59 protein-coding genes (1 of these 59 cut by a window edge) are annotated in these 54571 nt (G+C 65.2%); 34 read left to right on the top strand and 25 right to left on the bottom strand.

Features of this window, described 5'->3' with window-relative positions:
- The 5 genes from XI03_RS18085 to XI03_RS18065 form a co-directional block, all read right to left on the bottom strand.
- A protein-coding gene (locus XI03_RS18085) for a hypothetical protein (RefSeq protein WP_028140165.1) crosses the window boundary here: on the bottom strand, positions 1-614 show its 5' portion. 1 nt of this gene lie to the left of the window's left edge; only the first 614 of its 615 coding nucleotides appear in the window; its start codon is at positions 612-614; only part of the stop codon is in view: it crosses the left edge, with 2 bases visible at positions 1-2.
- A 186-nt stretch (positions 615-800) separates the two neighbouring features.
- Entirely contained in the window at positions 801-1568 is a 768-nt protein-coding gene (gene pgeF / locus XI03_RS18080) for a peptidoglycan editing factor PgeF (protein ID WP_271592845.1), read from the bottom strand.
- Complete coding sequence (locus tag XI03_RS18075; protein ID WP_271592844.1) at positions 1565-2683, bottom strand: class I SAM-dependent methyltransferase; 1119 nt, start codon at positions 2681-2683, stop codon at positions 1565-1567. Before XI03_RS18075 ends, pgeF begins: the two co-directional genes overlap by 4 nt.
- Positions 2684-2703: 20 nt before the next feature.
- Positions 2704-3549 carry a prolipoprotein diacylglyceryl transferase gene (lgt, locus tag XI03_RS18070; protein ID WP_038947460.1) on the bottom strand — a complete coding sequence of 282 codons (846 nt, stop codon included), beginning with the start codon at positions 3547-3549 and terminating at the stop codon, positions 2704-2706.
- 8 nt (positions 3550-3557) lie between these two features.
- Positions 3558-4295, bottom strand: a complete 738-nt coding sequence (locus tag XI03_RS18065; protein WP_271592843.1) for a dienelactone hydrolase family protein — start codon at positions 4293-4295, stop codon at positions 3558-3560.
- A gap of 162 nt (positions 4296-4457) precedes the next feature.
- On the opposite strand from XI03_RS18065, the gene XI03_RS18060 reads away from it, so the two are divergent.
- From XI03_RS18060 to ychF, 4 genes are all read left to right on the top strand, one after another.
- Positions 4458-4718, top strand: a complete 261-nt coding sequence (locus XI03_RS18060; protein WP_095424820.1) for an accessory factor UbiK family protein — start codon at positions 4458-4460, stop codon at positions 4716-4718.
- Positions 4719-4982: 264 nt separating this feature from the next.
- The gene (locus XI03_RS18055; protein WP_028140171.1) at positions 4983-5693 is read left to right on the top strand and encodes a 50S ribosomal protein L25/general stress protein Ctc; all 711 of its coding nucleotides are present in this window, start codon (positions 4983-4985) and stop codon (positions 5691-5693) included.
- A 58-nt stretch (positions 5694-5751) separates the two neighbouring features.
- Entirely contained in the window at positions 5752-6357 is a 606-nt protein-coding gene (gene pth / locus XI03_RS18050) for an aminoacyl-tRNA hydrolase (RefSeq protein WP_028140172.1), read from the top strand.
- A 5-nt stretch (positions 6358-6362) separates the two neighbouring features.
- On the top strand, positions 6363-7460 hold the full coding sequence (ychF, locus tag XI03_RS18045; RefSeq protein WP_028140173.1) for a redox-regulated ATPase YchF: 1098 nt from the start codon (positions 6363-6365) through the stop codon (positions 7458-7460).
- Positions 7461-7600: 140 nt separating this feature from the next.
- Here ychF and XI03_RS18040 read toward each other — a convergent pair whose 3' ends face one another.
- Complete coding sequence (locus XI03_RS18040) at positions 7601-7897, bottom strand: DUF4282 domain-containing protein (RefSeq protein WP_038947458.1); 297 nt, start codon at positions 7895-7897, stop codon at positions 7601-7603.
- A gap of 167 nt (positions 7898-8064) precedes the next feature.
- On the opposite strand from XI03_RS18040, the gene XI03_RS18035 reads away from it, so the two are divergent.
- From XI03_RS18035 to XI03_RS18025, 3 genes are all read left to right on the top strand, one after another.
- A complete protein-coding gene (locus tag XI03_RS18035; RefSeq protein WP_028140174.1) occupies positions 8065-8517 on the top strand; it encodes a MaoC family dehydratase in 453 nt (150 codons plus the stop codon).
- Positions 8517-8996 (top strand): MaoC family dehydratase, encoded by a 480-nt coding sequence (locus XI03_RS18030; RefSeq protein WP_271592842.1) that lies wholly within the window; start codon positions 8517-8519, stop codon positions 8994-8996. The genes XI03_RS18035 and XI03_RS18030 overlap by 1 nt, the downstream gene beginning before the upstream one ends.
- Positions 8997-9194: 198 nt before the next feature.
- A complete protein-coding gene (locus XI03_RS18025) occupies positions 9195-9341 on the top strand; it encodes a hypothetical protein (protein WP_028140176.1) in 147 nt (48 codons plus the stop codon).
- Between the two features lie 39 nt (positions 9342-9380).
- Here XI03_RS18025 and XI03_RS18020 read toward each other — a convergent pair whose 3' ends face one another.
- The 5 genes from XI03_RS18020 to XI03_RS18000 form a co-directional block, all read right to left on the bottom strand.
- Positions 9381-9518, bottom strand: a complete 138-nt coding sequence (locus XI03_RS18020; RefSeq protein ID WP_164936752.1) for a hypothetical protein — start codon at positions 9516-9518, stop codon at positions 9381-9383.
- A 284-nt stretch (positions 9519-9802) separates the two neighbouring features.
- Positions 9803-10225: a hypothetical protein gene (locus tag XI03_RS18015; RefSeq protein WP_091958487.1), complete on the bottom strand. Its 423-nt coding sequence runs from the start codon at positions 10223-10225 to the stop codon at positions 9803-9805.
- Positions 10226-10543: 318 nt separating this feature from the next.
- Positions 10544-11461, bottom strand: a complete 918-nt coding sequence (locus XI03_RS18010) for a hypothetical protein (RefSeq protein ID WP_271592841.1) — start codon at positions 11459-11461, stop codon at positions 10544-10546.
- Between the two features lie 277 nt (positions 11462-11738).
- On the bottom strand, positions 11739-12179 hold the full coding sequence (locus tag XI03_RS18005) for a nuclear transport factor 2 family protein (protein ID WP_271592840.1): 441 nt from the start codon (positions 12177-12179) through the stop codon (positions 11739-11741).
- Positions 12180-12410: 231 nt separating this feature from the next.
- Entirely contained in the window at positions 12411-12857 is a 447-nt protein-coding gene (locus XI03_RS18000) for a nuclear transport factor 2 family protein (RefSeq protein ID WP_028140180.1), read from the bottom strand.
- A gap of 295 nt (positions 12858-13152) precedes the next feature.
- Between XI03_RS18000 and XI03_RS17995 the strand changes: the two genes are divergently transcribed.
- Positions 13153-13389 carry a hypothetical protein gene (locus tag XI03_RS17995; protein ID WP_028140181.1) on the top strand — a complete coding sequence of 79 codons (237 nt, stop codon included), beginning with the start codon at positions 13153-13155 and terminating at the stop codon, positions 13387-13389.
- Between the two features lie 138 nt (positions 13390-13527).
- Positions 13528-13914 carry a hypothetical protein gene (locus tag XI03_RS17990; protein ID WP_038947454.1) on the top strand — a complete coding sequence of 129 codons (387 nt, stop codon included), beginning with the start codon at positions 13528-13530 and terminating at the stop codon, positions 13912-13914.
- 59 nt (positions 13915-13973) lie between these two features.
- On the opposite strand, the gene uvrB is transcribed toward XI03_RS17990, so the two are convergent.
- From uvrB to XI03_RS17970, 4 genes are all read right to left on the bottom strand, one after another.
- Positions 13974-16949, bottom strand: a complete 2976-nt coding sequence (uvrB, locus tag XI03_RS17985) for an excinuclease ABC subunit UvrB (protein ID WP_271592839.1) — start codon at positions 16947-16949, stop codon at positions 13974-13976.
- A gap of 92 nt (positions 16950-17041) precedes the next feature.
- On the bottom strand, positions 17042-17272 hold the full coding sequence (locus tag XI03_RS17980; protein ID WP_095424825.1) for a hypothetical protein: 231 nt from the start codon (positions 17270-17272) through the stop codon (positions 17042-17044).
- Positions 17273-17326: 54 nt separating this feature from the next.
- Entirely contained in the window at positions 17327-17551 is a 225-nt protein-coding gene (locus XI03_RS17975) for a hypothetical protein (RefSeq protein ID WP_018318312.1), read from the bottom strand.
- 102 nt (positions 17552-17653) lie between these two features.
- Positions 17654-18571: a LysR substrate-binding domain-containing protein gene (locus XI03_RS17970; protein WP_028140186.1), complete on the bottom strand. Its 918-nt coding sequence runs from the start codon at positions 18569-18571 to the stop codon at positions 17654-17656.
- Between the two features lie 281 nt (positions 18572-18852).
- Between XI03_RS17970 and XI03_RS17965 the strand changes: the two genes are divergently transcribed.
- Positions 18853-19674 (top strand): sulfite exporter TauE/SafE family protein, encoded by an 822-nt coding sequence (locus tag XI03_RS17965; protein WP_271592838.1) that lies wholly within the window; start codon positions 18853-18855, stop codon positions 19672-19674.
- Between the two features lie 32 nt (positions 19675-19706).
- Here the strand turns inward: XI03_RS17965 and XI03_RS17960 are convergent, their stop codons facing one another.
- Entirely contained in the window at positions 19707-20282 is a 576-nt protein-coding gene (locus tag XI03_RS17960) for an SCO family protein (RefSeq protein WP_271592892.1), read from the bottom strand.
- Positions 20283-20311: 29 nt separating this feature from the next.
- Entirely contained in the window at positions 20312-21427 is a 1116-nt protein-coding gene (locus tag XI03_RS17955; RefSeq protein WP_271592837.1) for an MBL fold metallo-hydrolase, read from the bottom strand.
- 200 nt (positions 21428-21627) lie between these two features.
- Between XI03_RS17955 and XI03_RS17950 the strand changes: the two genes are divergently transcribed.
- On the top strand, positions 21628-22326 hold the full coding sequence (locus tag XI03_RS17950; RefSeq protein ID WP_271592836.1) for a glutathione S-transferase family protein: 699 nt from the start codon (positions 21628-21630) through the stop codon (positions 22324-22326).
- Between the two features lie 172 nt (positions 22327-22498).
- On the opposite strand, the gene XI03_RS17945 is transcribed toward XI03_RS17950, so the two are convergent.
- Positions 22499-22705 (bottom strand): cysteine-rich CWC family protein, encoded by a 207-nt coding sequence (locus tag XI03_RS17945; RefSeq protein ID WP_038947447.1) that lies wholly within the window; start codon positions 22703-22705, stop codon positions 22499-22501.
- Positions 22706-22819: 114 nt separating this feature from the next.
- Here XI03_RS17945 and XI03_RS17940 point away from each other — a divergent pair, with 114 nt between their 5' ends.
- The 3 genes from XI03_RS17940 to XI03_RS17930 all read left to right on the top strand — a co-directional run bounded on the left by XI03_RS17940 (position 22820) and on the right by XI03_RS17930 (position 25997).
- On the top strand, positions 22820-24376 hold the full coding sequence (locus XI03_RS17940; RefSeq protein WP_271592835.1) for a DUF1800 domain-containing protein: 1557 nt from the start codon (positions 22820-22822) through the stop codon (positions 24374-24376).
- 2 nt (positions 24377-24378) lie between these two features.
- The gene (locus XI03_RS17935; RefSeq protein WP_271592891.1) at positions 24379-25596 is read left to right on the top strand and encodes a DUF1501 domain-containing protein; all 1218 of its coding nucleotides are present in this window, start codon (positions 24379-24381) and stop codon (positions 25594-25596) included.
- An 86-nt stretch (positions 25597-25682) separates the two neighbouring features.
- Positions 25683-25997: an antibiotic biosynthesis monooxygenase family protein gene (locus tag XI03_RS17930; protein ID WP_095424832.1), complete on the top strand. Its 315-nt coding sequence runs from the start codon at positions 25683-25685 to the stop codon at positions 25995-25997.
- Positions 25998-26013: 16 nt separating this feature from the next.
- Here XI03_RS17930 and XI03_RS17925 read toward each other — a convergent pair whose 3' ends face one another.
- The 6 genes from XI03_RS17925 to XI03_RS17900 all read right to left on the bottom strand — a co-directional run bounded on the left by XI03_RS17925 (position 26014) and on the right by XI03_RS17900 (position 29889).
- A complete protein-coding gene (locus XI03_RS17925; RefSeq protein WP_271592834.1) occupies positions 26014-26955 on the bottom strand; it encodes an aldo/keto reductase in 942 nt (313 codons plus the stop codon).
- Positions 26956-27207: 252 nt separating this feature from the next.
- Complete coding sequence (locus XI03_RS17920) at positions 27208-27663, bottom strand: GNAT family N-acetyltransferase (RefSeq protein WP_271592833.1); 456 nt, start codon at positions 27661-27663, stop codon at positions 27208-27210.
- A gap of 71 nt (positions 27664-27734) precedes the next feature.
- Positions 27735-28547, bottom strand: a complete 813-nt coding sequence (locus XI03_RS17915) for a PAS-domain containing protein (RefSeq protein WP_271592832.1) — start codon at positions 28545-28547, stop codon at positions 27735-27737.
- A 128-nt stretch (positions 28548-28675) separates the two neighbouring features.
- A complete protein-coding gene (locus XI03_RS17910; protein WP_271592831.1) occupies positions 28676-28831 on the bottom strand; it encodes a hypothetical protein in 156 nt (51 codons plus the stop codon).
- A gap of 73 nt (positions 28832-28904) precedes the next feature.
- On the bottom strand, positions 28905-29081 hold the full coding sequence (locus XI03_RS17905) for a hypothetical protein (RefSeq protein ID WP_018318299.1): 177 nt from the start codon (positions 29079-29081) through the stop codon (positions 28905-28907).
- 157 nt (positions 29082-29238) lie between these two features.
- Positions 29239-29889, bottom strand: a complete 651-nt coding sequence (locus tag XI03_RS17900) for a glutathione S-transferase family protein (RefSeq protein ID WP_028140528.1) — start codon at positions 29887-29889, stop codon at positions 29239-29241.
- Positions 29890-30527: 638 nt separating this feature from the next.
- Here XI03_RS17900 and XI03_RS17895 point away from each other — a divergent pair.
- From XI03_RS17895 to XI03_RS17860, 8 genes are all read left to right on the top strand, one after another.
- The gene (locus XI03_RS17895; RefSeq protein WP_026201996.1) at positions 30528-31730 is read left to right on the top strand and encodes a pyridoxal phosphate-dependent aminotransferase; all 1203 of its coding nucleotides are present in this window, start codon (positions 30528-30530) and stop codon (positions 31728-31730) included.
- Positions 31731-32158: 428 nt separating this feature from the next.
- Positions 32159-32638 carry a DUF992 domain-containing protein gene (locus XI03_RS17890; protein WP_028140527.1) on the top strand — a complete coding sequence of 160 codons (480 nt, stop codon included), beginning with the start codon at positions 32159-32161 and terminating at the stop codon, positions 32636-32638.
- 190 nt (positions 32639-32828) lie between these two features.
- Entirely contained in the window at positions 32829-34877 is a 2049-nt protein-coding gene (locus XI03_RS17885; protein ID WP_095424835.1) for an elongation factor G, read from the top strand.
- 317 nt (positions 34878-35194) lie between these two features.
- Positions 35195-35467 (top strand): helix-turn-helix domain-containing protein, encoded by a 273-nt coding sequence (locus XI03_RS17880; RefSeq protein WP_026201995.1) that lies wholly within the window; start codon positions 35195-35197, stop codon positions 35465-35467.
- Between the two features lie 95 nt (positions 35468-35562).
- Positions 35563-37305 (top strand): SulP family inorganic anion transporter, encoded by a 1743-nt coding sequence (locus XI03_RS17875; protein ID WP_271592830.1) that lies wholly within the window; start codon positions 35563-35565, stop codon positions 37303-37305.
- 72 nt (positions 37306-37377) lie between these two features.
- Positions 37378-38217 carry a shikimate dehydrogenase gene (locus XI03_RS17870; RefSeq protein ID WP_028140524.1) on the top strand — a complete coding sequence of 280 codons (840 nt, stop codon included), beginning with the start codon at positions 37378-37380 and terminating at the stop codon, positions 38215-38217.
- Between the two features lie 55 nt (positions 38218-38272).
- A complete protein-coding gene (locus XI03_RS17865; protein ID WP_018318290.1) occupies positions 38273-38899 on the top strand; it encodes a hypothetical protein in 627 nt (208 codons plus the stop codon).
- A 29-nt stretch (positions 38900-38928) separates the two neighbouring features.
- Entirely contained in the window at positions 38929-39531 is a 603-nt protein-coding gene (locus XI03_RS17860) for a hypothetical protein (RefSeq protein WP_442869723.1), read from the top strand.
- Between the two features lie 237 nt (positions 39532-39768).
- Here the strand turns inward: XI03_RS17860 and XI03_RS17855 are convergent, their stop codons facing one another.
- Complete coding sequence (locus XI03_RS17855) at positions 39769-40905, bottom strand: alpha-hydroxy acid oxidase (protein ID WP_028140522.1); 1137 nt, start codon at positions 40903-40905, stop codon at positions 39769-39771.
- 116 nt (positions 40906-41021) lie between these two features.
- Between XI03_RS17855 and XI03_RS17850 the strand changes: the two genes are divergently transcribed.
- The 12 genes from XI03_RS17850 to XI03_RS17795 all read left to right on the top strand — a co-directional run bounded on the left by XI03_RS17850 (position 41022) and on the right by XI03_RS17795 (position 54399).
- Positions 41022-41189, top strand: a complete 168-nt coding sequence (locus tag XI03_RS17850; RefSeq protein WP_162832259.1) for a hypothetical protein — start codon at positions 41022-41024, stop codon at positions 41187-41189.
- A gap of 220 nt (positions 41190-41409) precedes the next feature.
- The gene (gene glmM / locus XI03_RS17845; protein WP_271592828.1) at positions 41410-42753 is read left to right on the top strand and encodes a phosphoglucosamine mutase; all 1344 of its coding nucleotides are present in this window, start codon (positions 41410-41412) and stop codon (positions 42751-42753) included.
- A 268-nt stretch (positions 42754-43021) separates the two neighbouring features.
- Complete coding sequence (locus XI03_RS17840; RefSeq protein WP_271592827.1) at positions 43022-44269, top strand: MFS transporter; 1248 nt, start codon at positions 43022-43024, stop codon at positions 44267-44269.
- Positions 44270-44495: 226 nt separating this feature from the next.
- Positions 44496-45347 carry an outer membrane protein gene (locus XI03_RS17835; RefSeq protein ID WP_246550245.1) on the top strand — a complete coding sequence of 284 codons (852 nt, stop codon included), beginning with the start codon at positions 44496-44498 and terminating at the stop codon, positions 45345-45347.
- 168 nt (positions 45348-45515) lie between these two features.
- The gene (locus tag XI03_RS17830; RefSeq protein WP_038947435.1) at positions 45516-46325 is read left to right on the top strand and encodes an outer membrane protein; all 810 of its coding nucleotides are present in this window, start codon (positions 45516-45518) and stop codon (positions 46323-46325) included.
- 74 nt (positions 46326-46399) lie between these two features.
- The gene (locus tag XI03_RS17825; RefSeq protein ID WP_271592826.1) at positions 46400-46990 is read left to right on the top strand and encodes a glutathione S-transferase family protein; all 591 of its coding nucleotides are present in this window, start codon (positions 46400-46402) and stop codon (positions 46988-46990) included.
- 17 nt (positions 46991-47007) lie between these two features.
- Positions 47008-47472 carry a GNAT family N-acetyltransferase gene (locus XI03_RS17820; protein WP_271592825.1) on the top strand — a complete coding sequence of 155 codons (465 nt, stop codon included), beginning with the start codon at positions 47008-47010 and terminating at the stop codon, positions 47470-47472.
- Between the two features lie 172 nt (positions 47473-47644).
- Positions 47645-47836 carry a hypothetical protein gene (locus XI03_RS17815; protein ID WP_240536301.1) on the top strand — a complete coding sequence of 64 codons (192 nt, stop codon included), beginning with the start codon at positions 47645-47647 and terminating at the stop codon, positions 47834-47836.
- A gap of 81 nt (positions 47837-47917) precedes the next feature.
- A complete protein-coding gene (locus tag XI03_RS17810) occupies positions 47918-49090 on the top strand; it encodes a phosphoserine transaminase (RefSeq protein WP_271592824.1) in 1173 nt (390 codons plus the stop codon).
- A gap of 168 nt (positions 49091-49258) precedes the next feature.
- The gene (serA, locus tag XI03_RS17805; protein WP_271592823.1) at positions 49259-50848 is read left to right on the top strand and encodes a phosphoglycerate dehydrogenase; all 1590 of its coding nucleotides are present in this window, start codon (positions 49259-49261) and stop codon (positions 50846-50848) included.
- Between the two features lie 156 nt (positions 50849-51004).
- On the top strand, positions 51005-52177 hold the full coding sequence (locus tag XI03_RS17800; RefSeq protein WP_028140513.1) for a thiolase family protein: 1173 nt from the start codon (positions 51005-51007) through the stop codon (positions 52175-52177).
- 248 nt (positions 52178-52425) lie between these two features.
- Positions 52426-54399, top strand: coding sequence for a methyl-accepting chemotaxis protein (locus XI03_RS17795; protein ID WP_271592822.1), 1974 nt, complete (start codon positions 52426-52428; stop codon positions 54397-54399).
- Positions 54400-54571: the final 172 nt, after the last annotated feature.

The raw sequence follows: 54571 nt of genomic DNA, 5'->3' as shown, positions 1-54571 counted from the left end.
TATCGGTCGGCGTAGCCGAGTGCCGTGGCCGGCATCTCCGCCACTGGGCCCTGCGGGATCACGCTCGCCACCGCCGGGCCCCGCAAGCCAGGAGCCGTGCCCGGGGCATCCGGCGTTCCGTTGATCATGTTGGAAAGTCCGCTGAATCCGGCCTGGGCGATCTTCCGCAGCACGAGGTCGTCAGCTGCTCCCCACGGATCGCGGCCGCCTTTGGCCGAGGTCGGTTCCTCGCCGGAGAGGCGCAGCGCCCGTTGCTGGTTGGCGTCGTAGACGTCCCAGACCCAGGCGATCACCGTCTTGCCGCGCACCACCTGGGCGGAGAGATAGCTGCGCACGCGGTAGGCGGCGGTCCCTTCGCGGGAGACGACGGACAGGCTGCGCAGCTTGGATTCGCTGTCGATCACGCCGACCATGCGGTCGAACACCTGCGGCGGCGGCCCGTCGATCGATTCGAAGGCGACCGTTGCCCCGGAGCCGGCGCTCGGCGCCATCGCATAGGAGTTGGCGGCCCCACCGCCGCCGGCGCAGCCGCCAAGCGCGGTCGCTGCCGCGAGCAGCATGACCGCCAGCACGCGCGAACCCGCACGGCCCAGGATGAATGACGCGTCCCTCATTATGGAGGGCAGCGATATCGTTAAAATCGATTAAGGTCTAGGGCGGGAGCGACACAACACACGGTCATTCCGGGGCGCGCCACTTGGCGCGAGCCCGGAATCCATTTCGCCGCGTGAATGCTGCACGATGGATTCCGGGTTCACGCTTCGCGAGGCCCGGAATGACACACAGTGTTGCCCTTGTGTTCACGCTTCCAGCGCGATCGCGTGGACGTGGCGGCCGTAATCCGGCTCCTTGCGATGCACCGAGCGGCGATAGCTGAAGAAGCGCTCGTCGGCGTAGGTGTCGACGCCGAGATCGTCGATCATCAGGATGCCGGCGGCCTCCAGCCGCTTGCGGATGAAGCCGGCGAGATCGAACATCGCGTGTCCCTCCCGCACCGAGGGGATGAAGAACACAGCGTTGTCGGCATCGGCCTCGATGAAGCGCGCCACGAACTCGTTGCCGACCTCGTAGCTGTCCTGTCGGATCAAGGGCCCGATCGCGGCGATGATGCCGCTGCGCGTCGCGCCGAGTTTTTCCATCGCTAGAATCGTCGCCTCCAGCACGCCCGTCAGCGCGCCCTTCCATCCCGCATGGGCGCCACCGATCACGCGCGCGTTGGGATCGACGAACAGCACCGGCCCGCAATCGGCTGTGGAGACGCCGAGCGCGATGCCGGGCGTGTTCGTCACCAGCGCATCGCCCTTCGGCCGCGGCCCGTTCGGCCACGGCGCTTCTGCGACGAGCACGTCGGGCGAATGGATCTGGTGCAGGCTGAGGAAGCGTTCCGGCGCGACGCCGACATGCTCGGCCATGCGGCGGCGGTTCTCCGCGACAAGGGCCTGATCGTCATTGGAGCCGAGGCCGCCGTTCAGCGCGGAGTAGATGCCACTGGAGACGCCGCCTTCGCGGGTGAAGAACGAGTGGCGCAGGCCGGGCACAGCCGACAGCAGCGACGAAGCGAGCGTCATGAGGCTTCTCCGGCCTGTTCGAGATCGCTGAGGCCGGCAATGCCTGTCAACCGCGGCTCGGAGATGCCGAGCACCTTGAACATCGAGCCCATGCCGCCGCGCCCGGTATCCGTCAGCCGCTTGAGGGCGATCGAAATGTCGGTGGCGACCTCCGGCGTTGCCTTCTGCATCAAGGCGGCGGCCCTTGTGTCGATGCCGATCCGCTTGAGGAAGTCGCCTTGCGTCACCGGCCCGTGCACGCGCGCGCCGACATCTTCGGCCGCGCGCGCCAGCGCCTGGAAGTCGACATGAGCGGTGACGTCGGCCTGGCCCGGCGCCTTCAAGGGATCGGCGAAGGTGTGGCGCGCGATCGCCTGGAACGTGTCGCCGGCATCGCTGCGCAAATGGCCATAGTCGATGATCAGCGCCGCGCCGTCCTGGTCGCGGACGCGCGTGGCGAGCTTCATGATCTCGCCGTCGGGGCGCCATTCGAACACGGCGCCGACGGGTGCGGCGCGCACGAGCGGCGGCAGGAGCACGTCGAAGCGCGGCGTCGGCTCGGGCGCTGCGCCGAATTGAAGCTTGCCGTTGGGATCGATCTCGATGACGCGCTCGTGCCAGCCGTTCTCGTGGCGGACCATCTGGTGGACCGGCAGCACGTCGAAATATTCGTTGGCGAGGATGATGCTCGGTCCCTCAGGCACGTCGTCGATGCTGTCGTGCCAGGCGATGTTGCGCACGCCCGACAGCGTCGCATTCTGCCGCTCGCGCAAGACGGGATTGACTTCGACCATGTGGATGTGAAGCGCCTGGTAGAGCGGCGGCAGCACGCGAAGGGCGCGCAACGCGTCCGCCATCATGGTGCCGCGGCCGGGGCCGAGCTCGATCAGCCGCAGGAACTGCGGCGAGCCCATCTGCTTCCACACCGAGGCGGTCCACAACCCCAGGAGCTCGCCGAACATCTGGCTGACTTCGGGTGAGGTTGTGAAGTCGCCCTCACGCCCGAGCGGATCGCGCGAGACGTAATAGCCATGGCGCGGATGCATCAGGCACAGTTCCATGTACCGCCAGACCGGCATGGGACCTGAGGATTTGATCAGCGCCTTGATCTCGTTGAGTAGCGGCTGTTCGGTCACGGCTATCTTCTCGAAATGAATTAACGAACGGCCCCTGCGGGCTTCGGCGCACCGCGCCGGACTGCCAATACAATAAGTATGCCGCCCACGATAAGCATCGGAATCGACAGCAGCATGCCCATGGTTAATCCGCCCCAGAGGAAACCGAGCTGGGCGTCCGGTTCGCGGAAGTGCTCGCCGGCGATCCGGGTCAGACCGTAGATCAGGATGAAGGCGCCGAGGATCATGCCCGGCCGCTTCAGCGCGCCGAGCCGGATCATCACCGCGAGCACGGTGAACAGCAGGATACCTTCCATGCCGGCCTCGTAGAGCTGGCTCGGATGACGCGGCAGCTGCGTCGGATCGTTGGGGAAGATCATCGCCCAGGGCAGGCTCGCATCGGTGGCGCGGCCCCACAATTCGCCGTTGATGAAATTGGCGATGCGCCCGAGCAGCAGCCCGACCGGGGCGACCGCGGTGGTGATGTCACCGAGCGACAGGATCGAGATGCCATTGCGAAAGGCGAACCACATCACCGCGACGACGCAGCCGAGGAAGCCGCCATGGAAGGACATGCCGCCCTCCCACAACCGGAAGATCGCGGCAGGATGATCGATGAAGAAGGGCAGATTGTAGAACAGCACGTAGCCGGTGCGGCCGCCGAGAATGATGCCGAGCGTGACCCAGAGGATGAAGTCGTCAATCTGCAGCAGCGACATCGGCGCGGGGCCGCCCCACAGGCGCTCCTTCTTCAGCAGCGAGCGCGCATAGAGCCAGCCGAACACGATGCCGCAGATATAGGCCAGCGCATACCAGCGGATCGCGAACGGGCCGATCTCGAGCGCAATCGGCTTGAAGGCGGGGAAGTCGATGAGAAGAAGCTGCATCTCGCCTTCTATATCTGGACGAGATTGCGGCGATAGAGCGCCAAGAGGCGCTCCCAATGCCGCTCGGCGGCGTCGCGGTCATAGACCGGGCGCTTGGGGAAGGCGAAGCCGTGATGCGTGCCGGGATAGATCTCGACCTCGGCCTTGGCGCCGTTCATGCCTTCTTTGACTTTCTCGATAATCTCCGGCGGCGCGTAGACATCGGTCTCGGCGCAGGCGAAATAGAGCTCGGCCTTGGTCTTAGCCGCAGCCAGGTGCGGGCTGTCGGCCTGATCCGTTGCCAGCTGCACGCCGTAGACCGAGGCGGCTGCCTTGACGCTGTCAGGAAAATGCGTGGCGGCGTTGATGGCGTAGCGGCCGCTCATGCAGTAGCCAACGGTGCCGACCAGCTTGGTGTTCGCGGCCGCCTGGCCCTCGGCATAGGTGAGCAGCGCCCGGGTGTCGTCCATGATCATGGGGATGGTGAGCGACCCCATCAGCTGGAACATGCGCTTGCGCTCCGGCGCGTTCGGGTCGGCCGGAAGCGCGCCGAGCTCCATCACGCCGGAGCGATAATAGAGGTTCGGCAGCATCACGTAATAGCCCGAGGTCGCGAGCCGGCGCGCCATGTCGCGCAGCTCTTCGCGGATCGCCGGCGCGTCCATGTAGAACAGGATGACCGGAAACGGCCCGCCACGTTCGGGATGGCTGATGAAGGTTGCGGTGTGGCCGTCCCTGGTGGGGATCGCGATCTGCTGGTCGATCATCTCATGCGCCTTGTGATTCTTCTTATGCAGGGACGATGAATACGATTGCAAGGAAACCGGGGCATGACAAGGATACCTCCGATCGGGCCTTGAACCGTTCCGCTCGGATTGCCATTGTCTTTTCGAGAGTTCGCGCAAAGTAGAGGCCGCCAGGAGACCGAAATGACCCAGACCAACAACCGGTTTTTCGACGAGATCGGCCGCCTGATGAACGATGCCGCCGGTGCCGCCCAGGGCGTCAAGCGCGAGTTCGACACGGTGCTGCGCACCCAGGCCGAAAAATTCCTGCGCGACATGGATCTGGTCAAGCGCGAGGAGTTCGAGGCGGTCAAGGACATGGCCCGCCTGGCCCGCGAGGAGAACGAGGCGCTGAAGGCGCGACTCGCGGCGGTGGAGGCCAAGCTCGGCGGGGCGCCGAGCTGAGGTCGTCATGCCCGGGCTTGTCCCGGGCATCCACGTCTAACCTGGTGCCCGGCAACACGTGGATGGCCGGGACAAGCCCGGCGATGACGGTGTTCCCCGGGATACCGGCCGCACAAAAAATCCTCGCATTTCCTTGTCATTTCCGCATCTTCCGGGTAAAAGCCCGCCAGTTCGTGGCCCCCGCACCCCTGGAGGCTTGCTGCGAACGATGCCATGGGCCGCGCTGCGGCCCATTAACTTTTGCAAAAACAAGGACTTAACGACATGGCGACGACCGTCAAGGAATTGAAGGCGACCGCACGTCCGAAGAGCGGCAAGGGGGCCGCCCGGGCTGAGCGTCGCGCCGGGCGAGTGCCCGGAGTGATCTATGGCAACAACCAGCCCCCCGTCACGATCTCGATCGAAGATCGCGAACTGCGCCAGCGCATCCTCGCCGGCCGGTTCCTGACCACGCTGGTCGACATCGATCTCGAGGGCAAGAAGCACCGCGTGATTCCGCGTGACTACCACCTCGATCCGGTCAAGGACTTCCCGATCCATGTCGACTTCATGCGGCTCGGCGAAGGCGCCACCATCCGCATCAGCGTGCCCTTGCACGTGGTGAAGTCGGAAGCCTCCCCGGGCGTGAAGCGCGGCGGCACGGTCAACATCGTCGCCCATGCGATCGAGCTCGAATGCGGCGTCGAGAGCATTCCGCAGTACATCGAGGCCGATGTCGGCTCGCTGGAAATCGGTCACTCCTTGCATCTGTCGGACGTCAAGCTGCCGAACGGCGTGAAGGCGCTGACCCGCGAGGACGCAACCCTCGTCACCATCGTGCCGCCGTCCGGCTACGCCGAAGAGCAGAAGGCCGCCGCTGCGGCTGCAGCTCCTGGCGCTGCTGCGGCTGCTCCGGCGGCTGGCGCTGCGGCTCCGGCCGCTGCTGCTCCTGCCGCGGCTGCCAAGGCTCCCGCCGGCGGCGACAAGAAGAAGTAATCTCTCAAAGCTGGCGCGCGGTCCCTGATCGCGCGCCGAGCGAGGGGCGCGCCGCGTCATGCGACTCTTTGTTGGGCTCGGCAATCCCGGCGCAAAATACGCACGTAACCGGCACAATATCGGCTTCATGGCCGTCGACGAGATCGCGCGGCGTCATGGTTTCGCACCATGGCGCCGTCGTTTTCAGGGCGAGACCTCGGAAGGCACGCTCGGCACTGAGCGCGTGATCCTGCTCAAGCCCACGACCTACATGAACGATTCCGGCCGCAGCGTTCAGGAGGCGGCGAGCTTCTTCAAGATCGCCATGGGCGACGTCACCGTGTTTCACGATGAACTCGAGCTGCCGCCGGGCAAGGTGCGGGTGAAGATCGGCGGCGGCATCGCCGGCCATAACGGCCTGCGCTCGATCTCGGCGCATATCGGCAACGACTATCGCCGGGTGCGACTCGGCATCGGTCATCCCGGCGTCAAGGAACTGGTGCACGGCCACGTGCTGTCGGACTTCGCCAAGGCCGACAACGACTGGGTGACGGCGCTGTGCGAAGCGGTGGCCGAGCACGCAGGCCTGGTCGCCAAGGGCACGGACGCGACCTTCGCCAACAGGGTGCATCTCGCCATGCAGGCGAAGGGATTTTTGACCAAGGACGAGAACGGCAAGGAATAACGCTCGTGGGATTTAAATGCGGAATCGTCGGATTGCCCAATGTCGGCAAGTCGACCTTGTTCAATGCGCTGACCGAGACGGCCGCGGCGCAGGCGGCGAACTATCCGTTCTGCACCATCGAGCCGAATGTCGGCGAGGTCGCGGTGCCCGATCCCAGGCTCGACAAGCTCGCGGCGATCGCCAAGTCCGGCCAGATCATCCCGACCCGGCTGACCTTCGTCGACATCGCCGGCCTCGTGCGCGGTGCGTCCAAGGGTGAAGGCCTCGGCAACCAGTTCCTCGCCAACATCCGCGAGGTCGATGCTATCGCGCATGTCGTGCGCTGCTTCGAAGATTCCGACATCACCCATGTCGAGGGCAAGATCGCCCCGCTCGCCGACATCGAGACCATCGAGACCGAGCTGATGCTCGCCGACCTCGACAGCCTCGAGAAGCGCGTCGACAACCTCACCAAGAAGGCCAAGGGCAACGACAAGGACGCCAAGGAGCAGCTCGACCTCGTCAACCGCACCCTGGTGCTGCTGCGTGAAGGCAAGCCCGCGCGCCTCGTCGAGCGCAAGGCGGAGGAGGAGCGCGCCTTCGGCATGCTCGGCCTGCTGTCGTCCAAGCCCGTGCTCTATGTCTGCAACGTCGAGGAAGGCTCGGCCGCAACGGGCAATTCGTTCTCCCAGGCGGTGCAGGAGCAGGCCGCCAAGGAAGGCGCGGTTGCCGTCGTCATCTCCGCCAAGATCGAATCCGAGATCGCCACCATTTCGCGTGAGGAACGTGCCGACTTCCTGGAAACGCTGGGTCTCGAAGAGGCCGGCCTCGATCGCCTGATCCGCGCCGGCTACACGCTGCTCGACCTCATCACCTACTTCACGGTGGGCCCGAAGGAAGCACGCGCCTGGACCATCTACCGCGGCACCAAGGCACCGGGCGCGGCCGGCGTGATCCATACCGATTTCGAGAAGGGTTTTATCCGCGCCGAGACGATTGCGTTCGAGGATTACGTGGCGCTTGGCGGCGAAGCCGGCGCCCGCGATGCCGGCAAGCTGCGCCTCGAAGGTAAGGAATACGTCGTCGCCGACGGCGACGTGATGCATTTCCGGTTTAATACGTAAGACGCTAACATCGGTGCCGTAGGGTGGGCAAAGGCGCATCGCGCCGTGCCCACCATCTAACCAATATTGCGACGGAAGACGTGGGCACGCTTCGCTTTGCCCACCCTACGAGGCCGGTGACTACGCCACCTGCGTCTGCCTCACCGCAACCCGCCGCCCTGATCCCTTATGGCGCCGAGATGCTCGTTGATGCGAAAGACGATCAGGATCAGCTCCGCGGCGATGCGCGAGAATACGATTCCGACGACGACGCTGGCGATCGACGACAGCAGCACCAGGAAGCCGCCGAAGGGACTGATCGCCATCGCAGCCAGGCCGGAGAAGATGCCGGAGAGGCCGAACAGGCAGATCAACGCGATCACCAGCCAATAGAAGGTCTTGATGATCGTCGGCGTGATGAAGCGGTCCCACTGAAACAGATCGCTGAATGAAAACATTGCTCTCCCCAGGGCATCGGGCCTTGGTAAATGGATCTTGGCCCTCGGTTGATCCGACTCAAGACCAACGCCGCCACCCCGTATGTAGCACGAGCCATGCGGGCCGGCGGGTTGAGATTGCCGCAAAGTGCGGCCACAATCTGTCATTTCCGCTAGCCAATCCCAAGATGACCCTGACCTTCGAAGATTTCCCGCCCGGCCGGTTCGGAACATTCGGCCCGCGCCACGTCACCCGCGACGAGATTTTGGCCTTCGCGGCCGAGTTCGATCCGCAGCCAATGCATCTGGACGAGGAGGCTGCCAGCAAGAGCATGCTGCGTGGCCTGTCCGGCTCGGGCTGGCACCTCTGCTCGCTGATGATGCGGATGATGGCCGACGGTTTCATTACCCGCGCCGCGTCGCTGGGGTCTCCCGGCGTCGACGAGGTGCGTTGGCTCTCGCCGCTCCGGCCCGGCGACGATCTCATGCTCGACGTCGACGTGTTGGAGGCGCGCCCCTCGAAGAGCCGCCCCGAGCTCGGCATCGTCAAGTTCAAATGCACCGTGCGCAACGCCAAGGGTGAGCCGCTGGGCGAGATGACCTCGCCGATCCTGATCAAGCGGCGCGAGGGGGCGGTCTGATGCGGTTCTTCGACGACATCGAGATCGGCCAGCGCCGCGAGATCGGCACCTATACGTTCACGGCCGAGGCCATCAAGAATTTCGCCGCGAAGTTCGATCCGCAGCGTTTTCATCTCGACGAGGAGGAGGGCAAGAGCTCGCTGTTCGGCGGGCTTGCCGCCTCGGGCTGGCACGTCGGCTCGGCCTGCATGAGCCTGCTTGTCGCCGACGGCCAGCGCCTGGCGCGCGAGGCCGTATCGCGCGGTGAGGAGGTTGCGGTGTGGGGACCTTCGCCGGGCTTTCGCGATCTGCGCTGGATCAGGCCGGTGCTCGCCGGCGACACCGTCGCCTACGTCAACGTCGTCACCGACAAGCGCACTTCGGCCTCGCGCCCGGGCTGGGGCATCCTGACCGCCCGCACCACCGGCACCAACCAGCGCGGCGAGGACGTCTATTCCATCACCGCCAGCGCCTTCGTGCCGATGCGGAAGAGCGATTAGATCTGTTCCAAGATGAACGGGCAAATGAGTGCGCGAGTGTTGCCCGCGCGCTATGGACGCGATTCCGGGCGGCTGCCATAAGCCTGCGCAACATGGTTACCGCGAAGCAGTTTGGCGGAACCAGTGAGTTGCTAACTAATTATGAACCTGTCGCTGTCTAATTGAAACGAATTGGGCAGAGTACAGGGGACGAGGACCATGGCAGATCGCGGCGCACTCAAGCTTGTCGGATTTCTCTTCGCTACCGCGACGCTGGCAGTGATGTTGGTCGCCGGCATGGTGGTGAAGGGCTATGCCGATGGCGCCTACACCCTGGAAGCCTCGGCTGTCGACGCGAGCCGGTAAGAATCTGTTAAGTTCTCGGGGCCGGAAAACGGCCCCGCCTCAGCGGCTGTAGACGAACGCCAGCACCGCGATCGCAACCACCAGCAATCCGACAAAACGCAGCATGATCGTGCCGAGCTGATTGGGCGCGGGCCGCAGCGAGATCGGGTCCGTGTTGTCGGGCCGAATGCTTTCCATGAAGTAGATCCCCAAGCCCGGCCGTAGGCGGCACGGGCGCTTGGCATTGGTCGTCGGGGAGGCGCGGGGGGTTCAAATGTGCGCTCTCGTGTCCCGGACGCGCTGCAGAGTGTAACGCTGCGGCGCAGAGCCGGGACCCATTGCGCCGCGCATGAATCCTGACCATGGGCCCCGGCTCTGCGGCGCGTCACTGCGTGCCGCACCGCGTCCGGGGCACAGGCCCCCCAGAATCAAAATCGCCGCGTTCCTTTCGGAACGCGGCGGTTCGGTGATGCTCAGTACGATCAGCTATTGCGCAGGCCGTCGGCGGCGCGCTTCCACTGCGAGACGTTGTCGGCGATCATGCGGGTCGACTTCATCGCGGCCTGGCTGAGCTGGGCGTAGCCGGAGATCTCGCGCTGGACGCGCTGGCCCTCGGCATGCAGCAGGTCACGCAGGCTCTCGAGCTCCGAGATCAGATTCTCGATCTCGGCGAGCGAGGTGCCGGCGACGCGCTGGATCAGCGAGTTGACGTTGGTGACGGTGGCCTCCGCGCTCGGATCGAGCGGGGCCGCGTCGGTGGTCGTCGCCGCCGGACGGCGCAGATAGGCGATGTCGTTGCGGACGAAGTCGCGGATGCCGGCTTCGACTTCCGTAACTGCAGCGAGGTTGGTGTCGACCGTCTCGGTCTCGGCGGCTTCGGTCTTTTCCGGACGCATGGCGTTCATCGTTATTCCCCTGTTCGCGTTGAGCGCAGCGCGAGTGTCCCCCGCACGACGACGTCTGTGAGGCAGCCCGCATCAGGGCGCCGGAATTGGGCCGCAAATGGGCCGAGATGCGGCAAGGGCGGACCATTCGGGGGTTTTGCCGTGGCGTATGGTTACGAGAGTCTGAATGGCGGTAACGCGCGTCGGAACCCACCCCCTCATGGTGAGGAGCACGCCCCTTCGCGCGCGTCTCGAACCATGCCGGCCCCGCCCTCGCAGCGCGGCCTCGATCCTTCGAGACAGCGCCCTCAGGATGAGGGCAAAGAGTATAGGCTTGGCCTACCAGCTCTTCTTGAAACCCGCCGTCACGCTCTTGTTGATCGCGCCCTGCGAGGTCTCGCCGACCGAGCCGGAGACGGTGACGTTGTCGAACAGCTTTTGCTCGGCGCCGACCTTGCGCAGCCATTTGTCGTCCGTGGTCGACAGCGTCTGGCCGGCGGTGACGCTGGTGCCGGTGTCGGTGAGGGTGACCTTGGCGGACTGGTCGGTCTCGTAATTGCGGGTGATGTGGCCGCCGATGCCGGGGACCGCACTCGTGCCTTGCTGGTTGACGCTATAGCCGTTCTGCAGCGTCAGCGAGGTGTCGCCGGACAGCGGCACCGATTTGGTCAGCGAGGCCCCGAGCTTGCTCTGTTCCGAGCCGGGATCGACGCGGGCTTCCACCGCGGTCTTGTCCCAGATTACTCCGGCGCCGGGCGCGGTCGCCGTCGCCCAGGCGCTGCCGGAGGATTGCGGCAGGTTGCCGCCATTGGTGGCCTTTTGCGCCAGCAGCTCGGACATCGTCCGCGGCTCGCTGGTCACCGTCATGTCGGCGCCGACTCGGGTATCCCAGAACGAGAACACGGACTGTTTCACCGTCACCGCCGAGGAGCCGTTCGCATTGGCATTCGACGACCAGTCGAGGCCGTCCTTGGCGGCGGCCTGGGCGCGCTTCTTGGCGGCGATCGGGTCGATGCCGGTGCCGGCGTCGACCGCGAGTTGACTCCAGTCGAGCTTGTCGACGTCGATGCCCTTGAGCACGTCGGGGTCGTTGACGTCGGGGGCCTCTGCCGTCTCGGTCTCGGCCTCGTCGGACGCGCCCGCGGGTGGGGAGAAGGGCGGAATGATCTGCGCCGAAACCGTCAGCACAGAGCCCAAGATGAACGCGGCCGCCAGCACCGGCAGCCTGGTCCAGCCACAACCTGTCGAGAATTCCATCGTCCTGCCCGCCAACCCCAGCGCATGTTGTCCGCCAATATAAGGATAAGGCGGTCCTTGGTGATGACCATGCGCCATTCGGTCTGCTCGCATCAATGCGGATTTATCGTTGCGAAATTGTGGCAACTCGCGTGGGGACGCGAACCAACGGGCCGCGCGAGAGGCGCGCGCCCGACGACGAGCTTCCGGCACGACGGCATCCGGCGGGGCTGGAGGCCAGGACGTCGCGTCAGGCATTGTCATCGGTCCCGAACAGCGGGGCCCGTTGGCGTCCCCCTCAGCCGACGCTGGTCATCTTCGGCAGATGAATGGCGCGGCCGAGTGCCTGCTCGACCAGGTCGAAGGTGTCGATCAGGACGCGCATGCTGGTGAGCTTGCCCGCCCTGAACTGGGCGAACTGCGCGACCCGCAAGCTGATCGGCTTGTTGGAATCCAGCGCCGTCAGCGAATAGCGCAGCATCGAGGCGGCGGAATCGACGCCCAGCATGATGCTCTCGCGGTCGAAGCGGCGGACCTGGAAATTGTCGGCGAGCTGGCGGATGACGTCGAGCACGGCGTCCTTGCCCTGGCGCGCGCCGAGGAACGGAAACATGTCGATCGGGCCGTAGAGCGCCCATTCGACGTCCTCGTCGATCAGGGCCTCGATGTCCTCGAAATGCCGGTCGTTGATCGCGCAGTGCAACGCGCGCGAGAAACGCCAGAGGCTGTGCTCTGTCATTTTGGGCAGTCCTGAAGCTGGCTTTGCGCAAGAAAAACGGAAAACGACCCCAGCGCAGTCAGGCGGTGGGGCTCAACTCATTTGTATACGAATAAAATACCCGATTTCGGCCAAAACGCAATTCACGTTTTCGCAATGCACAATTGATGGCGATATGTGAGATTTGCAACAGAACCCCGTAATCTTCCGGGTCCCGGCGGATCGCGTGCGGGTTCCAGGGGAGGAGCAGGCTCAGTCCACCCGTGCACCCACGATCAGCGGCCCGATCTCGCGCTCCAGCACCTGCTGCACCAGATCGTAGGAATCGATGATCTCGCGGATCTCCGCCACCAGCCCGCCGCGGAAGGTGTAGAACACGGCCATGTCGAACTGCACGATGCGGTCGTTGCTGCGCTTCCGGAAATAGGCCTGCATGTAGGTCGCGACCGCCTCGCCTTCGGCCAGGATGTGCGGTGCCTTGTAGCGGATTTCCGAATAGCGCGACCAGACCGTCTGCCAGAGTTCGCGCAGCTCTTGCTTGCCGTGGCGCGGCACCATGTGCGGCAGCACGTCGATGGGCGCATGGGTGAGGAAGTCGACGTCGTCGGTGCAGCACGCCAGCGCGGCCTCGAGATCGCCACGCGCGAAGGCGTCGAGCAGATGCAGCACGCGTTGCCTGTTCAGCTTCTCCACCGTCATGCTGCTCCTGCCCTCACTGGCCGTGCTTTGCAAACGCTATCGTGCGGCTCGCGGGTCCATCAATCCGCAAAATCACAGAGTGATTGCAGGGTATGACGCGCGAGCACAATGCCCGGTTCATGGGGTGCAATTGCGGGTTGCGTGCGTTTCCGCATGCAAGAATTCGCTCGGCGCTTTGCGTCCTGCGTGACGCCGCGGGCACATCGCGGTCGCCTCCTGCCATGCGCCGGGCGTTGGAACCCGGACCCATTCGCGCCCGTTGAGACGCCGATACCGCATCCGGAGACATCGATCCATGAAAGCCCCGCTTTTCGCCATCGCCGCCGCGCTTCTGATGCTTGGCGCGACCTCCGCCGCCAGCGCCAAGGGCTGCATCAAGGGCGCCGTCGTCGGCGGCGTCGCCGGTCACTACGCCGGCCACCACGGCGTCCTCGGCGCCGCCGCCGGCTGCCTCTACGGCAGGCATCACGCCAAGGAACAGGACAAGCAGCGGCAGCAGCAGGGTCAGGTGAACGGCCAGGGCAAGCTGTAGGGGCGACCTCGATCCGCAGCGGCAGTCTGCTCCCTCTCCCCGCAAGCGGGCGAGGTGAAGAAGGGCGCGTGATCCATCTCACATCACGCCCATCCCATCGCAGCTAACGTCATCGGCATGTCATCAGGGAGACGTGCCATGGCTGCCCTCGCCACCGTCAGAAAGTCCCGCCTGCACAACGCGCTCGAAGGCCTCGCGCTAACCACGATCCTGCAGAGCTTCCCGACCTTCGCCGCCGCCGCCTTCCTGCTCAAGCTCTGCGGCAACCACGATCTCGTCGGCGACCCCGGCGTCGCCATCTTCGTCGCCATCGCCTCGCTCGCCCACGCCATGCTCGCCGTGACCCTCGGCCCGAGCTTCCCGCACCTGTTCAAGACCGTCTACGAACCAAAGTTCTTCGAGGCCCATCTGTCGCTGTCCGACAAGATCACGGCCTGGCGCACCCAGCCCGTCGCCTCGCTGCAGTTGGTGACCATCGTGCTGCTGCTGTCGGTGATGGCGGTGGTGACGGCGAGCGTGGGGTGAGGGGAACGCCGAGCGAGTCTCGCTTGCCGACGATCAACCCCTGCCGCAGTGTCGGACAATCACCTCTTCTTCCACCCACCCCGCCGCCCGGGCATCCCGCCCGTCGACTTCGGCGCAGGCCCGAACTCCGGTCCCGACTGCCGTGAGTCCGTCGGCTGGATGATCCGGCTCGTGCTACCGAACGGCTTTGCCGGCAGCGTCGGCTTTTCGCGATAGGGCAGCGATTCCGGCCCGTGCATCTCGTCGAGATGCGGCTTGTGGACCTTCGAGCCGCCTCCGCCGCCGCTGGCTTTCAGCGCGGAGCCCACGGTCTTCTTCTTCATGGCGCTGACCGGTAAATTCGCGGCGTCGCCGTACTTCTTGCTGCCGGCATAGGCGCCGGCCTTGCCCTGCACAGTGCGTTGCTTGGCGGTGGGATCGTCCACCACGGCGAGCTCGGTGGCGCGCAGGCGTTTGACCTCGTCGCGCAGGCGGGCGGCTTCCTCGAAGTTCAGGTCGGCGGCGGCTTCACGCATCCGCGTTTCCAGGTCGCCGAGCACGGCTTCGAAGTTGTGGCCGATCGAGATGACGTCGTCGGTCATGTCGTGGCCGCCGACCTCGATCAGCACGTGGTCGCGCTCGTAGACGGAGTTGAGGATGTCGCCGATCTGCTTCTTCACGCTCTCCGGCGTGATGCCGTTGGCGGTGTTGTATTCGACCTGCTTCTCGCGGCGGCGGTTGGTTTCGGCGATGGCGCGCTCCATCGAGCCCGTCATCTGGTCGGCGTAGAGGATCACCTTGCCATCGACGTTGCGCGCGGCGCGGCCGATGGTCTGGATCAGCGAGGTCTCGCTGCGCAAAAAGCCTTCCTTGTCGGCATCCAGAATCGCGACCAGCGCGCATTCGGGAATGTCGAGGCCTTCGCGCAAGAGGTTGATGCCGACCAGCGCGTCGAACGCGCCGAGACGCAAGTCGCGGATGATCTCGATGCGCTCGATGGTGTCGATGTCGGAGTGCATGTAGCGGACGCGGATGCCCTGCTCGTGCAGATATTCGGTGAGGTCCTCCGCCATGCGTTTGGTCAGCACGGTGATCAGCGAGCGATAGCCGGCCTGCGCGGTGGCGCGGACCTCGCCGACGAGGTCGTCGACCTGGGTGCGGGCCGGGCGAATGTCGACGGGCGGATCAATCAGCCCCGTGGGGCGGATGACCTGCTCGACGAACACGCCGCCGCTCTCGTTCAGCTCCCAGCCGCTCGGCGTTGCCGACACCGCGACCGTCTGCGGCCGCATCATGTCCCACTCCTCGAAGCGCAGCGGGCGGTTGTCCATGCAGGACGGCAGGCGGAAGCCGTATTCGGCCAGCGTCGCCTTGCGGCGGAAGTCGCCTTTGAACATGGCGCCAATTTGCGGCACGGTGACGTGGCTCTCGTCGGCGAACACCAGCGCGTTGTCGGGGACGTATTCGAACAGCGTCGGCGGCGGCTCGCCGGGGCGGCGTCCGGTGAGGTAGCGCGAATAGTTCTCGATGCCGGCGCAGCTTCCCGTCGCCTCCATCATCTCGAGGTCGAAGGTGGTGCGCTGCTCCAGCCGCTGCGCTTCCAGCAGGCGCCCCTGGTCGTTCAACTGATCGAGCCGCTGCTTCAATTCGGACTTGATCGACTTGATCGCCTGCACCAGCGTCGGGCGCGGCGTCACATAGTGCGAGTTGGCGTACATCTTGACGAATTCGAGCTCGTCCTGCTTGTGGCCGGTGAGTGGATCGAACTCCTCGATGTTTTCGATGGTGTCGCCGAACAGGTTCACGCGCCAGGCACGGTCTTCATAGTGCGCCGGGAAAATGTCGATGACGTCGCCGCGCACGCGAAACGTGCCGCGGGTGAAATCGGCCTGGGTGCGCTTGTACTGGAGTGCGACGAGGTCGGCGATGAGCTGGCGCTGGTCGATGCGCTCGCCCTTCTTCAGCGCGAAGGTCATCGCGGTATAGGTCTCGACCGAGCCGATACCGTAGATGCAGGACACCGAGGCGACGATGATGACGTCATCGCGTTCGAGCAGCGCGCGCGTCGCCGAGTGGCGCATGCGGTCGATCTGCTCGTTGATCGAGGAGTCCTTCTCGATATAGGTGTCGGTGCGCGGGACGTAGGCTTCCGGCTGGTAATAGTCGTAATAGGAGACGAAATACTCCACCGCGTTGTCGGGGAAGAAGTTCTTGAACTCGCCATAGAGCTGGGCGGCGAGCGTCTTGTTCGGCGCCAGGATCAGCGCGGGGCGCTGCGTCTTCTCGATCACCTGCGCCATCGTGTAGGTCTTGCCCGACCCGGTGACGCCGAGCAGCACTTGGGTGCGGTCGTTGCGCTGGACGCCTTCGACAAGCTCGGCGATCGCGGTCGGCTGGTCGCCCTTGGGCTGGTATTCCGATTTGATCTCGAAGCGCACGCCGCCTTCGGACTTCTCCGGACGTGGCGGCCGGTGCGGCGTCCATACCTTGGTGGAGCCGTCGTTCTTGCGGAACTCCGGCCGGCCCTCGCGGATCAGCGACTCCAGCGCCTCCGCGGTCGCCTTGACGCCGAGCGCCTCCATCTTGTTGCGCGGCGGACGCGCCAGCGCCTCGGCATCGTCCTCCTCGGTGGGCAGGCCGAGCTGCCGCGCCAGTTCCGGATCGAGCGTCGGGATCGTAGCCGCGGTTCCGTAATTGGCCTGCGGCGCTTCTTCGAGCCCGCCAACCTCGGTGGATTGCCGGGCGCCCGGCGGCTGCGGGTTGGGCCGCAGCGGCATCGGCCGCGCACTATCCTGCGGAAACTGCTTTTGAAGGTCTTTGGGCGTCGAGGCCCGCGCGCGATGGGCCGCGGCCTCGCCGCCGGAGCGGCGGTCGCGGGAATTGTCCGGCGGCGGCTGCAGGCCGGTGCCCGAGCCAAGTCCGGCGTCGCCGCGATTGATCGCGGGATTGAGCAGCTCGGCCAGGGCCGGCCCGATCGGCTGCACGTCGGGCCGATGTGCCTTGGAGTTCGGAGCTTTGGATTTAGGGGATTTTGGGGGAGCAGGTTTCTTCGCCATGAGCCGAATATGGGATGAGTCCGCCTCCCGATAAAGGGTGAATGACCGTCCTCATGCAGCCTGCTGACAGCAGGTTGGCAGCAGCCTCGGCCCTACGCGGTCGGCAGCGGACCCTCGTCGTCCTCGCCCGCCTGATGCGGCTTGAGGATGTCGAGATGGATGCCGCCGCAATCGGTGCAGCGCATGGTCCAGTACTCGCGTCCTGCGCGGCCGCCGATGACGCGGAGCACCGTGAGATCGCCGTCGCATTCCGGGCAGTTGGACAGCACATTGCGGGCATAAATTCTCGGCCGCGGCGCGTCTTCGATTTCGATGACTGACATGACCCGGTTCCCCCCTTTATGCTGTTGCCCTGGTTCGCTTGCCGTCCGGCTCGCTTATTCGTCGTCGCTGTCGGCCCGCCGGCGGAAGCGGTCGATGTGGTGCTTGGCGTCGGCGATCGCGGCGTTCTGATCGGGCCAGGCGAAACCGACTTCCATCGCCGGAAACAGCACGCCGTCGATGGCGACGGGGCTGAGATCGGCGCGGCGGATGCGGGCGTGCCAGAGGCCTTTGCCAGCCTCGAAGGATTCAATGTCAAAGCCGTCGTAGAGGGTCGTCATTCTTGTCGGTCCCACGTTTCTTTTCGGAGGGTCAGGGGACCACGTTTGCGGATTCCGGAATGTGAAGCCGTTCACAAGCGGCAGGCTTTTTTGCCTCGGGCGTCAGTTCCGCGCGGCGACACGGCCCGTCCGCTTGACCGGGCGGGCGGCGGGTTCCGAGGCCGCGCGCATGATCCAGCGGCGGAACGCGGCAAAGTCGCGGTGCTCGGTTTGAAAGCTGCGATAGAGCAGGTACCAGCGCATGCCCTTGGGCACCGAGAGGTCGAACGGGGCGACCAGCCGGCCGGCGGCGAGATCGTCGTCGATATAGGGGCGGATGCCCATGGCGATGCCGAGCCCGTCGGCGGCGGCCTGCAGCGCCTGGCCGTAAAACTGGAACTCCGGCCCGCGCGGATTGATGCGGGTGAGGTTCGCGGCTTTCAGCCAGATCGGCCAGTCCTCCGGCGAATGTTCGACGCGGATCAGGCTCGGTCCCTTCAGGTCGGCCGGGCGCTTCAGGCCGCTCGCGAGGCGGGGCACGCAGACGGGCGTGAGATCGCCGGCGAACAGGGGCTCGGCGACGAGACCAGGCCAGTCGCCGGTGCCGAGCTTGATGCCGCAGCTCCAGTCCTCGCCGAACGGTACCGACGCGCCGCCGGTGGTGAAGCGCACCTCGATGTCGGGCTCTTCGCTGCGAAACTCCGACAGGCGCGGGATCAGCCAGCGCATCGCAAAAGTGTGGCCGACGCCGATCGTGAGCACGCGGACGCTTGCCGGCGCCGTCACCTGCGCGGTGAGGCTGGCGAGCGCGTCGAAGATCGGCGTCAGTCCGCTCTGATAGGCGCGGCCGGCCTGCGTCAGCACCAGGCGATTGGCCTTGCGCTCGAACAGGGCAACGCCGAGCCGCTCTTCCAGCAGATGCACCATGCGGCTGACGGCGGCCGCCGATACGCTGAGCTCGAGCCCGGCGGCGGCAAAGCTGCCGGTCCGCGCCGCCGCCTCGAATGCCTTGATGCCGTTGAGAAACAGCAGACGCCGCAAAGGCAGGACCCTTATGCAAGACCCTCAGGAAAACTGATGCCAGGCCAAGATAACTCAGTTTGCGCGGAAGGAGCAAGCGAGGCACGTTCCCTTCGCCGCTCCCCGCTTGCGGGGAGAGGCTGACGCGCAAAGCGCGGCGGGTGAGGGGGAGTCTCCGCGGGGCAGCCGTCATCGTGATTGCGGAAGCGGTCCCTCACCCCCCTCTCCCCGTAGGGACGGGGCGAGGGAGTGAAGCAGCCTGCGTGCCCTGCTCAACGGCCCCACCACCGGAGATTCCCCACGTGACGCCCATCATGATCGCTGCCCTCGGATTGCTGATGGTCGCCACCGCGTTCCTGTCGGGACTGTTCGGCATGGCGGGCGGGCTGATCCTGATCGGCGTGCTCTTGGCACTGATGCCGCTGCCGACCGCGATGGTGCTGCATGCGATCACGCAGATGGCCTCGAACGGCTGGCGCGCGTTTCTATGGCGCGCGCATATCCGCTGGCGGCCGGTCGCGAACTATATGGTCGGCGCTGCCGTCGCGCTCGCGGCCTGGTCGATCACGCGCTACGTGCCGGACAAGCCGATGGCCCTGCTGCTGCTCGGCATCACCCCGTTCATGGCGCGGCTGTTGCCGTCGAACATCAAGCCGGACCCCGATCGTCTCTGGCAGGGCTCCGTCTATGGCACGATCTGCATGGGCTTGATGCTGATGACCGGTGTGTCGGGTCCGCTGCTCGACACCTTCTTCCTCGGCGGCGATTTCGGCCGGCGCGAGAAGGTCGCGACCAAGGCGATGTGCCAGCTCGTCAGCCATTTCACCAAGCTCGTCTATTTCGGCGGCATCATCGACCAGGCGGCGAGCCTCGATCCCGTGCTCGCCGGCGTCGCCATCCTTGCCTCGATGCTCGGCACCACGCTGGCGCGGCGCATCCTCGAAGCCATGACCAACCAGCAGTTCGTGGCCTGGTCGAACAAGCTGATCAACACGATTGCCTGCTACTACATCGCCTATGGCGCCGATCGCGGCTACGTCGCGCGCGAGACCATTGCAGGCCTTGGCCTCGTCATCGCGGTGACGGAAGGTGGCGAAAGGTTCTTGCGCGCCAACGGGCGGTGAGCGCGTCGCTTTCGACGGCTCTCGCCGGAGTGCTATCGCGTAGGCACCGCAAGCCGTGGCCGGATGATCTCGACCATGCGCTCGGCCGAGGTGCCCGGGGGAAAGAAGCCGAGATATTTTCCGTCGCGGTCCATGAGATAAATGAAGGACGTGTGGTCGACCGTGTAGTCGTTGGCCCCCTTGCCGATCGGAATCCTGGCAAAATAGACCTTGTAGGCCTCTGCCGCTGCTCCGATCGCTTCGGGGCTGCCGGTGAGCCCGAGCAGCCGCGGATGAAACAGCGGCACATATTCGGCAAGATGCTCGGCCGTGTCGCGTTCGGGGTCGAGCGTGATGAAGACGGGCTGCACGGCCTCTGCGTCCGGTCCGAGTTGCTCGAGCGCCTGTCCGATCGCCATCAGGTCGGTCGGACAGACGTCGGGGCAATGGGTGAAGCCGAAATAGACCAGCATCAGCCGCCCGCGGAAGTCGCCGTCGCTGCGCGGCTTGCCGGTCTGGTCGATCAACTGGAACGGTCCGCCGACCGGCTCCCGATTCCACATCAGGATGTCCATCGTCTCGGCGGCCGAGCGTGCCTGCGCCGCTGCCGCGCAGGCGAGCGTCAGCATCACGTACAGCCAGGCGCTGGCGAGCCGCATCACAGCCCGAAGGTGAGACGGCTGCCTGTCGTCGTCACCACCACCTTGCCCTCCATCTGGGCATTGGCTTCCTGTGCGAAGTTGAGCCCGCTGCAATGCATGGGCACCACGACGTCGGGATTGAGCGCCTTGATCTCGCTCACGACCTGCGTGAGGTAGTTCCTGGGCGCCGGGCCGAGATGGAAGCCGCCGACGACGGCGTGCACCTTCTGGACGCCCGACACTTCCTGCGCCTGCTTCACCGAATTGACAATGCCGACATGGCCGCAGGACGAGATCACGACGAGACCGAGATCCCGCACGTTGAAGCAGGTGGCGTGCTCGTGAATGTGCTCGTCCGGCACGATCTTGCCCTCCATTTCCGCGGGCAAATAGTGGCCGACATTGCAGCCCAGCCCGTCCTTGATGCCGAACTCGACGAGCGTGTTCGGCAGTACGCGTTCGCCGCTGCGCCGGGTGATCTTGCCGGTGGTGAAGGCATGATCCGCAATCACGGTCGGCGTTTCGCACAGCACGGTCGTGACTTTCTGCGCCGCAAGCTGCCGGCGGTCGAGGGTGCCGAAATCGGCGAATTGCCCCTGCGTCGGCGTCGGGGTGACGCGATGGCAGAAATTGTCCTCGCCGCCCGCATAGAGCTTGAGGTCGGCGGGCAGCCTGTCGCGGAACTTGTCGAGGAAGCCGTTCAAGCCGCCGAAATGATCGTAATGGCCGTGGCTCACGATCAGCGCGTTGAGCTTGGCCGGATCGACGCCGATCAACGCCATGTTGTTGAGCAGCACGTCGGGCGTGTAGCCGTAGTCGAGCATCAGCGTGCGCTGATTGCCGCCGCCCTCGGATTCCAGCCAAAGCGACAGGCCCCATTCATTGTGCAGCGATTTGCGGAAATCACCGCCGCGTGCAGCCGGAGTGATGGAGACCCCGTTGATCTGCTTGGGACGGAAGAACAGGTCGAAACTCGAATCCACCAGCACGCGGATCGAGAGCTTGTCGACGGTCGGAAGGGCAATCGGGGCAGCGCTCGCGATCTCGACGCAGGTGAAAGCGTTGGCGGCCGCAGCTCCGGCCAGTGCCGCCGAGCCCAAGAGAAAATCGCGCCGTTGAATGGTCCTGGTCATTGCAACGCCTCCTGTATCGGAGCTTGGACATGCCCAAGCTTAGGTCCAATCCGATGCCGGCTCAACAAGCCGTGGCCAAATCCGGCACGGGCGAGGCAGCCGGTCGCCGGTCACACCCCGACACCGGCGGCAAGACGGCTTGCTTGCGCTCGTCGGCATGACGGCTACTCTGATCGCCAATCACAACAGCTGGATCAGCCATGTCACTCAGACTCTTCGAACTCGTCGGCACCGACGCCTCGCGTCCCTTCAGCCCATATTGCTGGCGCACACGGATGGCGCTGGCGCACAAGGGCCTCGCGGCGGAATCGCTGCCCTGGCGCTTCACCGAGAAGAGCGCGCTCGCGCCGCACGGGTCGGAGAAGGTTCCGGTGCTGTTGCACGATGACAGACCGGTCGTCGACTCCTGGACGATCGCGACCTATCTCGAGGACAATTTTCCGGACCGTCCGTCGCTGTTCGGCGGCGAGGGCGGCCGCGCCATGGCGCGCATGATCAACGCCTTCGGCGACATCGCCGTGGTCGGTGGCATCTTTCCGCTGATCGTTGCCGACATCCCGAAGAATCTCGCCGAGGTCGACGCTGCCTATTTCCGAAAGTCGCGCGAGGCGCGCTTCGGCGGCAAGAGCCTGGAAGAGGTCATGGCGAGCCGCGACACCGGCGTGGTCGCCTTCCGCAAGTCGCTGGAAGTGATGCGGCAGACGTTGAAGAAGCAGCCCTATCTCGGCGGCGCCGCGCCGAACTACGCCGACTACATCGTGTTCGGCGGCTTCCAGTGGGCGCGCGTGGTGAGCCCGTTCAAGCTGCTCGAGGCGGACGATCCCATTTATGCCTGGCGCGAAAAGCTGCTCGACGCGTTCGACGGCATGGCGCGGACATCGCCGGGGCATCAGGTGTAAGGTACCGTCTCTCCGACGTCGTCCCCGCGAACGCGGGGATCCATACCGCGTGATCTATTCGAGCGCGGATGGTCGAAGTACCGGACGACCAGTCTTCGCCAAACCTCTCCCTGTGGTTATGGGTCCCTGCGTTCGCAGGGACGACAGGGAGGGTGCGGTGATCCTCTCGCGGTTAACGAGCCGCCGCGCTCGCTTCCGCCGCTGCCTTGCGCAAACACTCCCGGCATAAACAATCCTCGCCTTCGACCGGCATCGGCAGCTTCGCGGTTTCCTCCGCGCACCAGCAGGTGCCCGAGAGGTCGCAGCCGAATTCGGTGCCGCAGCGCGCGCAGGCGAGGCGGCGCGGTTCCGGCGGCGGGGATTCTTTCGGATTTGTCATGATTTGCGTCGAAGCTTCGCCGTGATTTTCATGTCGGGTTCATCGGTCGTTGCGGTATATTAGGCGTCGCGCGCGGACTCCGAAAGCGGCTCCCGGCACGCGAAGGACAAATCGATGGCCCGCGATTCGCAAGCCGCGCTCGTCGCGCTCAACCGTTTTGGCTTCGGCGCGCGCGGCGGCGCGTCCGGAGATCTCATCAACGCAGCCTCCGATCCGCGCGGTTTCGTGAAGGCAGAGCTGCTCCGTGCGAGCGGGGTGCTGCTGGAGGCGCCCGGTCTGCAATCGACGCAGCAACTCGGGCAGGCCGTCTTCGCCTATCAGGATCAGGTCAGGCAGGCGCGCGAAGCGGCGAAGGCCGCCGCGCCCGCCGAGACGCCGTCGCCTGCGCCGACCGAACAGAAGCCCGGGCTCCGCCGCAATCTCTCGCTGAATGCGGCAGCAACGGAGGTCGCCGGCCAGATGACGGAGACCAAGCCGGCGGACAATGCGGCAAAGCCGGACGCGATGCAGCCCAATGCGGCTGCACCGCCGGCGGCAAAGCCGGCCCCGCAGCCGCTCAACGTAATTCAAAAGACCTTCCGTACCGAAGCGCTGGCGCGCCTGCAGCGCGCGACGCTGGCCACCTGCGGCTTCACCGAGCGTCTCGTCGCGTTCTGGTCCAACCATTTCTGCATTTCCGCGACGAAGGGCGAGCTGGCGCGGATCTGGGCCGGCGTGTTCGAGCGCGAGGCGATCAGGCCGCACGTGCTCGGGCGCTTCGCCGACATGCTGAAAGCGGTCGAGCAGCATCCGGCGATGCTGTTCTTCCTCGACAACCAGCAATCGCTGGGGCCGGATTCGCGCGCAGGCCAGAATCGCAAGCGCGGGCTCAATGAGAATCTCGCACGCGAGATCATGGAGCTGCATACGCTCGGCGTCGGTGGCGGCTATACGCAGGAGGACGTCACCTCGCTCGCGCGCATCATCACCGGCTGGACCTTTGCCGGACGGCAGGGGCAGCTCGGCACACCAGGCTCCTTCGTGTTCAACACCAATGCGCACCAGCCCGGCGCGCAGATGCTGCTCGGCAAGAGCTACGAGGCGACGGGTCTCGCGCAAGGCGAGGCCGCGCTCGCCGACATCGCGCGCCATCCGTCGACCGCGAACTTCATCGCGACCAAGTTCGTTCGCCACTTCGTTGCCGACGATCCGCCGCCGGGCCTGGTGGCGCGGCTGCGCGAACTCTTCGTCAAGACCGACGGCGACCTCAAGGCGCTTGCCGCGGCGCTGGTCGATTCCGACGAGGCGTGGACGGCGCCGCTGACCAAGATGCGCAGCCCTTACGATTTCCTCGTCGCGAGCGGCCGGCTGCTCGCGCGAGTCCCGGAAGATCCCGGCGCCTATCTGAACAATCTCAATCTGCTTGGACAGCCGCTGTGGTCGCCGGCCGGCCCCAATGGTTTCCCCGATACCAGCGCTGCATGGGCCGCGCCCGAGGGCATGAAGCTCAGGCTCGATATCGCCGCGCAAATGGGCGCACGGCTCGGGCCCAACATCGATCCGCTGGATCTGCTGGAATTCGCGGCGGCGGATGCGGCCTCGATCGAAACGCGCCGGACCATCGAGCGCGCGGAGTCGCGCCAGCAGGCGCTGGCGCTGCTCTTGATGTCGCCGGAAATGCAGAGGAGATGATGATGGTCGACTGCGTCGAGAACCGGCTCCTCACCTCGCGCCGCGGCCTGCTGCTCGGCGGCGCCTCCTTCGCGGCCTGGGCTTACCTGCCGAAATTCGCACGCGCCGCCGATGGGCGCGATCCCCGGCTGCTCGTGGTGATCCTGCGCGGCGCGCTCGACGGTCTCTCGACCGTCGCGCCGATCGGCGACCCTGACTATGCCGGCCTGCACGGCTCGATCGCGCTGGCCGCGGACGGCGCGCATCCCGCGATCATGCTGGACTCCTTCTTCGCGCTGCATCCGGCGATGCCGGAATTCGCGCGGATGTATCGCGACAAGCACGCTGCGGTGATCCATGCGGTGGCGACCCCCTATCGCGACCGCTCGCATTTCGACGGCCAGGACGTGCTGGAGAGCGGTTATGCCGGGCCTGGCCGCGTGCAGTCCGGTTGGCTCAATCGCGCGCTGGAAGCGCTGCCGCGCGGCGAGCGCGTATCGAGCGCTCTTGCGGTCGGGCCTACCACGCCGCTGGTGCTGCGCGGAAACGCGCCGACCGTCGGCTGGGCGCCGGTGGCGCTGCCGCAGGCGGATGACGACACCGCGATGCGCCTCGTCGATCTCTACCGTCATCGCGATCCCGCGCTGGCGATGGCCTTGTCGCAAGGCCTTCAGCTCGACAAGGCCGCGAGCGGTGACGACATGAAGCCAAAACCCGGCAATGCGGTGATGCAGATGCGCCAGGTCGCGCGCGGCGCTGCGAAGCTGATGGCGGCCGACGATGGCCCGCGCATCGCCGCGCTCGCCTTCGACGGCTGGGACACGCATGCCAATGAAGGCGGCCCGGTCGGTCGTCTCGCCTTCCTGCTCGGCGGGCTCGATGGCGCACTCGCCGAATTCCAAAGCGGTTTGGGGGAGCGCTGGCGCGACACCGTCATCATCGTCGCCACTGAATTCGGCCGCACCGCGCGCATCAATGGCACCGACGGCACCGATCACGGCACCGGGACGATCGCGCTGCTCGCCGGCGGCGCCGTGAAAGGCGGCCGGGTCATCTCCGACTGGCCGGGCCTCAAGCTCGCGAACTTGTATGAAGCTCGCGATCTCAAGCCGACCACCGATCTTCGCTCCGTGATCAAGGGCGTGCTGCAGGGCCAGTTCGGCCTGTCCGATCGCGTGCTGGCCGAGACGGTGTTCCCGGATAGTGCGGGAGCACGGCCGATGAAGGGATTGGTCGCCTAACCCCACGCGCCGTCATTCCGGGGCTGCGCCTTGCGGCGCATCCCGGAATGACGAGATAATGGTGCAGCATCAGGAGAACCATCCCCATGTACATCGCCATGAACCGCTTCCGTGTCGCCAAGGGCTCCGAGGCCGCCTTCGAGCAGGTCTGGCTCAGCCGCGATACGCATCTGGACAAGGTGCCGGGCTTCGTCGAATTCCATCTGCTGCGCGGCCCCGAGCTCGAGGACCACACGCTCTTTGCCTCGCACACCGTGTGGGCAAACCATGCCGCGTTCGACGCCTGGACCAAGTCCGAAGCGTTTCGGGCCGCGCACCACAAGGCAGGCGACAACAAGCCGCTCTATCTCGGCCATCCCCAGTTCGAAGGCTTTGAGGTGATTCAGACCGTCGCGAAGTAGCGCCGCGCCTCGAACGTCAGCCCAGCGTGATCTTGTCGATCTCCGCCATCTCATCCGCGCTGAGCTTCCAGGCGATCGCTTTGACGTTCTGCTCGATCTGCTCGACGCGGGTGGCGCCGGCGATCACGCTGGACACCTGCGGGCGGGCGGCGAGCCAGGAGAAGGCGAGCTCTAGCATGCTGTGGCCACGGGCCTTGGCGAAGGCCTGGAGCTTTTCGACGATGTCCTCGTTGCGCGGTGTGACGTAGCGGTCGCGCAGCCGCTCCACCTTGCCGAAGCGGGTGTCGTCGGGCGCGGCCTCGCCCTTCCGGTACTTGCCGGTCAGGAGTCCGCTGGCGAGTGGGAAGAACGGCAGAAGGCCGAGCTTGTACTCCTGCGCTGCCGGCAGCAGGTCCTTTTCGATGTCCCGCACCAGGAGGCTGTATTCGTCCTGGCACGACACGAAGCGGCTGACATTCATCGCGCGCGCGACGTACTCGGCTTCAGCGACGCGCCAGGCCGGGAAGTTGGAATTGCCGATGTAGCGGACCTTGCCCTGGCGGACGAGATCGTCGAGCGCGCGCAGGCTCTCCTCGATCGGCGTCAGCGGGTCATAGTCGTGCTGCTGATAGAGATCGATGTAATCGGTCTTCAGCCGCATCAGGCTCGCTTCGACGGCGTCCATGATGTAGCGGCGCGAGGCGCCCTGCTTGGTTCCGTCCTCCGCCATCGGCTTGGAATATTTCGTCGCCAGCACGATGTCCTTGCGGCGGTCGCCCAGCACGGCGCCGAGCACGTTTTCCGAGCCGCCCATGTTCGAATAGATGTCGGCCGTGTCGAACAGCGTGATGCCGAGGTCGAGCGCGCGATGGATCACCTTGCGCGAGGTCTCCAGATCCGTGCGCTGGCCGAAATTGTTGCAGCCGAGCCCGACCGCGGACACGCGAAGGCCGGAGGCGCCGAGATTGCGAATTTCCATGGGAGATCCTGTCAGAGAGAGCAGCCACTCATTGTGACCATCGTGCGCCGCAGCAGCAAGGCGTGCGCCGCGCTGCTGCCATGCTGACAAGGCGGACAAAAAAATGCGGCCCCTGTCAGACGCGGCGACTGACGGGGACCGCTTGGGGCGCTTGATCGGTGACGGGGGGCCTGATCAGACGCAAATGCAGCGTAGCCCCGCTATGTTACGGGCGGGTGACAGGCGGAGTTATCCACAGGGTGCGGGCGGGGATCAGAACAGCTTGCGATAGACGATGAAGCCGGAACGCTCCGCGACCTTGTCGTACAGGCGCTGTGCCGTGAGATTGGTCTCGTGCGTCTGCCAATAGACGCGTGGCGATCCCGCCAGTTTCGCCCGCTCATACACGCCGTGGATCAGCGCCGAGGCGACGCCCTTGCCGCGCGCGGCTTCCAGCGTGAACAGGTCCTGCAAATAGCAGGACGGCTCGATCGCGGTGGTGCTGCGATGAAACAGGTAGTTCGTCATGCCGAGCAGCTTGCCCTCGCTCTCGGCGACCAACCCATGTACCGGCTCATAGGCATCGAAGAAACGCTGCCACGTCATCGCAGTGATCTCGCCCGCCAGCGCGGTCGGGCCGGAGCGGCCGTAGAAGGCGTTATAGCCGTCCCACAGCGACAGCCATTGATCGTAGTCCTGCCTGGTGACGGCGCGAATGGTGAGCGACATGTGGAATTCCTGCGATCGATGGGACGTCCTTCATACGTGATGACGGGCGTGCCGATCAATCGCCAGTCGCATCACTCCGCGGCGCGCAGATGCCGGATCAGCCTGCGGCCCGTGGGATCGCGCAGCGAGCGGTAGTAGTCGGCGCGTGAGGGCGCGTCGGTGTGGCGGACGAGGTCGGTCACCGGCGTGTAGCTCAGCATGCGTCCGCCGTCGGGCAGCGCGGCGCAGACGAAGCGCAACACCTCGCCGGTGCGCAGGGCGATGTTGATCGGCGTGGCATCGCCGATGCGCACCATCTCCATGCGCTGCGCGATGAAGGTGCCGAGCTCGTCTTCGGGCAGCTCGAACGCGCCGGTGTCGCGGCCATGATACATCAGGGCGATGAAGGGCGGCTTGCCGTCGGCGATCTCGTCCGGCACCGCGAAATAATCGCGAAACGCGCGGTTGATGAACTCGGCCCGCGTCTCGGTATCGAGCAGCACGATGCCGATATCGACCTGGTCGAGCGCGGCCGACAGCCGTGCCGCCGTGGCGTGGCTCCGGCGCTCGGCCGCGACCGTGCCGAGCAGCCGCTCGCGCATCAGGCCGGTGATGCCGGCGGTGGCGGCAGCCGTGATCGCCAGCAGGCCGAGCTGGACCAGATCGGTGGTGGTCAAGCCGGAAACGCCGTGGCGACCGAGGAGAAGCAGCGCCGCACCGATCACCGCGACGGCCGCGCTGGTGATCGCGGAGGCGAGACCCGACAGTGCGCCGGCGAGCGCCACGATGCCGACGAGCAGCGGAACGGGCGAGGCAGTGGGGAGAAAGCGATCGAAAAGCATCGCCAGCAGCAGGGTTGCTGCCGTCAGCACCGGACCGGAGATCGCACGCCATCCGAACCGCATGGATCCGTCTCGCTCCTCCCGAACGAGGTAACGTCGCAACACTGACTGATCGTTGCGTCACCGCGATACGTTTTCCCGCGGTGTGTTTAAGGCCCGCTTGCGTGCAAGCTTCAGGTTTTCGGATGATTTTAGACAAAGTGGGCGTGCTGGAGGGGCTGTTGCAGCGCCGGCGCATTCAGCGTCGAAATCCCCGGGCCCTTGCGCGTGACGACAATCAACAGCGACGCCGCGACCAAAATGGCCGCAGTCAGTGTGATTGCAACGACTACCACGGGTGATTTCATCGACGTCCTGTCGCGATGCCTGAAGGCGCGGGGCACGCGGCGCCTTGAAGGCTGGACCAGGAGGAAACGGGAATCAGACCGGCAGGCCCATCGCCATGGTCGCCTTGGTCGACAGCACCGTCAGGGTGACGATCAGGCACAGCGAGAGCGCGGCGACGGCGAGCGAGGCCGCGACCGCGTTGGTCAGCCGGGAAGACGCGACGGTAGCGGGATGGCCCTGAAAGCCTGCCGTGCCGGACGCCCGTATCATGGTCTAAATCCTTCAACGCGCGAGCGAATCACCCGCGACTTTCCACAATTTCCCAGTTTCAACCGGCAATATTGCGGCGGCTATCGCGCGGAAAATGGCGGGATTGCGGCGAGTGTTGCCCTTGTACCCGCTATTCGCCAGAGCGCAGGGCGCGCGCTCAGGCGCCGGCGGCAATGCTGGCGGGGTCGTCGACGTCGGCCGGCCGCCAGTCCATCGACACGAAGCCTGGCGCCGCTTCCACCCGCTTCAGCCAGTCGCGGATCGCCGGGAAGGCCTGGAGGTCGAAGTCGCAGCGGTCGGCGAGGTGGGTGTAGCCGTACAATGCGATGTCGGCGACCGTGAGCTGGCGCGCGGCGAAATAGGCGTTGGTCTTGAGGTGGTTCTCCATCACCTGGAGCGCGCCATAGCCGCGCTCCATCCAGTCCTCCAGCGAATGGGTCTGGAGGTCGCGGCCGCCCTTGACCAATGATAGCCAGAAATAGGCGGCGCCGATGTTCGGCTCCAGCGCGTGCTGCTCGAAGAACATCCATTGCAGCGCCTCGGCGCGGTCGATGCGGTTCTCCGGCGCGAGTGGCGTGCCGACGGCGACGTACCAGAGGATGGCGTTGGACTCCGCGAGAAAGCGGTCGTCGCCGACCTCGAGCAGCGGCACCTGTCCCGACGGGTTCTTGGACAGAAAGTCCGGCGTGCGGCTCTCGCCGCGAAGAATGTCCACCTCGATCGCTTCGTAAGGCACGTTGAGCAGCGCCAGCGCAAGGCGGACCTTGTAGCTGTTGCCCGAGCGTTGCATCGAATAGAGCTTGTACATTCTGAGAATGATTCCGGAAGACGGGGACGCGCGTCGCTCGTTGCCGCGCGAGGCGGCTAAACAATGATGCCGATGCGAATCCGCCGCAAGGGCCGGCCAATAGAAAAACTCGAAATCCCTACCGCACTGCAACGCCGCGAAAGATCATTTCCGCGCGACGATGCAAATCAGATCACGCTTGCGTCAGCATGCGAGCGCTTGGCTCGCGCGATCGTGCGCAGGGCGAGCGATTGGGGAAGAGCGCTGTCATCAATCCAGTGCAATCCAGTGTGCCGTCATGCCCGGGCTTGTCCCCGGGCATCCACGTTCGTCGTGCCGCGGTGAGGCGTGGATGGCCGGGACACAGGCGAGCGGAGAGCGACGCCGTCCTTCGGGCGGCTATGCCCGGCCATGACGGAGCTTGAGCACGCAACACGCAAAATTGCTCCGAGGACAAGCTTTCCGGGATATGAGCGATTCGCGCGGTAAAGTTGCGGAAAATTGCTTGGAATCGTTGCTTGAACCACTCCAAATCCGTAAGTTTTTCCGAGATCGGGCCGAAGTTTCTTGCGGCGCAGCGGCACACGTTTTAGGGTATCTCATTCCCACAATCAGAGTCGTGAGGCCCAGGGCTTTTCGACGCTTGTCAGGAGATGACGATGTCCTTCCTTGCCGCTGCGCTCGACCGTGTGAAGCCGTCCGCGACCATCGCGGTCACGGATAAAGCACGCGCGCTGAAAGCGGCGGGCCGCAACGTCATCGGCCTCGGTGCCGGCGAGCCCGACTTCGACACGCCCGCCAACATCAAGCTGGCCGCGATCCGCGCCATCGAGGCCGGCAAGACCAAGTACACCGCGGTCGACGGCATTCCCGAGCTGAAGGACGCGATCATCGCGAAATTCCAGCGCGAGAACGGCGTTGCCTACAAGCCGAACCAGATCATCGTCGGCACCGGCGGCAAGCAGGTGCTGTACAACGCGCTGATGGCGACCATCAATCCGGGCGACGAGGTGATCATTCCCGCGCCGTACTGGGTCAGCTATCCTGAGATGGTGGCACTCGCCGGCGGCGAGCCGGTGCCGGTGGTCTGCACCGCCGCGACCGGCTTCAAGCTCCAGGCCGAGGCGCTCGAGCGCGCGATCACGCCGAAGACCAAATGGGTGATCCTGTGCTCGCCGTCGAACCCGACGGGAGCCGCCTACACGCGTTCGGAACTGAAGGCGCTCACCGACGTGCTGGTGAAGCATCCCCATGTGTGGGTGATGACCGACGACATGTACGAGCATCTCGTCTATGACGACTTCCAGTTCACCACGGTCGCGCAGGTCGAGCCGAAACTCTACGACCGCACGCTCACCGTGAACGGCGTGTCGAAGGCCTATTGCATGACCGGCTGGCGCATCGGCTATGCCGGCGGTCCCGCGCAGCTGATCAAGGCGATGTCGACCATCCAGTCGCAGTCGACCTCGAACCCGTCCTCGATCGCGCAATGGGCCGCGGTGGAAGCTCTGAACGGTCCGCAGGACTTCATCCCCGCCAACAACAAGGTGTTCAAGGAGCGGCGCGACCTCGTCGTCTCCATGCTCAACCAGGCCAAGGGGATCGAATGCCCGCGTCCCGAGGGCGCCTTCTACGTCTATCCGTCCTGCGCCGGCACGATCGGCAAGACCGCGCCGTCGGGCAAGGTGATCGACAATGACGAGACTTTCGTCACCGAGCTCCTTGAGACCGAAGGCGTCGCGGTGGTGCAGGGTTCGGCCTTCGGCCTCGGCCCGGCGTTCCGCATCTCCTACGCGACCAAGACCTCGGACCTCGAAGATGCCTGCAAGCGTATCCAGCGCTTCTGCGGTAATCTGCGCTGAGACCGTCGCAACGAGAATTGAAAAGGCCCGCTTCGTGCGGGCCTTTTTTATGCGTGTTCGATAAGTGGAGTTGGATGGACGATTGATCTGGCCGACATTTTGCCATGCCCCTCACCCGGATCACATCTGCGATGTGATCCGACCTCTCCCCGCTGAAGAGCGGGGAGAGGTTAGGACGCCCGCCACGCGCGATTGAAGTTTGATTGGCTTTGAGCGAGGGGCGCGCCGCTCTCTCACTCCCTCGCCCCGTTCTCACGGGGGCGGGACGAGCAAAGCTCGCCCTGAGAGGGTGGGGTGAGGGGCTCTCTCCACAAGCTCGATTCTAACCGCCTGCGATCTGGCACCCACAACGCACTTGTGGCATAGACCATCGCGCAGCGTGCAGTGCGCCTTCTCTGCTCGCATCACTTCATCGCCGGAGACATTTCATGCGCCGTTCGTTCATCTTCGCCGGGCTCGCCGCCGCCAGCCTCGTTGCCTCCAGCGTGAGCGGCAGTGCGCAGCAGCGGATGGCGCGGGTCGGCGTGCTCGAATGCCGCGGCGGCGCCAGCGTCGGCTTCATCGTGGGATCGGTGACCCATCTCGGCTGCGTGCTGCGCGCCGACGGTCTGCCCGACGATCGTTACGTCGCAACCATCCGCAAAGTCGGTCTCGACATCGGCATCACCCAGGAGACGGCTTTGGCGTGGGGCGTGTTCGCGCCGGTCGACCGGCTCGGCCCCGGCGACCTCTCCGGCAATTATGCCGGTGCGCAGGGCAGCGCCTCGGTCGGTGTCGGCTTGGGGGGTAACGTGCTGGTCGGCGGCTCCAACAATTCGATCGCGCTCCAGCCGCTCAGCGTGCAGGGCCAGGTTGGCCTCAACATTGCCGCCGGCCTCGAGAGCCTGGAACTTCGTCCGGGCCGTTGATCGCGCGCCGGGCGGGTGGTGCTGCTCCACCTCTTCCCAGCGGGAAGAGGTGGAACACCACTGTTAAGACTTGGTCTAATCGACGACGCACCGCAGCGACGTTTGATGCTTGCCAAATCTCGGGGACGGGCAGAGCATCCGCGATTGCCGACCCAATCATGGGCCGAGCTCCACACCAAGGAGGCGGCGAATGGGACAAGACGTCAGAAGTCCCCGAGGTCCACGGTGCATCGCGCTGGTGGGCCCTTTCCAAAGCGGTAAAACCACACTTCTCGAAGCAATACTGGCGCGAACGGGCGCAATCCCGCGTGCCGGCAGTGTCGACGCCGGAACTTCCGTCGGCGACGCTGCGCCCGAGGCCCGTCATCACAAGATGACCGTCGGGCTCACTGCCGCCACCACGAGTTTCATGGGCGACAGCTACACTTTCCTCGATTGTCCCGGTTCCGTCGAGTTTGCCCACGACATGCGCGCCGCGCTGCCCGCGGTCGATGCCGCGATCGTGGTCTGCGAGGCCGACGAGAAGAAGCTGCCGCAGCTTCAGATCATCCTGCGCGAGCTGGAGGAGCTGAAGATCCCGCGTTTCCTGTTCCTCAACAAGATCGACCGCGCGAGCCAGCGCATCCGCGAGTCGCTCGCAATGCTGCAGCCCGCCTCCCGCGTGCCGCTGGTGCTGCGCCAGATCCCGATCTGGAAGGACGAGCTGATCGAGGGCTTCGTCGATCTCGCGCTGGAACGCGCCTTCATTTATCGTGAGCACAAGGCCTCCGAGGTGGTCGCGCTCGAAGGCGGCAATCTCGATCGCGAGAAGGAAGCCCGCTTCTCGATGCTGGAGAAGCTCGCCGATCACGACGACGCACTGATGGAGCAGCTGCTCGAAGACATCCAGCCGCCGCGTGATGCCGTGTTCGACGATCTCGCCCGCGAATTGCGCGAAGGGGTGATCTGCCCTGTGCTGTTAGGGGCAGCCGCGCGCGAAAACGGCGTGCTGCGCCTGATGAAGGCGCTGCGTCACGAGGCGCCGGGAATAGCGGAGACCGCAAAACGTCTCGGCGTTCCCGAGACCAGGGACGCGCTCGGCTTCGTGTTCAAGACGCTGCATTCGCAGCATGGCGGCAAACTGTCATTGACGCGGCTGCTCGCCGGCCATCTCGACGACGGCGCCACGCTGCAATCCGCTTCCGGAGGAGCGGGCCGCATCTCCGGCATCCTCGCCGTCAACGGCGCCTACGACACCAAGCGTGCCGCTGCCGAAGCCGGCGACACGGTGGCGCTCGCCAAGCTCGATCCGGTCAAGACCGGCGACACGGTCTCGAGCGGCAAGACCCCGCCTGCGGCGCTCGCGGTCTCGGAGCCGACGCCACCGGTGCTCGCGATCTCGGTTGCGGCCACCGACCGCAAGGACGACGTCAAGCTCGGCCAGGCGCTGACGCGGCTGCACGAGGAGGATCCGTCGCTCGTCATCGTGATGAACGCCCAGACCCACGACACCGTGCTGTGGGGACAGGGCGAGATGCACTTGCGCGTCGCAGGCGAGCGGTTGCGCGACCGCTTCGGCGTCAAGATCACATCGCATCCACCCGCCATCGGCTATCAGGAGACCATCCGCAAGCCGATCGTCCAGCGCGGCCGCCACAAGAAGCAGTCCGGCGGCCACGGCCAGTTCGGCGACGTCGTGCTCGACATCAGGCCCTTGCCGCGCGGCGAGGGCTTCAAGTTCGCCGAGAAGGTCGTTGGTGGCGCCGTGCCGCGCAACTACATCGGCGCGGTGGAAGAAGGCGTCGTCGACGGATTGACGCGAGGTCCGCTCGGTTTCCCCGTCACCGATTTGCAGGTGACGCTGACCGACGGCTCCTATCACAGCGTCGACTCTTCCGATCTCGCCTTCCGCACGGCCGCGCGGATCGGACTCAACGAGGGCCTGCCGCATTGTCAGTCAGTGCTGCTGGAGCCGATCCACGTGGTCGAGATCGTCTGTCCGACCGACGCCACCGCCAAGATCAACGCGATCCTGTCGGCGCGGCGAGGCCAGATCCTCGGCTTCGACACGCGTGACGGCTGGGGCGGCTGGGACTGCGTTCGCGCCATGATGCCGGAAGCCGAGATCGGCGAACTGATCGTGGAGCTGCGCTCGGCCACTGCCGGCGCCGGCAGCTTCACCCGCCAGTTCGACCACATGGCCGAAGTCACGGGCCGCGCCGCCGATCAGATCATCGCCGCGCATCAACACGCGGCTTGATCAAGCTGGCTTAGTCAGGGACCGCACTCTCTCACACCCTCTCCCCGTCCTTACGGGGAGAGGGTTGGGGTGAGGGCTGTCCCCACGGGTGCGGCGCTTCATTCAGGCCGCGCCCTCTCTCCACTCGTCATTGCGGGCGTAGCGAAGCAATCCAGACTGTCTCTGCGCAGGGAGCCTGGATTGCTTCGTCGCAAGAGCTCCTCGCGATGACGGAGGCGATAGGCGCAAGCCCCCTTGCGCTTGCCCACCGATGATGTATTTTACATCATTGTACACGTCTCAGATATCATTTATAAGTTCTGGTAAGTGAGGCCAAGGTGATCACGTCGTTCCAGATGCGGGCAGCCCGCGCGCTGCTGGGCATTGACCAGAAAACCCTGGCCGAGCTCGCCGGCGTTTCGCTGCCGACCATCCAGCGGATGGAGGCCAGCACCGGCAATGTGCGTGGCGTGGTCGAGACCCTGATCAAGGTGGTCGAGGCGTTCGACCGGGCCGGTGTCGAGCTGATCGGCGAGCAGGTCCGCAGCGACAGCGGCGGGCGTGGCGTCCGCCTGAAGGAGCCCGGGCCGCCGCGTCGGGTGGGGGCGTGATCTTGCGGGTCATGCCCGGAGCAGACTGAACCAACGCACCGTCGCGTCCGAATCGCGGCCGCACGATGCAGTGGAGCATTGTGGGGCAGCGGAGCATGAGCATCACAAGCGATCACGCAAGCCGGCTGCACCAGCTGCGTCAGCCGACCTTTGCCGAACTGTATCTGCCAAAGCTCGTCACCGTCTGGCGTGAAGGCTACGGCGTCGCGGACTTCCGCGCCGACGTCTTCGCGGGCCTGACGGTTGCGATCGTGGCGCTACCGCTGTCGATGGCGATCGCGATCGCCTCGGGCGTGACGCCGGACCGCGGTCTCTACACCGCCGTCGTCGGCGGCTTCATCGCCTCGCTGCTCGGCGGCAGCCGGTTCCAGATCGGCGGACCCGCCGGCGCCTTCATCGTATTGGTCGCGGCGACCGCGGAACGTCACGGCGTCGATGGCGTCATCCTCGCCACCCTGATGGCGGGCGTATTCCTGATCGCCGCGGGCCTGCTCCGGGTCGGCACCTACATCAAGTTCATTCCCTATCCGGTGACGGTCGGATTCACCGCTGGCATCGCCGTGATCATCTTCGCCAGCCAGCTCCGCGATCTCGGCGGCATCACGCTTGCGGGGAAAGAGCCCAGCGAGTTCGTTCCAAAGCTGGTCGCGCTCGCCGGCGGTCTCAACACCATCAATCCATCCGCCGTGGCGGTCGCAATCATCAGCATCGCCATCATCGCGGCCTTGCGGATCTGGCGGCCGTCCTGGCCCGGCATCCTGATCGCGGTCGTGCTCGCCGCCGTTGCGTGTGCCGCGCTGTCGCTGCCGGTGGAAACCATCGGGTCGCGCTTCGGCGGCATTCCGCGCGAATTGCCCTCGCCGGTGCTGCCGGCGTTCTCGGTTGCGAAGGCGACCGCCGTGCTACCGGATGCGATCTCATTCGCGCTGCTTGCCGCCATCGAATCGCTGCTGTCGGCGGTGGTGGCCGACGGCATGACCGGGCGCCGTCACCGCTCCAATTGCGAGCTGGTGGCGCAAGGCGCGGCCAATATCGGAGCGGCGCTGTTCGGCGGCATCTGCGTCACCGGCCTGATCGCGCGCACCGCGACCAACATCCGCGCCGGCGCGCGCGGGCCGTTGGCAGGCATGCTGCACTCCGTGTTCCTGCTGCTGTTCATGCTGATCGCGGCGCCGCTCGCAAGCTACATTCCGCTGGCCGCGCTCGCCTCGGTGCTGGTCGTGGTGGCCTGGACCATGGCGGAGAAGCACGAATTCGCCACGCTCCTGCGTTCGTCGTGGGGCGACGCCGTCGTGCTGCTTGCGACCTTCCTGCTGACGATCTTCCGCGATCTGACCGAAGGCATCCTGGTCGGCTTTGCGCTCGGCGCCGTGCTGTTCATCCATCGCATGGCGGAGATGACGGGCATCGAGGAACGCTCGCCTCTGGTCGCCGGCGATCGTCCCGACGACGGCAACGGCGAGCGCGTTCGCTACGATCCTGCGCTTGCGGTCGATCGCGACGTGCTGGTCTATCGCATCACCGGCGCGTTCTTCTTCGGCGCGGCCTCCGCCATCGGAGGCGTGCTCGACGAGGTCGCCGACAAGCGCAAGGCCTTCGTGGTCGATTTCGCCGCGGTGCCGTTCCTGGATTCGACGGCGGCCAACGTGCTGGGCCGCGTCGCCGCCAAGGCGCACCGCCAGGGCATCCGGCTGTTCATCACCGGCGCCTCGCCCGCGGTCCGCCGCGCGCTGCTCACCCATGGCGTGACGCCGCCGCGGGCGCGCTATCGCCAGAGCCTCGATCGCGCGATTGCCGACATCAAGGGCTCTGCGGGCGAGGAGGCAGCGGCGGACTAGCGACGTCCGCACGCTTGACAGGCCCCACGGGACGCGAAATGGATCGCCTCGGGAATACGACCCGAGGAAAAGATGACCGCGCCCAAAGCTCCTGCAGCCTGTCTGATCGGATGGCCGGCCGCGCATTCGCGCTCGCCGCTGATCCATCATTACTGGCTGCGCACGCTCGGCATTGCCGGCGGCTATGTCATCGAAGCGGTTCCGCCCGAGGATCTCAGGGATTTCGTGCTGCGGCTGTCGCTGCGCGGCTTCGTCGGGGCCAACGTCACGATCCCGCACAAGGAGGGCGTGCTGGCGCTGTCGGCGCCCGATGCCCGCGCCAAGGCCGTCGGCGCGGCGAACACGCTGTGGTTTGCCGACGGCGAGCTGCGCTCGACCAACACCGACGTCGAAGGTTTCATCGGCAATCTCGATGCCAGCGCGCCCGGCTGGGATGCCGCCGAGGAGGCGCTGGTGCTCGGCGCCGGCGGCTCCTCGCGGGCGGTCGTGTTCGGTCTGCTCGAGCGTGGGATCAAGCGCATCCATCTGGCCAATCGCACCATCGCGCGGGCCGAGACGCTGGCAAGACAGTTCGGGCCGAACGTGCATCCCGTGACGTGGGACGGGATCGACGACGTGCTGCCGCGCGCAAAACTTCTCGTGAACACGACCTCGCTCGGCATGCACGGCCAGCCCTCACTCGATGTTGATGTCGCGCGCCTGCCGCAGGCGGCGGTGGTCGCCGACCTCGTCTATGTGCCGCTGGTGACGCCGCTGCTCGCCGCCGCAACGGCGCGCGGCCTGAAGACGGCAGACGGGCTCGGCATGCTGCTGCACCAGGCGGTGCGCGGCTTCGAGCTGTGGTTCGGCCGGCGGCCGGAGGTCACGGCCGAGCTGCGGGCGCTGGTCGAGGCCGATCTCACAAAGACTTGAGAGAATAGCGCGCGTCGTCCGGAGTTCTCCATCCGTGGGACAATCGGAGACCGTCATGTCTGTTCAACGTGCAACTTTCACACGTCCGCTGATCGCCGTCGCGATGGTGGCCGCTTCCACCCTCTATGCCTACGCGCAGAGGGCACCGGTGCCGACGCGCGTGCGCGGCACGATCGAAAGCGTCAATGGTGACACGATGCAGGTCAAGTCGCGCAGCGGCGAGGACGTCAAGCTGCGCATCGCTCCCGACGTGAACGTATCGGGGATTACCAAAATTTCACTCGCCGACATCAAGGTCGGCTCCTTCGTCGGCGCCACCACGGTGCCCGGACCGGACGGCGGCCAGAATGCGGTCGAGGTCCACGTGTTTCCGGAGAGCATGCGCGGCACCGGCGAGGGCTCGCGGCCCTATGACCTCAAGCCGAATTCGAGCATGACCAACGCCACGGTGTCGGAGAGCGTGGTCGGCAATGACGGCCATACGCTGCTGGTCAAGTACAAGGACGGCGAGAAGAAGGTGTTCGTCGCCGACAACACGCCGGTGGTGACCTTCGTGCCCGGCGACAAATCCGACCTCAAGGCCGGCGCCAAAGTCATCGCCTTCATGAAGCAACTGCCGGACGGCTCGTTCGAGACCAACCGCGTCAGCGTCGGCCGTGACGGCCTGACGCCGCCGATGTGAGAAAGGACCGGATCATGCTGACTTCGACGATGAAATCCGGCCTGCTCGCAGCGGTCCTCGCTCTCGCTTCGTTCGCGGCCTCGGCGCAGCAGGCGCCGACGGTCCGCATCCGCGGCACCATCGAAAGTGTCGACGGCAACATGCTCGGCATCAAGACGCGCGAAGGCAGCGACGTGAAGGTGCGCATGACCGACAACGTCGCCGTCTTCGCCGTGGTGAAGACGGAGCTGTCGGAAATCAAGGAAGGCTCCTATATCGGCGTCACCGGCATGCCTGAACCGGACGGCACGCAGAAGGCGATCGCGGTGCATATCTTCCCGGAGAACCAGCGCGGCGCGGCCGAGGGTTTTCGTCCCTGGGACGCGCGTGCCAATTCGACCATGACCAATGCCACCGTGGTGCAGACGGTGAAAGGCACCGACGGCCAGAACATCACGGTCAAATACAAGGACGGCGAGAAGAAGGTCGTGGTGCCGCCGGACACGCCAATCGTCACCTTCATCGCCACGGACAAGTCGGAAGTGAAGCCGGGCGCCAAGCTGATCATCTTCGGCGCGGCGAAGAAGGACGACGGCTCGCTGGAGGCCAACCGCGTCAATGTCGGGCGCGATGGAGTTACGCCACCGATGTGAGGCTAGAGTCGCCGATGCATTCTCGGTGTCATCCCGGACAAGCGTAAGCGCAGATCCGGAATCCATAACCACAGGGCGGAGTTTGGCGAAGATTGGTAACCCCGAGTCCCGTAACCACACCTTCCTGTGGCTATGGGTCCCGGATCAGCGCTCCGCTCCCGACAACGCTACGCGTTGTCGAGCGCTGCGCTTGTCCGGGACGACAGCCGTTGTTGCTGCCGCGTCCCGGCATGCCTTTCACATCGCGATGACATGATCGTCGATCTCGTCGATCCGGTTGACGCCGCACAGGCCCATGGTGGTGAGCAGCTCCTTCTGGATGATGTCGATCGCCTTGGCGACGCCGGCCTGGCCGCCGGCACCCAGGCCGTAGGCATAAGCGCGGCCGAGCATGCAGGACTTTGCGCCGAGCGCGAGCGCGCGCATCACGTCCTGGCCGGAGCGGATGCCGCCGTCGAACATGATCTCCATCCTGTCACCGACCGCATCGGCGATCTCCGGCAGCACCTCGATCGATGACGGTGCACCGTCGAGCTGCCGGCCGCCATGGTTGGAGACGACGAGCGCCTGCGCGCCGGTCTTGGCGGCTTCCTCGGCATCCTCGACGTCGAGGATGCCCTTGATGACCAGCTTGCCCGGCCAGATGCTGCGGACCCACTCGACGTCCTTCCAGTTCAGCGAGGTGTCGAACTGCGAGGCCGTCCATTCGGCGAGGCGATTGAGATCCTCGGTGTTCTTCACGTGGCCGGCGATGTTGCCGAAGGTGCGGCGCTTGCCCTGCAGCACGCCGGAGACCCAGCTGGGCTTGCTGGCGAAATCCAGCAGCTTCGACAGCGACCATTCGGGGGGCACGGTCATGCCGTTCTTGATGTCGGCGTGGCGCTGGCCGATGACCTGGAGGTCCACGGTGAGCACCAGCGCGCTGCACTTGGCCGCGATCGCGCGCTGGATCAATTCCTTGATGAAGCCGCGGTCCTTCATGACGTAGAGCTGGAACCAGAACGGCTTCTCGACATTGGCGGCGATGTCCTCGATCGAGCAGATCGACATGGTCGATTGCGTGAACGGGATACCGGCGGCCTGCGCGGCGCGGCAGGCATAAATTTCGCCGTCGCCATGCTGCATGCCGAGCAGCCCGACGGGGGCGAGCATCAGCGGCATGGTCGAGGGCTCGCCGAGAATCGTGGTCGAAGTGTCGCGCTTGGAGACATCGACCAGGATGCGCTGGCGGAACTTGATCGCCTGCATATCCTCGCGGTTGGCGCGCAGCGTCTCCTCGGCATAGGAGCCGCGGTCGCAATAGTCGAAGAACGCCTTCGGCACGCGGCGCTTATGCAGCGTGCGAAGATCGTCGATACAGGTGATATGTTTCATGATCGTTCCCCGGCCCGTCTTGTACCAAGAGTCTTGCATCGGAAGATTTCGGGGTCATCTAGCATGGTTGGATGCACAGCCAAATCCGTTTGCAGACCGTTTTGCAGGAGGGCGCCATGACGAAGCCGCACGCTGGACCTTCGCCGGAAGAGATCAAGGAGAAGCGTGATCTCGAGGAAGCCCTGGAAGAGGGTCTGGAAGAGACCTTTCCGGGCTCCGATCCCGTCAACGTCACCCAGCCGGCGCCGAGCCGCGGCGATGGCCACGTGAAGCGCAGCGATTAAACGGGTTCCACCCTGTTTCGACGCCATGGGCCGGAAATATAATGTTAACAAGACGTTGTCGGTACGGCGGCGCCCCGGTTCCGTAATGATTCATCATATTTTTTGAAGCCAAGTTAGCCTCACAGGCATTATAACACGCCTAGCAAATCAGGGATGCGGGTCCCGTTCGGGCAGCCCGTGGTTGTCAAGGGGATCCCCTGGTTGTTGCTTGGGGGACGATATGAGTCGCAAATATTTCGGGACGGACGGGATTCGGGGCCGCGCCAACGGACTGATCACGCCGGAGCTCGCCCTCAAGGTCGGCCAGGCCGCAGGCCTTGCGTTTCAGCGCGGTGACCACCGCCACCGGGTCGTGATCGGCAAGGACACCCGCTTGTCCGGCTACATGATCGAATACGCGATGGTCGCCGGCTTCACCTCGGTCGGCATGGACGTGCTGCTGGTCGGCCCGATGCCGACGCCGGCGGTTGCGATGCTGACCAAGTCGATGCGCGCCGATCTCGGCGTCATGATCTCGGCCTCGCACAATCTGTTCGAGGACAACGGCATCAAGCTGTTCGGCCCGCAGGGCTTCAAGCTCTCCGACGACGTCGAGCGGCAGATCGAGCAGCTGCTCGACGAGCCCATCGACAAGCGGCTGGCACAGAGCGCGAGCCTCGGCCGCGCCCGCCGCATCGACGGCGTGCATGACCGCTACATCGAATTCGCCAAGCGCACGTTGCCGCGAGACCTCTCGCTCGACGGCCTGCGCGTCGTGATCGATTGCGCCAACGGCGCCGCCTACAAGGTGGTGCCCGAAGCGCTGTGGGAGTTGGGCGCCGACGTCGTGCCGATCGGCGTCGAGCCCGACGGCTTCAACATCAACAAGGATTGCGGCTCGACCTCGCCGGAAGCACTGTCGCGGAAGGTGCGCGAGATGCGCGCCGACATCGGCATCGCGCTCGACGGCGACGCCGATCGCGTCATCCTGGTCGACGAGCGCGGTCATGTGGTCGACGGCGACCAGTTGCTCGCGGTGATCGCGCAGAGCTGGAAGGAAGACGGCCGCCTGTCGCGTCCCGGCATCGTCGCCACCGTGATGTCCAATCTCGGGCTCGAGCGCTTCCTGAAAGGGCAGGGGCTCGATCTGGTGCGCACGCCGGTCGGCGACCGCTACGTGCTCGAGCAGATGCTGAATGGCGGCTACAATCTCGGCGGCGAGCAGTCGGGTCACATCATCCTGTCCGACTACGCCACCACCGGCGACGGTTTTGTCGCTGCGCTGCAAGTGCTCGCGGTGGTGCAGAAGCTGCGCCGGCCCGTGTCCGAGGTCTGCCACCGCTTCGATCCGCTGCCGCAGATCCTCAAGAACGTCCGCCACAAGGGCGGCAAGCCGCTCGACGATTCCGACGTCAAATCGGCGATCTCCGACGGCGAGAGACGGCTCAACGGCCACGGCCGCCTGTTGATCCGCTCCTCCGGCACCGAGCCTGTGATCCGCGTCATGGGCGAGGGCGAAGACCGCGTCCTGGTCGAGGACGTCGTCGACATCATCGTCTCCGCGCTCGGGCAGGCTGCGGCGTAAGGTCTTTCAAGCACGAGCGGGTGGGTGATCTCACCCCACGGGCAGTATCGTAAGGTGGGCAAAGCGGCAGCGTGCCCACGCTTCTGGCACCGTATCGAAAAGATGGTGGGCACGGCGCAAGGGCGCCTTTGCCCACCCTGCGATATCGGACTCGCGGGGAGGGTAAGACCCGCGCATTCCAGCCATTTGCGATTGACGGTGGTTCCATCGCCGCTTGCATCGTAATGAGCGGATGCGGCGGTTCGCCGCGCCTGCCGGGACCGCTGCATTGAACAAGCCTGTCGTCGTCTCCGAGGAAACGCTGACCGAGCCCGTCGTCGTCGCTGACGTGGCATCCGCCGCCAAAGCGGCGGGGCCGGCCTATGTCGTGCTCGCCGGCATCAGCTTCTCGCACTTCCTCAACGACACCATGCAGTCGCTGATCGCCTCGGTGTATCCGATCCTGAAGGACACCTACGCGCTCGACTTCGCACAGATCGGCATGATCACGCTCGCCTTCCAGTTCACGGCCTCGCTGCTGCAGCCGGTGGTCGGGCACTACACCGACAAGAAGGCGCAGCCCTATTCGCTGTCGATCGGCATGGCCTCGACCTTCTTCGGCCTGCTGCTGCTCAGCGCCGCGCACCAATATCTCGTCATCCTCGTCGCGGCCGCATTCGTCGGCCTCGGCTCGGCGGTGTTTCACCCCGAATCCGCGCGCATCGCGCGGCTCGCCTCCGGCGGCCGCTACGGTTTTGCGCAATCGGTGTTCCAGCTCGGCGGCAGTTTCGGCACCTCGATGGGGCCGGTGCTGGCGGCGCTGATCGTGGTGCCGTTCGGGCAGGGCAGCATCGCCTGGTTCTCCTCGATCGCGTTCCTCGCGATCCTCATCCTCTGGCGCATCGGCCGCTGGTACGCGCCGCAGATCAAGGCGAAGAAGACGGCGGCGGTGCAAGCCCATCCCGACGCGCCGAGCTCGCGCCGCGTCGCCGTCGCGCTGCTCGTGCTGGTGGCGCTGCTGTTCTCGAAGCAGCTCTACGTCTCGAGCCTGTCGAGCTACTACATCTTCTACCTGATCGACCGCTTCGGCGTGTCGACGCAGGGAGCTCAGATGTATCTCTTCATCTTCCTCGCGGCGAACGCGGTCGGCGCGTTTCTCGGCGGACCGCTGGGCGATCGCTTCGGCCGCAAGATCGTGATCTGGATCTCGATCCTGGGCGCGCTGCCGTTCACGCTGGCGCTGCCCTTTGCCGGGCTCTATGCGAGCGCGGTGCTCAGCGTCATCATCGGCCTGATCATCTCCTCGACGACGTCGTCGATCATCGTGTTCGCGCAGGAACTGGTGCCGCACAGATTCGGCATGATCTCCGGCGTGTTCTTCGGCGTCGCCTTCGGCATCGGGGGCCTGGGCGCCGCCGTGCTCGGCAAGCTCGCCGACCACACCTCGATCGAGTTCGTCTACCAGGTCTGCGCCTGGCTGCCGGCGATCGGCCTGATTGCGGTGTTCCTGCCAAAACTGCCGCGGCACGCGCGTTAACGTTTCCTCTCTCGCCGCACCGCACTTTCACACATCGTTAGCAATTGCGGCGCGAGGCGCTGCAATTTTGCAACGCTTCGCGTCCATGCGCGCGAGCAGTCAGGAAAAATCAACCTTAAAAATTAGGGTTAAGTGGCGCTTAAACATTTGCTGGCATCGTCCGCTCCGTGAGTTTCCAGAACGTGAGGCCTGTGTATTTGCCTCACCGGCCAAAAGGACGAAGCCAATGCGTAGCGTTAAGTCTCTCCTTGCCGCGGGTGCGGCAACCCTGATCTCGTCGATGGCGTTTGCTGCCGATATGCCGATCGCCGCTCCCCCTCCCATGTACGCGCCGCCCGCCCCGCCCGCCGACTTCGGTGGCTGGTATCTGCGCGGCGATATCGGCTTCAGCAATCAGAAGACGAGCGACCTGCACTACGGCCGCGAGTCGGCCTACTCGCAGCTTACCTCGTTTGACCAGAAGACTTCGTTCGATGCGGCCGGCATCTACGGCGTCGGCGTCGGCTACCGGTTCAACAATTGGTTCCGTGCCGACGTGACCGGGCAGTATCGCGGCAATTCGAATTTCAAGGGCACCGATCGTTTCACCGGGACCGCAGGCGGCGTGCCGTACAGCGGCATCGACAATTACAGCGCAAGCAAGTCCGAATGGCTGGTCTTGGCCAACGCGTACGTTGATCTGGGCACCTGGTGGTGCATCACGCCGTTCATCGGCGCCGGCGTCGGCGGTGCACGCGTTTCGATCGCGAACTTCACCGACACGGGCATCAACAACCTCGCCGTCGGAAATACCAGCTTCGCGAGCGCGCCGACCGGCTCGAAGTGGAATTTCGCCTGGGCGGCCCATGCCGGTCTTGCCTATAAGGTCAATCCCAATCTCGTCCTCGAACTCGCCTACAGCTATGTCGACCTGGGCCCCGGACAAACCGGTGTCCTGTCGGACTACACCGGTGGGACCACGGGCAACGTCTTCAAGTTCAAGGATATCACCTCGCACGACCTGAAGCTCGGCGTGCGCTGGAATCTCGACAGCGCGCCGGCCTACATGCCGCCGCCGCCGCTTGTCACCAAGGGCTGATCGACACTTCGATCGGTTAGGACTTCTTAACGGCGCGGGATCATCCCGCGCCGTTTTGCTTTGCGTATTTTTCATGGCGAGTAGCGATGAAGGCGGCCGACGCAACCATTGGTTAAGGTTAACGAGCCATGATCACGGATGAAAGTTCGAGTTCGATGGAGCGTTGCGATGCGTGGCCTTTTGTTGGCGGCGGCGATGTTGGGGACGGTGTCTGCCGCGCATGCGGCCGATATGCCCGATCTTCCCATCCTGCGCGGCAGCTTCACCGACGGTCTCACCAGGTCCAGCGTCAACTGGCAAGGCTTCTATGTCGGCGGGCAGGGTGGCTACGGCTCGTCCGATGAGAATTTCAACGGGTCGACCAGCAATATGATGGCGGCGCTGCTCGCAGACACCCTGATCGAGCAGGAGATGCAGGTCTCGCAATGGAATCTCGGCCTCGGAAAGGCCTCTCAGCGCAGCAGCGGATATGGTGCTTTCGTGGGCTACAATGCCCAATGGGACGATGTCGTGATCGGCCTGGAGGCCAGTTACCTGCACGGTAAGTTCGGCGGATCGACCACTGCCAGCGAAGCTCGCAGCAATACGCTGTCCGACGGCAACGTGCACACGGTGACGGCGAGCTCGACGGCTTCGATCGCGATCAAGGACATGGCAACGTTTCGCGGCCGGGCCGGTTATGCATGGGGATGCTTCCTGCCCTACGTGTTCGGCGGGCTCGCGCTCGGCAATGCCGATATCGTCCGCACGGTGAGCGCTCAGGATTTCGTGACGCCTGCCGGCGTTCTTCTGGGGCCGGTTTCCGCGAGCGAGGCGCAGCACAATCATCTGATCTACGGCTACAGCGGGGGCCTGGGCGTGGACGTCAATCTCGTCGGCGGTCTCTTCATGCGCGCCGAGTGGGAATACATTCGCTTCACTTCCCAGGTCGACACCAGTATCAACACCGTCCGCGCCGGCCTCGGCTACAAGTTCTGACGCAGCCGCGCACGCCGCGGTTGACAGCTCCGCGCCGTCCTGATGCTCTGTCGCTGCAACGCGGGGCGGCAGCGATGAAGATCTACGGCGACAGCAATTCCGGCAATTGCCTGAAGGTGAAGTGGGTCTGCGACAAGCTCGCATTGCCCTACCAATGGATCGAGATCGACACGCGCAAGGGCGAGACGCGCACGCCGCAATTCCTTGAGATGAACGGCGCCGGCCAGGTGCCCACCGTCGCATTCGGCGACGGCCGCACGCTGGCGCAGTCCAATGCCATCATCCGCTATCTCGCCCGCGACAGCGCGCTCGTCCCGCGCGACGCCTTCATGGCGGCCAAGATGGACGAATGGCTGTTCTGGGAACAGTACAGCCACGAGCCCTATATCGCGGTGTGTCGCTTCCTCCTCGTTTATCTCGGCAAGGACGCATCCGAGCTCGACCCCGAAAAGGTCAAGCGCGGCTATGCGGCGCTCGACCGCATGGAGCAGCATCTTTTGGCCTCCCGCTTCTTCGCCGGTGAAGAGGTTTCGCTCGCCGACGTCTCGCTGCTCGCCTATACCCGCGTGGCGCATGAGGGCGGCTTCGATCTCGGCCGGTACGCTTCGCTTCGCCGCTGGATTGGCGAGGTCGAAGCGTTTCTCGGCCTGCCGCCGGCGCGCTGAGGTTGGAGTTGTCTGACATGAACGCCGAATCCGTCTCCATTCGCCGCGCGCGCCGCGACGACGTTCCAGCGATCGTGGCGATGCTCGCCGACGATCATCTCGGCCGCGCGCGCGAACGGGTCGAGGATCCGTTGCCTGCCGCCTACTACGATGCCTTCGCGCGGGTCGAGCGCGATCCGAATCTCACGCTCGTGGTCGCCGAGAGCGAGGGCAGGGTGGTCGGCTGCCTGCAACTCGCGATCCTGCCGGGCATCAGCTCGCAAGGCGGCGTGCGCGGCCTGCTCGAAGACGTTCGCGTTGCCACTGATTGTCGCAGCCGCGGCATCGGCGAGCGGTTGGTGCAATGGGCGATCGCGGAAGCGAAGGCACGCGGCTGCAATCTCGTCGAGCTGCTGACGCATGCGAGCCGCGTCGATGCGCAGCGCTTCTACAAGCGACTCGGATTCGCAGCGAGCCACGTCGGTATGACTGTCCGCTTTTGAGGCAGCTCCTCGCGAGCCTTGCGCGATCAGCGAATTCGGATCGCGCGCTTGTTCATATTAACAGCTGATAAACTACCCAGCCGTCGTTCACGTTGATCCGGGAACGAACGGTGCTAGGCAGCGTCAGACACCGGGCTCTGTCGGTTCGGGGATTTCGATGACAAGCTATTCAATGATCAAGGTCGGCAACGATTACGTCGTGCAGGCCAATGACAAGTGCATTTTGAAAGTCGGCAGCCGTCGCAGAGCCGCGCAATTGATCAGCGAGGCCACGGACTTGCTGAATGCGCTCGCGGTCGTCGAATCCCCTGATATCGCACCGGAAGCACCATCACGCCGCCGTGAGACGCCGGAACTTCCTTGACGACTCTTCCTGTTTCCCGTATCAGCCGCGGCGGGACACCTCCCCCCAACGGGAGGCTGACTATCTGGAAGGGTAGATATTATGACTGTAGCGAAGCCCGCTTCGCGGCCGAACGTGCCGCATTTCTCCTCCGGCCCCTGCGCCAAGCGCCCCGGCTGGAACGCCCAAAATCTCAAGGACGCAGCGCTCGGCCGGTCGCATCGCGCGAAGGTCGGCAAGACCAAGCTCAAGCTCGCGATCGATCTGACGCGCGAAGTGCTCGAGGTGCCCGCCGATTATCGCATCGGCATCGTGCCGGCCTCCGATACCGGCGCGGTCGAGATGGCGCTGTGGTCGCTGCTCGGTGCGCGCCCCGTCACCACGCTCGCCTGGGAATCCTTCGGCGAGGGCTGGGTCAGCGACATCGTCAAGGAATTGAAGCTCAAGGACGTCACCAAGCTCAACGCAGCCTATGGTGAGATCCCCGACCTCGCCAAGGTCGATCCCAGGAGCGACGTCGTCTTCACCTGGAACGGCACCACGTCGGGCGTGCGCGTGCCGAACGCCGACTGGATCAGCTCTGCCCGCGAAGGCCTGACCATCTGCGATGCGACCTCGGCCGCGTTTGCGCAGCCGCTGGACTGGGCCAAGCTCGATGTCGTCACCTTCTCCTGGCAGAAGGCGCTCGGCGGCGAAGCCGCGCACGGCATGCTGATCCTGTCGCCCCGTGCGGTGGAACGGCTGGAAACCTACAAGCCGGCCTGGCCGCTGCCGAAGATCTTCCGCATGACCAAGGGCGGCAAGATCAATGAAGGCATCTTCGTCGGCGAGACCATCAATACGCCGTCGATGCTCTGCGTCGAGGATTATCTCGACGCGCTGAACTGGGCCAAGTCGATCGGCGGCCTCAAGGCGCTGATCGCGCGTGCCGACGCCAACACCAAGGTGCTCGCCGACTGGAAGGCGAAGACGCCCTGGATCGACTTCCTCGCCAAGGACGCTTCGATCCGCTCCAACACCTCGGTGTGCCTGAAGTTCACCGATCCCGCCATCACCTCGCTGTCCGAGGATGCGCAAGCCGACTTCTCCAAGAAGCTGGTGGCGCTGGTGGAGAAGGAAGGCGCCGGCTACGACTTCGCGTATTATCGCGATGCGCCGGCCGGCCTGCGCATCTGGTGCGGCGCCACCGTCGAGGCCAAGGACGTCGAGCTGCTGACGCAGTGGATCGACTGGGCTTTTGCCGAGACCAAGGCCACGCTCGCCAAGGCGGCCTGAGTTCTGACCCTCCCCTGGAGGGGGAGGGTCGACGCACCGTCAGGTGCGGCGGGGTGGGGTGATCTCTCCACACGGCGCACTGGCGAATTTCGAATTCACAGCTTCACCCCACCCCGGCGCTTCGCGCCGACCCTCCCCCTCCAGGGGAGGGTGTGAAGGACACATCCCATGACCAAACCCAAAGTTCTCATTTCCGACGCGCTCTCGCCCGCTGCCGTGCAGATCTTCAAAGATCGCGGCGTCGAGGTCGACTTCCAGCCCAATCTCGGCAAGGACAAGGACAAGCTCGCCGAGATCATCGGCAATTACGACGGCCTTGCGATCCGCTCCGCGACGAAGGCGACCGCAAAGATTCTCGACAAGGCGACCAACCTCAAGGTGATCGGCCGCGCCGGCATCGGCGTCGACAATGTCGAGATCCCCGCCGCCACGGCCAAGGGCATCATCGTGATGAACACGCCGTTCGGCAATTCGATCACGACCGCCGAGCATGCCGTCACCCTGATGCTGGCGCTCGCGCGCGAAATCCCGCAGGCCGACGCCTCGACCCAGGCCGGCAAGTGGGAGAAGAATCGCTTCATGGGCGTCGAGATCACCGGCAAGGTGCTCGGCGTCGTCGGCTGCGGCAACATCGGCTCGATCGTCGCCGACCGCGCACTCGGCCTGCGCATGAAGGTGATCGCGTTCGATCCGTTCCTGTCGCCGGAGCGCGCCAAGGACATCGGCGTCGAGAAGGTCGAGCTCGACGACCTGCTCAAGCGCGCCGATTTCATCACGCTGCACACGCCGCTGACCGAGAAGACGAAGAACATCATCGACGCTGCCGCAATCGCCAAGATGAAGAAGGGCGTGCGCCTGATCAACTGCGCGCGCGGCGGTCTCGTCGACGAGCAGGCGGTGGTCGATGCACTCAATTCCAAGCACATTGCCGGCGCCGCGTTCGACGTCTTCGTCGAGGAGCCCGCGAACGCCAACGTGCTGTTCGGCCATCCCAACGTGATCTGCACGCCGCATCTCGGCGCCTCCACCACCGAAGCGCAGGAGAACGTCGCGCTCCAGGTCGCCGAGCAGATGTCGGATTACCTGCTCACCGGCGCGATCTCGAACGCGGTCAACTTCCCCTCGATCACGGCGGAAGAAGCGCCGAAGCTGAAGCCGTTCATCTCGCTCGCCGAGAAGCTCGGCTCGTTCGCCGGCCAGCTCACCGAGACCGGCATCCTCAAGGTCGAGATCACCTATGAGGGCCACGTCGCCGAGATGAAGATCAAGGCGATCACCTCCGCCGTGCTGTCGGGCCTGCTGCGGCCGATGCTGGGCGAGGTCAACGTGGTGTCCGCGCCCGTCGTTGCCAAGGAGCGCGGCATGGTGGTGGACGAGATCGTGCGCGCCGCCCAGAGCGACTATGAGAGCCTGATCACCGTGACGGTCGCGACCGAACGCCAGGAGCGCTCGGTCTCCGGCACCGTCTATCACGACGGCAAGCCGCGCCTGGTCGACATCAAGGGCATCCGCGTCGACGCCGAGTTCGGCAAGTCGATGATCTATGTCACCAACGAGGACAAGCCGGGCTTCATCGGCAGTTTCGCTGGCCTGCTGGGCGACGCCAAGATCAACATCGCGACCTTCCATCTCGGCCGCGTCGAGCAGGGCGGCGACGCTATCGCGCTGGTCGAGGTCGATGGCGCGGTCCCGGCGGAGGTGCTCGCCAAGGTGCAGGCCCTGCCGCAGGTCAAGCAGGTCAAGGCGCTGAGGTTCTGAGACGCTGACATATTCCGACCCGCGGAACAACGCCGCCTCCGTCACCGGAGGCGGCGTTTTTATTTTCCGCGCCTGCCAAACTTTGTGTACCAATGGCGCCAGGACAACTCGTTCAAAGAGCGCTCCGTTCAAAATCGCTCGACAAGGGAGAAAACAATGCGTGAAGCCGTCATCGTTTCCTATGCGCGCACGGGCCTCGCAAAATCCGGCCGCGGCGGGTTCAACATTACGCCGCCGATGTCGCTCGCGGCCCACGCCATCCAGCATGCGGTGAAGCGCGCCGGCGTCGACAAGGATTATGTCGAGGACTGCTATCTCGGCAATTGCGCCCATGGCGCGCCCAACATCGGCCGCCAGGCCGCGCTGCTCGCCGGCCTGCCGAAGACCACCGCCGGCGTATCGGTGAACCGGTTCTGCTCCTCGGGACTGCAGACGATCGCGATGGCCGCCAACTCGATCCGCTCGGACGGCGCCGACTGCATCGTCGCCGGCGGGGTCGAGAGCATCTCGATGCCGGGCGGCGGCACCCCGAAGGAATCGATCGATCCTGAATTGCTCAAGGTCGCGCCCGATATCTTCATGGCGATGATCGACACCGCCGACATCGTCGCCGAGCGCTACAAGCTCAGCCGCGAATATCAGGACGAGTTCTCGCTGGAATCGCAGCGCCGCATGGCGGCGTCGCAGCAGGCGGGCAAGTACAAGGACGAGATCGTCCCGATGAAGACCAAGATGAAGGTCGTCGACAAGGCGACCAAGGCGGAGAGCATCGTCGACTACGTCGTCGATCGCGACGAGTGCAACCGGCCCGAGACCACGATGGAAGGTCTCGCCAAGCTCGAGCCGGTGAAGGGTCCCGGCAAGTTCGTCACCGCCGGCAATGCCAGCCAGCTCTCGGACGGCGCCGCCGCCGTGGTGCTGATGGAAGCCAAGGACGCCGAGAAGCGCGGCCTCAAGCCGCTCGGCCGCTTCGTCGCCTGGGCGACCGCGGGCTGCGAGCCCGACGAAATGGGCATCGGCCCGGTGTTCGCAATTCCGAAGCTGCTCAAGCGCACCGGCCTGAAGGTCGACGACATCGACCTGTGGGAGCTCAACGAAGCCTTCGCCAGCCAGTGCCTGTACTGCCGCGACCAGCTCGGCATCGATCCCGCCAAATACAACGTCAACGGCGGCTCGATCGCGATCGGCCATCCCTTCGGCATGACCGGCGCCCGCCTCACGGGCCACCTGCTGCAGGAAGGCGCGCGCCGCAAGGCCAAGTGGGGCGTCGTGACGATGTGCATCGGCGGCGGCCAGGGCGGCGCCGGCCTGTTCGAGATCTACAGCTGATCCGGACCGCCACCGTCGTTTGAAGACAGGACAGCACGGCGCCACGAGCGCCGTGTTTTTTTGTCCGCGCCTGTGTATCTCACCGTGCATAACATGCCAGTAGAAACCTGGCGTGGGGAGTCTGTTACCTCTCGTATGACGGGTATCGTGCACAAGTACGTATTTTATACGTGCCGGTAAATTAACGGTAGTTTCCTCGCCCTGACGTTTCATACTCGCATCAGCCACAACCGATTTTTGAAGCCAAGATGCGATTTCTCTCCCTTCGTCTCACCCACAAGATCACCGCGATCGGCGTCATTGGCGTCATCGGTGTCGTCCTGATCGGCGGCATCCATCTCTACGGCGAGAACGCGATGGCGTTCTATCGCGACGCCGCCGAGAAGGCGCGCACCATCTTCGAGCTGAACAACAGGATCGCCGTCGAGCTGCTCGAGGGACGCCGCGCCGAGAAGGACTTCCTCTTGCGCAACGAACCGGCCAAGGCGCAGCGCCAGGCCGAGATCAGCCAGCAGGTCTCGCTCGATATCGAGAAGCTTCGCGCCAGGATTTCAGGGCTCGGCAAGCCCGAGCTGGTCGCGAGGATCGACGCGATGACCGCATCGCTGAAGACCTATCAGACCCGTTTCGCCGCGGTGGTCGAGCAGAGACAGCGGCTCGGGCTCGATGAAAAGTCCGGTCTCGAAGGCCGCTTGCGGGCCTCGGTCCACGACATCGAGACCAAGGTCGGCGAGCTCCGGAATCCGTCGCTCAAGGTGACCATGCTGATGATGCGAAGGCACGAGAAGGACTTCATGCTGCGTCGCGACGCCAGATACGGCGACGACATGAAGAAGCGCGCGGCCGAGTTTGTGACGGGCCTCGACGAGCCCTCCATTCCCGGCGATGCGAAGGCCGAGTTGCGCCAGAAGCTCGCCGATTACCAGCGTGACTTCTTCGCCTGGATGGAGACCGCGCTGGCTCTGGGAATCGAACTCAAGGCGATGTCGGAGGCCTTCTCCGCGGTCGAGCCCGTCATCGAGCAGGTGTCGCAAGCGGTCGACCAGATCCGCGCCGAAGCCGACCGGCTGAACGATGCCCAGCGCGACAGCATCCAATGGTGGATCGGCGTTGCGATCGCGCTGATCGCATCCGCCGTGCTCGGCCTCGGGATCTTCATCGGCCGCTCGGTTTCCAAGCCGCTGTCGGCCATGCGCGCGGCGATGATCGAGCTCGCCAACGGCAATTTCGCCATCGTGCTGCCCGGGCTCGGCCGTCCCGACGAGATCGGCGAGATCGCGCAGGCCGTCGAGACGTTCAAGGTCAATGCCGAGCGGAAGGCGCAGGAAGAGGCGGAAGAGAAGATCAGGCAGGACAAGCTTGCCGCCGAGCGCCGCCGCGCCGACATGATCAGGATGGCCGACGATTTCGAAGGCGCGATCGGCGAGATCGTCGAGACCGTGTCGTCTGCCGCCAACGAGCTCGAGGCGTCGGCGACCTCGCTGACCACCACCGCCAGCCGCTCGACCGAGCTTGCCACGCTGGTCGAGGCGGCCTCCGAAGAGGCCGCGACCAACGTGCAGTCGGTGGCCTCCGCGGCGGAGGAGCTGACCGCCTCCGTCCACGAGATCAGCCGCCAGGTGCAGGCCTCCGCGCGCATGGCCGGCGAAGCCGTCAGCCAGGCCGGGCAGACCAACGACCGCGTCAGCGAATTGTCGAAGGCGGCTGCGCGCATCGGCGACGTGGTCGAGCTCATCAGCGCCATCGCGGGTCAGACCAATTTGCTGGCGCTGAACGCCACCATCGAGGCCGCGCGTGCCGGCGAAGCCGGGCGCGGCTTTGCGGTGGTCGCCTCGGAAGTGAAGGCGCTGGCCGAGCAGACCGCGAAGGCCACCGGCGACATTGGTCAGCAGATTTCCAGCATCCAGGTTGCGACGGAGGATTCGGTCGGCGCCATCAAGACCATCGGCGGCACCATCGAGCGGCTGTCCGAGATCTCCTCCACCATCGCTGCCGCCGTGGAAGAGCAGGGCGCCGCGACCGGCGAGATCTCGCGCAACGTCCAGAATGCCGCTGCCGGCACCACGCAGGTGAGCGCCAACATCAGCAGCGTGCGCCAGGGCGCGACCGAGACGGGCTCGGCCTCCTCGCAGGTGCTCTCCGCGGCGCAGTCGCTGTCGAACGACAGCAGCCGGCTGAAGATCGAGGTGAGCAGGTTCTTGGACACCGTGCGCGCGGCGTGATGTCTGAGTTCTAGCGCGTCGATGCTTCCACATCGTCATGGCCGGGCTTGTCCCGGCCATCCACGTCTTGCCTGCGGTACCTAGAACGTGGATGCCCGGGACAAGTGTTTAGTCCGGGGACATGGCTGACACCTGTTCGGACACATCACTGACAGGTTGGCCATTGGTCAAG

Origin of the sequence: Bradyrhizobium sp. CCBAU 65884, from assembly GCF_028128835.1 — a bacterium.
GTDB lineage: Bacteria > Pseudomonadota > Alphaproteobacteria > Rhizobiales > Xanthobacteraceae > Bradyrhizobium > Bradyrhizobium ottawaense.
Note: the sequence above shows the minus strand (reverse complement) of the source record. Positions and strands in the feature narration are given on the sequence as shown.

Excerpts from the sequence above, each read along its gene's own strand:
- pgeF (WP_271592845.1), bottom strand. The coding sequence starts at position 1,568 with ATGACGCTCGCTTCGTCGCTGCTGTCGGCTGTGCCCGGCCTGCGCCAC.
- lgt (WP_038947460.1), bottom strand. The coding sequence starts at position 3,549 with ATGCAGCTTCTTCTCATCGACTTCCCCGCCTTCAAGCCGATTGCGCTC.
- XI03_RS18065 (WP_271592843.1), bottom strand. The coding sequence starts at position 4,295 with ATGATCGACCAGCAGATCGCGATCCCCACCAGGGACGGCCACACCGCA.
- XI03_RS18060 (WP_095424820.1), top strand. The coding sequence starts at position 4,458 with ATGACCCAGACCAACAACCGGTTTTTCGACGAGATCGGCCGCCTGATG.
- XI03_RS18055 (WP_028140171.1), top strand. The coding sequence starts at position 4,983 with ATGGCGACGACCGTCAAGGAATTGAAGGCGACCGCACGTCCGAAGAGC.
- pth (WP_028140172.1), top strand. The coding sequence starts at position 5,752 with ATGCGACTCTTTGTTGGGCTCGGCAATCCCGGCGCAAAATACGCACGT.
- XI03_RS18040 (WP_038947458.1), bottom strand. The coding sequence starts at position 7,897 with ATGTTTTCATTCAGCGATCTGTTTCAGTGGGACCGCTTCATCACGCCG.
- XI03_RS18035 (WP_028140174.1), top strand. The coding sequence starts at position 8,065 with ATGACCCTGACCTTCGAAGATTTCCCGCCCGGCCGGTTCGGAACATTC.
- XI03_RS18030 (WP_271592842.1), top strand. The coding sequence starts at position 8,517 with ATGCGGTTCTTCGACGACATCGAGATCGGCCAGCGCCGCGAGATCGGC.
- XI03_RS18025 (WP_028140176.1), top strand. The coding sequence starts at position 9,195 with ATGGCAGATCGCGGCGCACTCAAGCTTGTCGGATTTCTCTTCGCTACC.
- XI03_RS18020 (WP_164936752.1), bottom strand. The coding sequence starts at position 9,518 with ATGGAAAGCATTCGGCCCGACAACACGGACCCGATCTCGCTGCGGCCC.
- XI03_RS18015 (WP_091958487.1), bottom strand. The coding sequence starts at position 10,225 with ATGAACGCCATGCGTCCGGAAAAGACCGAAGCCGCCGAGACCGAGACG.
- XI03_RS18010 (WP_271592841.1), bottom strand. The coding sequence starts at position 11,461 with ATGGAATTCTCGACAGGTTGTGGCTGGACCAGGCTGCCGGTGCTGGCG.
- XI03_RS18005 (WP_271592840.1), bottom strand. The coding sequence starts at position 12,179 with ATGACAGAGCACAGCCTCTGGCGTTTCTCGCGCGCGTTGCACTGCGCG.
- XI03_RS18000 (WP_028140180.1), bottom strand. The coding sequence starts at position 12,857 with ATGACGGTGGAGAAGCTGAACAGGCAACGCGTGCTGCATCTGCTCGAC.
- XI03_RS17995 (WP_028140181.1), top strand. The coding sequence starts at position 13,153 with ATGAAAGCCCCGCTTTTCGCCATCGCCGCCGCGCTTCTGATGCTTGGC.
- XI03_RS17990 (WP_038947454.1), top strand. The coding sequence starts at position 13,528 with ATGGCTGCCCTCGCCACCGTCAGAAAGTCCCGCCTGCACAACGCGCTC.
- uvrB (WP_271592839.1), bottom strand. The coding sequence starts at position 16,949 with ATGGCGAAGAAACCTGCTCCCCCAAAATCCCCTAAATCCAAAGCTCCG.
- XI03_RS17980 (WP_095424825.1), bottom strand. The coding sequence starts at position 17,272 with ATGTCAGTCATCGAAATCGAAGACGCGCCGCGGCCGAGAATTTATGCC.
- XI03_RS17975 (WP_018318312.1), bottom strand. The coding sequence starts at position 17,551 with ATGACGACCCTCTACGACGGCTTTGACATTGAATCCTTCGAGGCTGGC.
- XI03_RS17960 (WP_271592892.1), bottom strand. The coding sequence starts at position 20,282 with ATGCTGACGCTCGCCTGCGCGGCAGCGGCGCAGGCACGCTCGGCCGCC.
- XI03_RS17955 (WP_271592837.1), bottom strand. The coding sequence starts at position 21,427 with ATGACCAGGACCATTCAACGGCGCGATTTTCTCTTGGGCTCGGCGGCA.
- XI03_RS17950 (WP_271592836.1), top strand. The coding sequence starts at position 21,628 with ATGTCACTCAGACTCTTCGAACTCGTCGGCACCGACGCCTCGCGTCCC.
- XI03_RS17945 (WP_038947447.1), bottom strand. The coding sequence starts at position 22,705 with ATGACAAATCCGAAAGAATCCCCGCCGCCGGAACCGCGCCGCCTCGCC.
- XI03_RS17940 (WP_271592835.1), top strand. The coding sequence starts at position 22,820 with ATGGCCCGCGATTCGCAAGCCGCGCTCGTCGCGCTCAACCGTTTTGGC.
- XI03_RS17935 (WP_271592891.1), top strand. The coding sequence starts at position 24,379 with ATGGTCGACTGCGTCGAGAACCGGCTCCTCACCTCGCGCCGCGGCCTG.
- XI03_RS17930 (WP_095424832.1), top strand. The coding sequence starts at position 25,683 with ATGTACATCGCCATGAACCGCTTCCGTGTCGCCAAGGGCTCCGAGGCC.
- XI03_RS17925 (WP_271592834.1), bottom strand. The coding sequence starts at position 26,955 with ATGGAAATTCGCAATCTCGGCGCCTCCGGCCTTCGCGTGTCCGCGGTC.
- XI03_RS17920 (WP_271592833.1), bottom strand. The coding sequence starts at position 27,663 with ATGTCGCTCACCATTCGCGCCGTCACCAGGCAGGACTACGATCAATGG.
- XI03_RS17915 (WP_271592832.1), bottom strand. The coding sequence starts at position 28,547 with ATGCGGTTCGGATGGCGTGCGATCTCCGGTCCGGTGCTGACGGCAGCA.
- XI03_RS17910 (WP_271592831.1), bottom strand. The coding sequence starts at position 28,831 with ATGAAATCACCCGTGGTAGTCGTTGCAATCACACTGACTGCGGCCATT.
- XI03_RS17905 (WP_018318299.1), bottom strand. The coding sequence starts at position 29,081 with ATGATACGGGCGTCCGGCACGGCAGGCTTTCAGGGCCATCCCGCTACC.
- XI03_RS17900 (WP_028140528.1), bottom strand. The coding sequence starts at position 29,889 with ATGTACAAGCTCTATTCGATGCAACGCTCGGGCAACAGCTACAAGGTC.
- XI03_RS17895 (WP_026201996.1), top strand. The coding sequence starts at position 30,528 with ATGTCCTTCCTTGCCGCTGCGCTCGACCGTGTGAAGCCGTCCGCGACC.
- XI03_RS17890 (WP_028140527.1), top strand. The coding sequence starts at position 32,159 with ATGCGCCGTTCGTTCATCTTCGCCGGGCTCGCCGCCGCCAGCCTCGTT.
- XI03_RS17885 (WP_095424835.1), top strand. The coding sequence starts at position 32,829 with ATGGGACAAGACGTCAGAAGTCCCCGAGGTCCACGGTGCATCGCGCTG.
- XI03_RS17875 (WP_271592830.1), top strand. The coding sequence starts at position 35,563 with ATGAGCATCACAAGCGATCACGCAAGCCGGCTGCACCAGCTGCGTCAG.
- XI03_RS17870 (WP_028140524.1), top strand. The coding sequence starts at position 37,378 with ATGACCGCGCCCAAAGCTCCTGCAGCCTGTCTGATCGGATGGCCGGCC.
- XI03_RS17865 (WP_018318290.1), top strand. The coding sequence starts at position 38,273 with ATGTCTGTTCAACGTGCAACTTTCACACGTCCGCTGATCGCCGTCGCG.
- XI03_RS17860 (WP_442869723.1), top strand. The coding sequence starts at position 38,929 with ATGAAATCCGGCCTGCTCGCAGCGGTCCTCGCTCTCGCTTCGTTCGCG.
- XI03_RS17855 (WP_028140522.1), bottom strand. The coding sequence starts at position 40,905 with ATGAAACATATCACCTGTATCGACGATCTTCGCACGCTGCATAAGCGC.
- XI03_RS17850 (WP_162832259.1), top strand. The coding sequence starts at position 41,022 with ATGACGAAGCCGCACGCTGGACCTTCGCCGGAAGAGATCAAGGAGAAG.
- glmM (WP_271592828.1), top strand. The coding sequence starts at position 41,410 with ATGAGTCGCAAATATTTCGGGACGGACGGGATTCGGGGCCGCGCCAAC.
- XI03_RS17835 (WP_246550245.1), top strand. The coding sequence starts at position 44,496 with ATGCGTAGCGTTAAGTCTCTCCTTGCCGCGGGTGCGGCAACCCTGATC.
- XI03_RS17830 (WP_038947435.1), top strand. The coding sequence starts at position 45,516 with ATGCGTGGCCTTTTGTTGGCGGCGGCGATGTTGGGGACGGTGTCTGCC.
- XI03_RS17825 (WP_271592826.1), top strand. The coding sequence starts at position 46,400 with ATGAAGATCTACGGCGACAGCAATTCCGGCAATTGCCTGAAGGTGAAG.
- XI03_RS17820 (WP_271592825.1), top strand. The coding sequence starts at position 47,008 with ATGAACGCCGAATCCGTCTCCATTCGCCGCGCGCGCCGCGACGACGTT.
- XI03_RS17815 (WP_240536301.1), top strand. The coding sequence starts at position 47,645 with ATGATCAAGGTCGGCAACGATTACGTCGTGCAGGCCAATGACAAGTGC.
- XI03_RS17810 (WP_271592824.1), top strand. The coding sequence starts at position 47,918 with ATGACTGTAGCGAAGCCCGCTTCGCGGCCGAACGTGCCGCATTTCTCC.
- serA (WP_271592823.1), top strand. The coding sequence starts at position 49,259 with ATGACCAAACCCAAAGTTCTCATTTCCGACGCGCTCTCGCCCGCTGCC.
- XI03_RS17800 (WP_028140513.1), top strand. The coding sequence starts at position 51,005 with ATGCGTGAAGCCGTCATCGTTTCCTATGCGCGCACGGGCCTCGCAAAA.
- XI03_RS17795 (WP_271592822.1), top strand. The coding sequence starts at position 52,426 with ATGCGATTTCTCTCCCTTCGTCTCACCCACAAGATCACCGCGATCGGC.